Source organism: Aeromonas allosaccharophila, from assembly GCF_016026615.1.
GTDB classification, from domain to species: domain Bacteria; phylum Pseudomonadota; class Gammaproteobacteria; order Enterobacterales; family Aeromonadaceae; genus Aeromonas; species Aeromonas allosaccharophila.
On record NZ_CP065745.1, the window covers coordinates 3,642,501 to 3,700,171 of the forward strand.

At 61.0% G+C, this 57,671-nt stretch carries 46 protein-coding genes, 1 tRNA gene and 3 rRNA genes (2 of these 50 cut by a window edge); 34 read left to right on the forward strand and 16 right to left on the reverse strand.

Features of this window, described 5'->3' with window-relative positions:
* The 11 genes from I6G90_RS16655 to I6G90_RS16705 all read left to right on the forward strand — a co-directional run.
* Positions 1-2,565 (forward strand): 23S ribosomal RNA (locus tag I6G90_RS16655) (it extends 324 nt beyond the left edge of the window).
* Between the two features lie 121 nt (positions 2,566-2,686).
* Positions 2,687-2,801: ribosomal RNA gene (gene rrf / locus I6G90_RS16660) — 5S ribosomal RNA — on the forward strand.
* A gap of 106 nt (positions 2,802-2,907) precedes the next feature.
* Positions 2,908-2,983 (forward strand) — tRNA-Thr (locus I6G90_RS16665).
* A 23-nt stretch (positions 2,984-3,006) separates the two neighbouring features.
* Positions 3,007-3,121, forward strand: a 5S ribosomal RNA gene (rrf, locus tag I6G90_RS16670).
* Positions 3,122-3,285: 164 nt separating this feature from the next.
* Positions 3,286-4,251 (forward strand): transcriptional regulator EbgR, encoded by a 966-nt coding sequence (ebgR, locus tag I6G90_RS16675; protein WP_058052078.1) that lies wholly within the window; start codon positions 3,286-3,288, stop codon positions 4,249-4,251.
* Positions 4,252-4,571: 320 nt separating this feature from the next.
* Positions 4,572-7,646 carry a beta-galactosidase subunit alpha gene (gene ebgA / locus I6G90_RS16680; protein ID WP_197928382.1) on the forward strand — a complete coding sequence of 1,025 codons (3,075 nt, stop codon included), beginning with the start codon at positions 4,572-4,574 and terminating at the stop codon, positions 7,644-7,646.
* Positions 7,643-8,098: a beta-galactosidase subunit beta gene (locus I6G90_RS16685; protein WP_042062503.1), complete on the forward strand. Its 456-nt coding sequence runs from the start codon at positions 7,643-7,645 to the stop codon at positions 8,096-8,098. Before ebgA ends, I6G90_RS16685 begins: the two co-directional genes overlap by 4 nt.
* Before the next feature lie 103 nt (positions 8,099-8,201).
* The gene (locus I6G90_RS16690; RefSeq protein ID WP_058052075.1) at positions 8,202-9,647 is read left to right on the forward strand and encodes an amino acid permease; all 1,446 of its coding nucleotides are present in this window, start codon (positions 8,202-8,204) and stop codon (positions 9,645-9,647) included.
* A 113-nt stretch (positions 9,648-9,760) separates the two neighbouring features.
* Entirely contained in the window at positions 9,761-10,099 is a 339-nt protein-coding gene (locus I6G90_RS16695) for a tRNA-binding protein (protein ID WP_197928384.1), read from the forward strand.
* Positions 10,100-10,273: 174 nt separating this feature from the next.
* A complete protein-coding gene (locus tag I6G90_RS16700; RefSeq protein ID WP_197928386.1) occupies positions 10,274-11,719 on the forward strand; it encodes an amino acid permease in 1,446 nt (481 codons plus the stop codon).
* A gap of 293 nt (positions 11,720-12,012) precedes the next feature.
* Positions 12,013-12,963: a bile acid:sodium symporter family protein gene (locus I6G90_RS16705; protein ID WP_197928388.1), complete on the forward strand. Its 951-nt coding sequence runs from the start codon at positions 12,013-12,015 to the stop codon at positions 12,961-12,963.
* A 79-nt stretch (positions 12,964-13,042) separates the two neighbouring features.
* Here the strand turns inward: I6G90_RS16705 and ovoA are convergent, their stop codons facing one another.
* Complete coding sequence (gene ovoA, locus I6G90_RS16710; protein ID WP_197928390.1) at positions 13,043-15,193, reverse strand: 5-histidylcysteine sulfoxide synthase; 2,151 nt, start codon at positions 15,191-15,193, stop codon at positions 13,043-13,045.
* A gap of 364 nt (positions 15,194-15,557) precedes the next feature.
* On the opposite strand from ovoA, the gene I6G90_RS16715 reads away from it, so the two are divergent.
* Positions 15,558-16,280, forward strand: a complete 723-nt coding sequence (locus I6G90_RS16715; protein WP_197928392.1) for a head GIN domain-containing protein — start codon at positions 15,558-15,560, stop codon at positions 16,278-16,280.
* Positions 16,281-16,330: 50 nt separating this feature from the next.
* Here I6G90_RS16715 and fghA read toward each other — a convergent pair whose 3' ends face one another.
* Positions 16,331-17,167, reverse strand: a complete 837-nt coding sequence (gene fghA, locus I6G90_RS16720) for an S-formylglutathione hydrolase (RefSeq protein ID WP_197928394.1) — start codon at positions 17,165-17,167, stop codon at positions 16,331-16,333.
* A 48-nt stretch (positions 17,168-17,215) separates the two neighbouring features.
* Positions 17,216-18,343 (reverse strand): S-(hydroxymethyl)glutathione dehydrogenase/class III alcohol dehydrogenase, encoded by a 1,128-nt coding sequence (locus I6G90_RS16725; protein ID WP_197928396.1) that lies wholly within the window; start codon positions 18,341-18,343, stop codon positions 17,216-17,218.
* 120 nt (positions 18,344-18,463) lie between these two features.
* Here I6G90_RS16725 and I6G90_RS16730 point away from each other — a divergent pair, with 120 nt between their 5' ends.
* The gene (locus I6G90_RS16730; RefSeq protein WP_197928398.1) at positions 18,464-19,369 is read left to right on the forward strand and encodes a LysR substrate-binding domain-containing protein; all 906 of its coding nucleotides are present in this window, start codon (positions 18,464-18,466) and stop codon (positions 19,367-19,369) included.
* Between the two features lie 119 nt (positions 19,370-19,488).
* Here the strand turns inward: I6G90_RS16730 and I6G90_RS16735 are convergent, their stop codons facing one another.
* Entirely contained in the window at positions 19,489-20,352 is an 864-nt protein-coding gene (locus I6G90_RS16735) for a YicC/YloC family endoribonuclease (RefSeq protein ID WP_042062476.1), read from the reverse strand.
* A gap of 147 nt (positions 20,353-20,499) precedes the next feature.
* Here I6G90_RS16735 and rph point away from each other — a divergent pair, with 147 nt between their 5' ends.
* The 9 genes from rph to I6G90_RS16780 all read left to right on the forward strand — a co-directional run bounded on the left by rph (position 20,500) and on the right by I6G90_RS16780 (position 29,960).
* Positions 20,500-21,216, forward strand: a complete 717-nt coding sequence (gene rph, locus I6G90_RS16740; RefSeq protein ID WP_021138508.1) for a ribonuclease PH — start codon at positions 20,500-20,502, stop codon at positions 21,214-21,216.
* Positions 21,217-21,292: 76 nt separating this feature from the next.
* Positions 21,293-21,946, forward strand: coding sequence for an orotate phosphoribosyltransferase (gene pyrE, locus I6G90_RS16745; protein WP_182970163.1), 654 nt, complete (start codon positions 21,293-21,295; stop codon positions 21,944-21,946).
* 172 nt (positions 21,947-22,118) lie between these two features.
* Entirely contained in the window at positions 22,119-24,548 is a 2,430-nt protein-coding gene (locus I6G90_RS16750) for a heavy metal translocating P-type ATPase (RefSeq protein ID WP_197928400.1), read from the forward strand.
* Positions 24,549-24,938, forward strand: coding sequence for a Cu(I)-responsive transcriptional regulator (cueR, locus tag I6G90_RS16755; protein WP_042062472.1), 390 nt, complete (start codon positions 24,549-24,551; stop codon positions 24,936-24,938).
* Positions 24,939-25,065: 127 nt separating this feature from the next.
* Complete coding sequence (locus tag I6G90_RS16760; protein ID WP_197928404.1) at positions 25,066-26,220, forward strand: GGDEF domain-containing protein; 1,155 nt, start codon at positions 25,066-25,068, stop codon at positions 26,218-26,220.
* 30 nt (positions 26,221-26,250) lie between these two features.
* A complete protein-coding gene (locus tag I6G90_RS16765) occupies positions 26,251-26,514 on the forward strand; it encodes a YihD family protein (protein WP_042062469.1) in 264 nt (87 codons plus the stop codon).
* Between the two features lie 155 nt (positions 26,515-26,669).
* The gene (gene ccoG, locus I6G90_RS16770) at positions 26,670-28,121 is read left to right on the forward strand and encodes a cytochrome c oxidase accessory protein CcoG (RefSeq protein WP_042655882.1); all 1,452 of its coding nucleotides are present in this window, start codon (positions 26,670-26,672) and stop codon (positions 28,119-28,121) included.
* Between the two features lie 103 nt (positions 28,122-28,224).
* Positions 28,225-29,214 carry a serine/threonine protein kinase gene (locus I6G90_RS16775; RefSeq protein ID WP_197928405.1) on the forward strand — a complete coding sequence of 330 codons (990 nt, stop codon included), beginning with the start codon at positions 28,225-28,227 and terminating at the stop codon, positions 29,212-29,214.
* A gap of 137 nt (positions 29,215-29,351) precedes the next feature.
* Positions 29,352-29,960 (forward strand): thiol:disulfide interchange protein DsbA/DsbL, encoded by a 609-nt coding sequence (locus tag I6G90_RS16780; protein ID WP_042655883.1) that lies wholly within the window; start codon positions 29,352-29,354, stop codon positions 29,958-29,960.
* A gap of 70 nt (positions 29,961-30,030) precedes the next feature.
* Here the strand turns inward: I6G90_RS16780 and pncB are convergent, their stop codons facing one another.
* Both pncB and I6G90_RS16790 read right to left on the reverse strand, forming a co-directional pair.
* Positions 30,031-31,209 (reverse strand): nicotinate phosphoribosyltransferase, encoded by a 1,179-nt coding sequence (gene pncB / locus I6G90_RS16785; protein WP_197928406.1) that lies wholly within the window; start codon positions 31,207-31,209, stop codon positions 30,031-30,033.
* A gap of 189 nt (positions 31,210-31,398) precedes the next feature.
* On the reverse strand, positions 31,399-32,034 hold the full coding sequence (locus I6G90_RS16790; protein WP_197928408.1) for a nicotinamidase: 636 nt from the start codon (positions 32,032-32,034) through the stop codon (positions 31,399-31,401).
* Positions 32,035-32,108: 74 nt separating this feature from the next.
* Between I6G90_RS16790 and I6G90_RS16795 the strand changes: the two genes are divergently transcribed.
* Positions 32,109-32,759 carry an NUDIX hydrolase gene (locus tag I6G90_RS16795; RefSeq protein WP_075111949.1) on the forward strand — a complete coding sequence of 217 codons (651 nt, stop codon included), beginning with the start codon at positions 32,109-32,111 and terminating at the stop codon, positions 32,757-32,759.
* Positions 32,756-33,259 carry a DUF523 domain-containing protein gene (locus tag I6G90_RS16800; protein ID WP_197928410.1) on the forward strand — a complete coding sequence of 168 codons (504 nt, stop codon included), beginning with the start codon at positions 32,756-32,758 and terminating at the stop codon, positions 33,257-33,259. The genes I6G90_RS16795 and I6G90_RS16800 overlap by 4 nt, the downstream gene beginning before the upstream one ends.
* On the opposite strand, the gene I6G90_RS16805 is transcribed toward I6G90_RS16800, so the two are convergent.
* From I6G90_RS16805 to I6G90_RS16815, 3 genes are all read right to left on the reverse strand, one after another.
* A complete protein-coding gene (locus I6G90_RS16805) occupies positions 33,184-34,149 on the reverse strand; it encodes an acyltransferase (protein WP_058052057.1) in 966 nt (321 codons plus the stop codon). The genes I6G90_RS16800 and I6G90_RS16805 overlap by 76 nt on opposite strands.
* Before the next feature lie 6 nt (positions 34,150-34,155).
* On the reverse strand, positions 34,156-35,055 hold the full coding sequence (locus tag I6G90_RS16810; RefSeq protein ID WP_139409837.1) for an acyltransferase: 900 nt from the start codon (positions 35,053-35,055) through the stop codon (positions 34,156-34,158).
* A 127-nt stretch (positions 35,056-35,182) separates the two neighbouring features.
* The gene (locus I6G90_RS16815; RefSeq protein ID WP_197928412.1) at positions 35,183-36,697 is read right to left on the reverse strand and encodes a YifB family Mg chelatase-like AAA ATPase; all 1,515 of its coding nucleotides are present in this window, start codon (positions 36,695-36,697) and stop codon (positions 35,183-35,185) included.
* Positions 36,698-37,081: 384 nt separating this feature from the next.
* Here I6G90_RS16815 and ilvG point away from each other — a divergent pair, with 384 nt between their 5' ends.
* The 6 genes from ilvG to ompA all read left to right on the forward strand — a co-directional run bounded on the left by ilvG (position 37,082) and on the right by ompA (position 44,799).
* On the forward strand, positions 37,082-38,728 hold the full coding sequence (gene ilvG / locus I6G90_RS16820) for an acetolactate synthase 2 catalytic subunit (RefSeq protein ID WP_197928414.1): 1,647 nt from the start codon (positions 37,082-37,084) through the stop codon (positions 38,726-38,728).
* Positions 38,725-39,003, forward strand: coding sequence for an acetolactate synthase 2 small subunit (gene ilvM, locus I6G90_RS16825; RefSeq protein ID WP_075111943.1), 279 nt, complete (start codon positions 38,725-38,727; stop codon positions 39,001-39,003). The genes ilvG and ilvM overlap by 4 nt, the downstream gene beginning before the upstream one ends.
* Before the next feature lie 12 nt (positions 39,004-39,015).
* Complete coding sequence (locus tag I6G90_RS16830) at positions 39,016-39,960, forward strand: branched-chain amino acid transaminase (protein ID WP_075111942.1); 945 nt, start codon at positions 39,016-39,018, stop codon at positions 39,958-39,960.
* A gap of 143 nt (positions 39,961-40,103) precedes the next feature.
* A complete protein-coding gene (gene ilvD / locus I6G90_RS16835; protein ID WP_197928416.1) occupies positions 40,104-41,945 on the forward strand; it encodes a dihydroxy-acid dehydratase in 1,842 nt (613 codons plus the stop codon).
* 3 nt (positions 41,946-41,948) lie between these two features.
* The gene (gene ilvA / locus I6G90_RS16840) at positions 41,949-43,469 is read left to right on the forward strand and encodes a threonine ammonia-lyase, biosynthetic (RefSeq protein ID WP_058052051.1); all 1,521 of its coding nucleotides are present in this window, start codon (positions 41,949-41,951) and stop codon (positions 43,467-43,469) included.
* A 235-nt stretch (positions 43,470-43,704) separates the two neighbouring features.
* Complete coding sequence (ompA, locus tag I6G90_RS16845; protein ID WP_197928418.1) at positions 43,705-44,799, forward strand: porin OmpA; 1,095 nt, start codon at positions 43,705-43,707, stop codon at positions 44,797-44,799.
* Positions 44,800-44,857: 58 nt separating this feature from the next.
* On the opposite strand, the gene I6G90_RS16850 is transcribed toward ompA, so the two are convergent.
* From I6G90_RS16850 to I6G90_RS16880, 7 genes are all read right to left on the reverse strand, one after another.
* Complete coding sequence (locus I6G90_RS16850; RefSeq protein ID WP_197928420.1) at positions 44,858-46,186, reverse strand: IS4 family transposase; 1,329 nt, start codon at positions 46,184-46,186, stop codon at positions 44,858-44,860.
* Between the two features lie 129 nt (positions 46,187-46,315).
* Complete coding sequence (locus I6G90_RS16855; protein ID WP_232254368.1) at positions 46,316-47,425, reverse strand: YeeE/YedE thiosulfate transporter family protein; 1,110 nt, start codon at positions 47,423-47,425, stop codon at positions 46,316-46,318.
* A 110-nt stretch (positions 47,426-47,535) separates the two neighbouring features.
* Complete coding sequence (locus I6G90_RS16860; RefSeq protein WP_232254369.1) at positions 47,536-49,041, reverse strand: methyl-accepting chemotaxis protein; 1,506 nt, start codon at positions 49,039-49,041, stop codon at positions 47,536-47,538.
* A 303-nt stretch (positions 49,042-49,344) separates the two neighbouring features.
* Complete coding sequence (rarD, locus tag I6G90_RS16865; RefSeq protein WP_042657341.1) at positions 49,345-50,241, reverse strand: EamA family transporter RarD; 897 nt, start codon at positions 50,239-50,241, stop codon at positions 49,345-49,347.
* 125 nt (positions 50,242-50,366) lie between these two features.
* Positions 50,367-50,537, reverse strand: a complete 171-nt coding sequence (locus I6G90_RS16870) for a hypothetical protein (protein ID WP_005341999.1) — start codon at positions 50,535-50,537, stop codon at positions 50,367-50,369.
* 126 nt (positions 50,538-50,663) lie between these two features.
* Positions 50,664-52,160, reverse strand: coding sequence for an aldehyde dehydrogenase (locus I6G90_RS16875; protein ID WP_197928424.1), 1,497 nt, complete (start codon positions 52,158-52,160; stop codon positions 50,664-50,666).
* 124 nt (positions 52,161-52,284) lie between these two features.
* Positions 52,285-52,827, reverse strand: a complete 543-nt coding sequence (locus tag I6G90_RS16880) for a cupin domain-containing protein (protein WP_111807261.1) — start codon at positions 52,825-52,827, stop codon at positions 52,285-52,287.
* Between the two features lie 186 nt (positions 52,828-53,013).
* Between I6G90_RS16880 and I6G90_RS16885 the strand changes: the two genes are divergently transcribed.
* From I6G90_RS16885 to I6G90_RS16900, 4 genes are all read left to right on the forward strand, one after another.
* Entirely contained in the window at positions 53,014-54,345 is a 1,332-nt protein-coding gene (locus tag I6G90_RS16885; RefSeq protein WP_042062437.1) for an aspartate aminotransferase family protein, read from the forward strand.
* Positions 54,346-54,435: 90 nt separating this feature from the next.
* Positions 54,436-55,932, forward strand: a complete 1,497-nt coding sequence (locus I6G90_RS16890) for a CoA-acylating methylmalonate-semialdehyde dehydrogenase (RefSeq protein ID WP_197928426.1) — start codon at positions 54,436-54,438, stop codon at positions 55,930-55,932.
* Positions 55,933-56,015: 83 nt separating this feature from the next.
* On the forward strand, positions 56,016-56,744 hold the full coding sequence (locus I6G90_RS16895; RefSeq protein WP_197928428.1) for a glutamine amidotransferase-related protein: 729 nt from the start codon (positions 56,016-56,018) through the stop codon (positions 56,742-56,744).
* Positions 56,745-56,912: 168 nt separating this feature from the next.
* Positions 56,913-57,671, forward strand: partial view of a LysR substrate-binding domain-containing protein gene (locus I6G90_RS16900; RefSeq protein ID WP_182970176.1) — the 5' portion only. It continues 213 nt past the right edge of the window; 759 of the gene's 972 nt are visible here — the first part of the coding sequence; the start codon lies at positions 56,913-56,915; the stop codon falls past the right edge of the window.

The window sequence follows — 57,671 nt, forward strand, 5'->3', positions numbered from 1 at the left end:
GATAGCCCCGTACATGAAAACGACCTTGAAGTGAAATCGAGTAGGGCGGGACACGTGACATCCTGTCTGAATATGGGGGGACCATCCTCCAAGGCTAAATACTCCTGACTGACCGATAGTGAACCAGTACCGTGAGGGAAAGGCGAAAAGAACCCTGTGAGGGGAGTGAAATAGAACCTGAAACCGTGTACGTACAAGCAGTGGGAGCCCTTCGGGGTGACTGCGTACCTTTTGTATAATGGGTCAGCGACTTACATTTTGTAGCGAGGTTAACCGTATAGGGGAGCCGTAGGGAAACCGAGTCTTAACTGGGCGTCTAGTTGCAAGGTGTAGACCCGAAACCGGGTGATCTAGCCATGGGCAGGTTGAAGGTTGAGTAACATCAACTGGAGGACCGAACCCACTAACGTTGCAAAGTTAGGGGATGACCTGTGGCTGGGGGTGAAAGGCCAATCAAACTCGGAGATAGCTGGTTCTCCCCGAAAGCTATTTAGGTAGCGCCTCGGACGAATACTACTGGGGGTAGAGCACTGTTTGGACTAGGGGGTCATCCCGACTTACCAACTCCATGCAAACTCCGAATACCAGTAAGTAATATCCGGGAGACACACGGCGGGTGCTAACGTCCGTCGTGAAGAGGGAAACAACCCAGACCGCCGGCTAAGGTCCCAAAGTTCTGGTTAAGTGGGAAACGATGTGGGAAGGCTCAGACAGCTAGGATGTTGGCTTAGAAGCAGCCATCATTTAAAGAAAGCGTAATAGCTCACTAGTCGAGTCGGCCTGCGCGGAAGATGTAACGGGGCTCAAACCAGGCACCGAAGCCGCGGATTCATACTTATGTATGAGTGGTAGGGGAGCGTTCTGTAAGTCTGCGAAGGTGTATCGAGAGGTATGCTGGAGATATCAGAAGTGCGAATGCTGACGTAAGTAACGATAAAGGGGGTGAAAAGCCTCCTCGCCGGAAGACCAAGGGTTCCTGTCCAACGTTAATCGGGGCAGGGTGAGTCGACCCCTAAGGTGAGGCCGAAAGGCGTAATCGATGGGAAGCAGGTTAATATTCCTGCACGACTTGTAATTGCGATGGGGGGACGGAGAAGGCTAGGTGGGCCAGGCGACGGTTGTCCTGGTGAAAGTGCGTAGGTGGTGTTTCTAGGCAAATCCGGAGACACAACACTGAGACACGAGACGAACGCACTACGGTGCGGAAGCCATTGATGCCCTGCTTCCAGGAAAAGCCTCTAAGCTTCAGATTACAAGTCATCGTACCCCAAACCGACACAGGTGGTCGGGTAGAGAATACCAAGGCGCTTGAGAGAACTCGGGTGAAGGAACTAGGCAAAATAGAACCGTAACTTCGGGAGAAGGTTCGCTCTTGACAGTGAAGTCCCTTGCGGATGGAGCAGTCGGGAGTCGCAGTGACCAGATGGCTGGGACTGTTTATCAAAAACACAGCACTCTGCAAACACGAAAGTGGACGTATAGGGTGTGACACCTGCCCGGTGCCGGAAGGTTAATTGATGGGGTTAGCGCAAGCGAAGCTCTTGATCGAAGCCCCGGTAAACGGCGGCCGTAACTATAACGGTCCTAAGGTAGCGAAATTCCTTGTCGGGTAAGTTCCGACCTGCACGAATGGTGTAACCATGGCCATGCTGTCTCCACCCGAGACTCAGTGAAATCGAATTCGCCGTGAAGATGCGGTGTACCCGCGGCTAGACGGAAAGACCCCGTGAACCTTTACTACAGCTTGGCACTGAACATTGAACCTACATGTGTAGGATAGGTGGGAGGCTTTGAAGGCGTGACGCCAGTTGCGCTGGAGCCGTCCTTGAAATACCACCCTTGTATGTTTGATGTTCTAACGCAGGGCCCTGAATCGGGCTCGCGGACAGTGCCTGGTGGGTAGTTTGACTGGGGCGGTCTCCTCCCAAAGAGTAACGGAGGAGCACGAAGGTTGGCTAATCCTGGTCGGACATCAGGAGGTTAGTGCAATGGCATAAGCCAGCTTAACTGCGAGACGGACAGGTCGAGCAGGTACGAAAGTAGGTCATAGTGATCCGGTGGTTCTGAATGGAAGGGCCATCGCTCAACGGATAAAAGGTACTCCGGGGATAACAGGCTGATACCGCCCAAGAGTTCATATCGACGGCGGTGTTTGGCACCTCGATGTCGGCTCATCACATCCTGGGGCTGAAGTCGGTCCCAAGGGTATGGCTGTTCGCCATTTAAAGTGGTACGCGAGCTGGGTTCAGAACGTCGTGAGACAGTTCGGTCCCTATCTGCCGTGGGCGTTGGATGATTGAAGGGAGTTGCTCCTAGTACGAGAGGACCGGAGTGAACGAACCTCTGGTGTTCGGGTTGTCACGCCAGTGGCACTGCCCGGTAGCTAAGTTCGGAATCGATAACCGCTGAAAGCATCTAAGCGGGAAGCGAGCCCTGAGATGAGTCATCCCTGACCCCTTGAGGGTCCTAAAGGGCCGTTGGAGACCACAACGTTGATAGGTGGGGTGTGTAAGCGCGGCGACGTGTTGAGCTAACCCATACTAATTACCCGTGAGGCTTAACCATACAACACCCAAGAAGTGTTCTGGGCCTTGTAGCGAATGAACGAACTACTAACTAATTCAGTGATAGCGAAGCCAACAGGCAAATCGTTATTCACGTCAGCTTTCTCAGATTGAAGAATTTGCCTGGCGGCCATAGCGCCGTGGAACCACCTGATCCCATGCCGAACTCAGAAGTGAAACGCGGTAGCGCCGATGGTAGTGTGGCATTCGCCATGCGAGAGTAGGACACTGCCAGGCATCAATTAAGCAATCACAGCGATGTGGTTGGTCGCGATACAACGTCAGGTTGTGTTGGACAAAAGATTTAGATAGCGCACACAGTGCGGTCTTTACCGGTTAGTGTGCTGATATGGCTCAGTTGGTAGAGCGCATCCTTGGTAAGGATGAGGTCCCCAGTTCGACTCTGGGTATCAGCACCATTATTGAAGTAGTAAAGCTTTTGCCTGACGGCAATAGCGCCGTGGAACCACCTGATCCCATGCCGAACTCAGAAGTGAAACGCGGTAGCGCCGATGGTAGTGTGGCATTCGCCATGCGAGAGTAGGACACTGTCAGGCACCTATTTAGAAGAGGCCTCCCATTCGGGAGGCCTTTTTGCATTTCTGCGTTTCAAAATCTGCTTTCCTGCCGCCATTTTAGTAAAAATGCTGGGCTATCAAGACATTGCCCGTTACTCTTTAGCCGTTGCCGATTAACACGTGATGCTGCCAGAGAGGTATTGATGGCTACGTTGAAGGAAATTGCACAGGAGGCGGGGGTGTCGCTCGCGACGGTATCCCGGGTGCTGAACGAGGATCCCAGCCTGAGCGTCAAGGAAGAGACCAAGCAGCGGATCTTCGAGATTGCCGAACGGCTGGAGTACAAGACCAGCAGCGCCCGCAAGGGGGTTCACAAGAGCAAGCTGCACTTTCTGGTGGTCTATTCCTACCCGCAGAGTACCGAGGTCAACGACCCTTACTATCTCGCCATCCGTTATGGCATCGAGACCCAGAGTGCCCGTCTCAACATCGAACTGACCCACCTCTACAACTGTGGTGAAGGGCGCGAGCTGACCGCCGTGGATGGCATCCTGGTGGTGGGGAGTCTCTCTGCCGAGCGTCTGGCGCAGCTGCGAACCTGCTCCAGCATGCTGGTCTTTGTCGATTCCCGGGCCATGGAGGAGTTTGACTCGGTCGACGTGGATCTCGCCCTGATCAGCCAGCAAGTGGTGGATTACTTTATCGCTCAGGGGCACCAGCGCATCGGCTATATCGGTGGGCAGGATGAAAATCCGGATCTGCGTGAGCTGGCCTTCAAAGATTATGGCCAGCGACTGGGGGTGGTGCAGGAGAGCGATCTCTATCGCGGGGACTTCTCCAGTGCCTCCGGCTACCGGCTGGCAAAAGAGATGCTGGCAGGGGATTGGCCCAAGGCGCTGTTCGTTGCCTCCGACTCTATCGCCATTGGGGTGCTGCGGGCCATCCACGAGAGGGGATTGTCGATTCCCCAGCAGATTGAGCTGATCAGCGTCAACGATATTCCGACCGCCAAGTTTACCTTTCCGCCGCTCTCCACGGTGCGGATCCACTCCGAGTTGATGGGCTCCCAGGGGGTTAATCTGCTGGTCGAACGGCTGCGTGACGAGCGTGATATTCCCCTTCGGGTACTGGTGCCGAGTCGCCTGACCCTGCGTGGCACCACTCGTTGATTTTAGTAAAATAAATTCTGTTTTAGTCGCGTCATCTTGCGGTGGCGCGGCCTCATCCCTTTATCATCCTCTCCCTTATTTCTCCTGATAAATTCATAATGCATTGTTTTACGGTGGTTTTAGCCATTTTTTGCCTGCATTTATCAACATCCATGCCATCACTGCCTGCTTTATCCCCTTTTATCCTCCGATTCTGATCTCGCTCACAAAACCATCCAGCCATTGTGATCAGGTTAAAACTTTACCGATCCAAAGCTGATATTTAGTAAATGTTTATCTAAAGTTTACCAAGTCAAAGTTGCCTTGTTCCGGGAGGACATGTGAATAACTGGGAAAACGTCCAATTCGTTGGTGAAAACAGGCTGGCTCCGCGTGCCTACTTCTTCTCTTATGCCGACCACGCGCTGGCGGCCACCATGCAGCGCGAGCTGAGCCGCCGTTTTCTGGGCCTTAGCGGTCAGTGGCAGTTCCACTACTTCGACCACCCTCTGCAGGTGCCGGAGGCCTTCTATCACAGCCCTATGAGCGAGTGGGGCCAGATCACTGTGCCCAACATGTGGCAGATGGAAGGGCATGGCAATCTGCAGTACACCGACGAAGGTTTTCCCTTCCCCATCGACGTACCCTTCGTGCCGACCAACAACCCCACCGGCGCTTATCAGCGCAGCTTCACGCTGAGCCCGGCCTGGGATGGCGAGCAGGTGATCATCAAGTTTGACGGGGTCGAGACCTACTTCGAGGTCTATGTGAACGGCCACTACGTCGGCTTCAGCAAGGGCAGTCGCCTCACTGCCGAGTTCGATATCAGCGCTTACGCCAAGATTGGTGAGAACCTGCTGTCGGTGCGGGTGATGCAGTGGGCCGACTCCACCTATATCGAAGATCAGGACATGTGGTGGATGGCGGGGATCTTCCGCGATGTCTATCTGGTGGGCAAACCGGCCGCCCATGTGCAGGACTTCTTCATCCGCACCGCGCTGGCCGATGATAATCAAAGCGCTACCCTGAGCTGCGATATCCAGCTGGAAAATCTGGGTGCGGCTGCCCGTGATCACCGTCTGGTCTGGTCGCTGCTGGATCAGGGCAGCGAGATCGCCAGCGGCTCGCTCGACAGTCTCGCCATCGACGGCAAGTGTGATTGCCGCTTCACGCTGGACCTGGCCAATCCCCATCTGTGGAGTGCCGAAGACCCTTACCTCTATCAGCTGCAACTCTCCCTCTACAACGGTCAGGGCGAGCTGCTGGAAGTGATCCCGCAGCGGGTCGGGGTACGTGAAATCAAGGTCAAGGATGGCCTCTTCTACGTCAACGGCCACTACCTCAAGCTGCACGGGGTGAACCGTCACGACAACGACCACCTCAAGAGCCGTGCGGTCGGTATGGACCGTGTTGAACGGGACATCGCGCTGATGAAGCAGCACAACCTCAACTCGGTGCGCACCGCCCACTACCCGAATGACCCGCGCTTCTACGAGCTGTGCGACCAGTACGGTCTGTTCGTGATGGCGGAGACCGACGTGGAGACCCACGGTTTTGCCAACGTCGGCGATCTCAGCCGCATCACCGATGACCCTTTCTGGGAGCCGGTGTTCGTGGATCGCATCGAGCGCCACGTGCACGCCCAGAAGAACCACCCCTCCATCATCATCTGGTCGCTCGGCAACGAGTCCGGTTACGGCTGCAACATCAGAGCCATGTACCAGCGCTGCAAGGCGATCGACCCGACCCGGCTGGTGCACTACGAAGAGGATCGCGATGCCGAGGTGGTGGATGTGGTGAGCACCATGTATTCGCGCGTCTCCCAGATGAACTGCTTCGGCGAGTTCCCGATGGAGAAGCCGCGCATTATCTGCGAATACGCCCACGCCATGGGCAACGGCCCGGGTGGCCTCAGTGAGTACCAGCAGGTGTTCGACCGCCATCCCCACATTCAGGGCCACTACATCTGGGAGTGGTGCGATCACGGCATTCTGGATCAGGACGAGCAGGGGCGCGCCGTTTACAAGTACGGCGGCGACTACGGCGACTATCCCAACAACTACAACTTCTGCATGGATGGCCTCATCTATCCGGATCAGACCCCGGGGCCGGGTCTGCGCGAATACAAGCAGGTGATCTGCCCGGTCAAGGTGCGGGCGCTGGATTTGGTCAGCGGCAAGCTGGCGGTGGAAAACCGCTACTGGTTCTCCACTCTCGACGACATCCGCCTGCTGGTCGAAGTGAAGGGCGAGGGCGAGCTGCTGGCCAGCCAACAAATCCGGCTGGAAGGGGTTGCCCCCGGTGCCATCACCGAGTTGCAACTCGAACTGCCCACGCTCGATGGGCGGGAAACCTTCGTCCAGCTGCGGGTCATCAAGGCCACCGCCACCCGCTACAGCGCGGCGGAGCACGAGCTGGGCCAGTACCAGTTCCAGCTGAAAGAGTCGACTCGCCAGCTGCAGCCTTTTGCCAATCCCAACGCCACGGCGCTGCAGATTGCCGACGAGCGCCTCGCGCTGACCCTTAGCGGCAGCGGTTTCGCCCTGCGATTCTCGCGCCTCGACGGCAAGCTGGTGAGCTGGCAGCAGGATGGTATCGAGCTGATTGAGCGCTCGCCGCGCCTCACCTTCTTCAAGCCGATGATCGACAACCACAAGCAGGAGTACGAGAGCCTGTGGCACCCGAACCACCTGCAGATCATGCAGGAGCACTTCCGCACTCTGAGCTGGCGTCAGCTGGGTGAGGCGGTCGAGGTGACGGTGGAGAGCCTGATCGCGCCGCCGGTGTTCGACTTCGGCATGCGTTGCCGCTACGTCTACACCCTGAGCCCGAACGGCCAGCTGCATGTGGCACTGTCCGGTCAGCCCTACGGTGGCTATGACGACATCATTCCCAAGATCGGCTTCGAGCTGGGCATTCGTCAGGATCTCGACCGGGTGCACTACTACGGCATGGGTCCGGGTGAAAATTATCAGGACAGCCGCCAGAGCAACTGGATCGACAGCTTCCAGAGCACAGTCGGCGAGATGTGGGAGCACTACCCCTTCCCGCAGGACAACGGCAACCGCCAGCAGGTGCGCTGGGCGACATTGACCAACCGCCACGGCGCCGGTCTCTACGTGCGGCCCGATGCCCCCATCAACCTGAGCGTCTGGCCCTACAGCTGGGAGCATATCCACGCGGCGCAGCACATCAACGAGCTGGAGCCGAGTGGTTATCTCACCCTCAATCTGGATCACAAGGTGCTGGGGCTGGGTTCCAACTCCTGGGGCTCCGAGGTGCTGGACTCCTGGCGGGTGCGCTTCGAGCCGTTCAGCTTCGGCCTGACCCTGCTGCCCATCGCTCGCGGCAACCTCAATCCGGCTGCGCTGGCCGGGCTCGATCTCACCATCAACGGCGGGAGGAACCTCGCATGATCACCCTGGACAACCTGACCCTGTTCAAAAACATCTACCGGGAGGGCAAGAAGTGGGGCCGCTGCGTGGAGGCCATCAACAACCTGGCCAACCTCAAGCCCGGCATCTGCCACTCCATCGGTGACTCCCTCACCTACCGTTTGCAGGAGGGGGCCAGCCCGGCCACCTCCCTGTTTGAGGGGCAGCGCCGCTACTTCGACGTCCACTACTACCTGGAAGGGGAAGAGACGGTGGAGTGGGCTGCCAAGCGCGAGCTGGGCGTCGAGCAGGGCTATGACGACACCACGGATCGCGAGTGGCTGGCCGGTGAGGTGCGTGAGCGCCAGAAAGTCGGCAACGGTCAGGTGGTGATCTTCGAGAACGACGAGGCATACCGCTTCGTCGGCGACGGGCCGGTGCGCAAGCTGATCATCAAGGTCACCGTCGAAGGCGGCTACTTCAAAAACAAATAACAAGCCGCTGTTTTTGCACTGATAAAAGCCGGAAGGGCGGGGCTCACCCTACAACTCATGCCCCGCCCTTTCGCGGAAATAACTACAGGTCTGGAGATGCACCATGTCTGATTCCAAACGGAATACGATAGGCAAGTTTGGTCTGCTGTCGCTCACCTTCGCGGCGGTATTCAGCTTCAACAACGTCATCAACAACAACATCGAGATCGGTCTGGCCTCGGCCCCGATGTTCTTTCTGGCCACCATTTTTTACTTCATTCCGTTCTGTCTGATCATTGCGGAATTTGTGTCACTGAACAAAAACTCCGAAGCGGGGGTGTATGCCTGGGTGAAGAGCTCCCTCGGCGGTCGCTGGGCCTTTATCTCCGCCTACACCTACTGGTTCGTGAACCTGTTCTTCTTCACCTCCTTGCTGCCGCGGGTCATCGCCTACGCCTCCTATGCCTTCCTCGGCTACGAATACATTTTCACCCCGCTGGCGACCACTTTCTTAAGCATGGTGCTGTTTGCCTTTGCCACCTATGTCTCCACCAATGGCGCCAAGCTGCTCGGTCCCATCACCTCGGTGACTTCGTCTCTGATGCTGCTGCTGACCCTCTCCTACATTCTGCTGGCAGGTGTGGCGTTAGTCGGTGGTGTACAACCGGCCGACCCCATCACGGTAGAGGCCATGGTTCCCGATTTCAGCTGGGCCTTCCTCGGTATCACCACCTGGATCTTCATGGCGGCCGGTGGTGCCGAGTCGGTCGCGGTCTACGTCAATGACGTGAAAGGGGGCTCCAAATCCTTCGTGAAGGTGATCATCGTCGCCGGGCTCTTCATTGGTGTGCTCTACTCCATCGCCTCCCTGCTGATCAACGTGTTTGTCCATAGCGACACCCTGAAATTTACCGGTGGCTCGGTGCAGGTGTTCGAGGGACTGGCGGCCCATTTCGGTCTGCCCACCGTACTGATGAACCGCTTCGTGGGTCTGGTCTCCTTCACCGCCATGTTCGGCTCCCTGCTGATGTGGACGGCGACTCCGGTGAAGATCTTCTTCTCCGAAATTCCGGCCGGCATCTTCGGCAAGAAGACGGTCGAGCTGAACGAGAATGGCGTGCCCGCCCGTGCAGCCTGGATCCAGTACCTCATCGTGCTGCCGCTGATGGTGATCCCGACCCTGGGCTCCAACACCGCGCAGGATCTGATGAACACCGTCATCAACATGACCGCTGCCGCCTCCATGCTACCGCCGCTGTTCATCATGCTGGCCTACCTCAATCTGCGCCTGAAGCTCGATCACCTGCCGCGGGATTTCAAGATGGGTTCGCGCACCACCGGCATCGCCGTGGTCTCGGTGCTGATTGCCATCTTCTCGGTGGGCTTCCTCGCCTCCACCTTCCCGACCGGTGCCGACATCATGACCATCATCTTCTACAACGTTGGCGGGATCGTGATCTTCCTCGGCTTCGCCTGGTGGAAGTACAACCGCTACGAAGCCTCCCTGAGTGCTGACGCGCGGGTGAAAGAGGCCCAGCCGACCAGCCAGATTTCCGTCCGGGCATCCTGACGATAACCCTGACCAAACCGGCCCCCGTGGCCAGGAGCGATCAACCGGGTGGCTGCGGCCACCCGTTACCCGTTGCACCATTGAGCACAAGAACCGAACACAAGGAGAAAGGAATGAGCGAGACGATCGAGTTTGCCGAATTCAAACGGGTCGAGATGAAGGTGGGCAAGGTGCTGGAGGTGGTGCGCCACCCCGGGGCCGACAAACTCTACATCGTCCAGATCGACGTGGGCGGTGAGCGGCCACTGCAGACCGTCACCAGTCTGGTGCCTTACTACAGCGAAGAGGAGCTGATGGGCAGCGAGGTGGTGGTGCTGACCAACCTCAAGCCGACCAAAATGCGCGGCGAGCGATCCGAGTGCATGTTGCTGTGCGCCGAGACCCCGGACGAGAGCCAGAGCGTGCTGCTGCAACCGCGGGTGTCGATGGCGCCGGGCACCCCGATCGTCTGAATCACGGATTGAACGCCGGGGCAGCAGAACTGCGCCGGTGTGTGAAGGGGCGCCATGAGCTTGCCCCTCTGACCATAACAAGAGAGTAAACGGCGCGGCCAACTGGCGGGCGCCGAACACATTCAGAGTCATAGCGCCCCCGTGCGAAGGGGCGTGAATCTACCGGAGGACACCATGTCTGAATCAGTACGCGGCACCATCGGCAAATTTGCCCTGTTGTCGATGACCTTTGCCGCCGTGTTCAACGTGCGCAACATCGTCAACAACAACATCGAGCTGGGGCTCAGCTCCGCCCCCATTTTTCTGCTGGCCACGCTCGTCTACTTCGTGCCATTCGTCTTCATCATTGCCGAGTTCGTCTCGGCCAACAAAGATTCCGAGTCGGGGATGTACGACTGGCTGAAAAAGCCGCTCGGCACCCGGATGGCCTATCTGGGCTCCTTCCTCTACTGGTTTGTGAACCTGTTCTGGTTCGTCTCCCTGCTGCCCAACGTCATTGCCTACGCCTCCTACGCCATGCTGGGCTATGAGTACAGCTTCTCGCCGACCGTCACCTCGATCATCTCCATCGTGCTGTTCGCGGCGGCGACCCATATCTCCACCAAGGGGGCGACCTGGCTTGGCAAGATTGCCGAGCTGGTGGCCTACGGCGTCTTTGCCCTGTTCGCCATCTATGTGCTGGGTGCCCTGATGGCCCTCGGCGGTGACCATGTAGCGGCCCAGCCGATCACGCTGGAGGCGATGACCCCCACCGTCAACTGGGCGACCCTCGGCATCATGTGCTGGATCTTCCAGGCGGCGGGCGGTGCCGAAACCGCTGCGGCTTATCTCAATGACGTGAAGGGCGGTCAGAAGTCCTTTATCAAGGTGATCATCACCGCCGGTATCGTCATCGGAGCCATGTATGCGCTGGGTTCCCTGCTGGTGAACGTGTTTGTGCCGCGCGAGAGCCTCACCTATGCCGGTGGCATGGTGGAGATCTTCACCGGCATGGCCCAGTACTTCGGGCTTTCCGAGACGCTGGTGGGCCGCGCGGTCGGTATCGTGCTGTTCATCGCCATGTTCGGCTCCATGATGATGTGGACCTCGGCGCCGGTGAAGATCCACTTCTCCGAGATCCCGCAGGGTGTCTACGGCGAGAAAACCACCCGCCTCAACAAGCACGGGGTGCCGGTACGCGCCGCCTGGTGGCAGTTTGTCTTCGTGTTCGTGATGCTGGTGGTCAACGGCTTCGGCTCCGAGTCGGTGCAGCAGATGATGAACACCGCTATCAACCTCACCGCCGGTACCGCCATGCTGCCGCCGATCTTCATCATGGTGGCCTACTTCGTGTTCCGCTGGAAACATGACGACACCCCCCGCGACTTCCGCATGGGATCGCGCAAGTTCGGCATGGCAGTGGTATCGGTGCTGATCACAATCTTCGTGGTGAGCATGAGCGCCTCCGCCTTCCCGAGCGGGGTGGATCTGGTGCGCGCCTTCTTCATCAACGTCTTTATGACCGCGGTCTTCTCGGCGCTGGCCTACTGGTGGATCTCCCGCTTCGAGAAGCGTCAGGCCCGCAAGCAGGGTGGCAATGAGAAGAAAAGCGGCAACGGCACGCTGGCCAGCCAGCGCTGATCGGCTGAGCGAAAAAAACGAGACGGGCGGCCCAGGTCGCCCGTTTTTTATTCATTTATCGCCGGTTTGGCGCTATCTGGCCGCGGGTCGTCAACTTCCGCTATTCGACAAAGCAAAGGCGTTAAGCATTGATGAACAATTAACCGCCACTCAACGTTGCGCAGCTTCGATATCGGGGTAAGCTGGGGGTTCGTTTCAACGGGAGGTGCCAGACACCCCCTGTTGTGTTTCTTGTCCTCCCCGCTCCTGACCTTCCGCCACGAAGGCAGGATGCTCTCTGATGGAGACCCCCTGTGCGTCTGGATCCCTTTACTGTTGTGCTGATTGCGGTGGTCACCCTGGCCTCCCTCTTCCCTTGCGAGGGGCAGGTGGCCGTCTGGTTTGGTCTGCTGACCAAGCTGGCGGTGGCGCTGCTCTTTTTCATGCATGGCGCCAAATTGTCGCGCCAGAACCTGCTGGCGGGCCTCGGCCACTGGCGGCTTCATCTGGTGGTGATGCTCAGCACCTTCGTGCTGTTTCCGCTGCTCGGGCTGCTGCTCACCCCGCTGGTACCGAGCTGGCTGAGCCCGGCTATCTACCTCGGCTTCCTCTATCTCTGCGCTTTGCCTGCCACCGTGCAGTCGGCCATCGCCTTCACCTCGATGGCCGGTGGCAATGTATCGGCGGCGGTGTGCAGCGCCTCGGCCTCCAGTATCCTCGGCATCTTTCTCTCGCCGGTGCTGGTGGGATTGATGATCCATGTGCAGGGAGAGGGGATCGACACCTGGCACTCCATTCAGGCGATCATGGTGCAGCTGATGCTGCCGTTTGTGGTGGGTCATCTGTCGCGGCCACTGATCGGCCGCTGGGTCGACAGCCACCGGCCGATGATCGGCAAGCTGGATCAGAGCTCCATCCTGCTGGTGGTCTACGTCGCCTTCAGCGAGGCAGTGGTGCAGGGGATCTGGCATCAAGTAGGCTGGTACGATCTGGCCAGTATCGTGCTGCTGAGCTGCGTCGTGCTGGCGCTGGTGCTCTGCTGGAACGTCTGGATCAGCCGTCGCCTCGGCTTCAACAAGGCGGACGAGATCACCATCGTCTTCTGCGGCTCGAAGAAGAGCCTCGCCAACGGGGTGCCGATGGCCAACGTCATGTTCCCGGCCGCCAGCGTCGGGGTCATGGTCTTGCCGCTGATGATCTTCCACCAGATCCAGCTGATGGTCTGCGCCGTGCTGGCTCGCCGCTACCACGAGCAGGAGCATTGATACTCGCGCCGTTTTTGCTGCCATAACAAGAGGGAGGCCCGTTGGCCTCCCTCTTCTCATCTGCATGCTGACCGGCGTGCTAGCGTTTGCGCCAGACGGTCAGCTGCGCCACCGTGTGCTGGTATTTGCGGGCGGTCTCGCGGATGACGAAAGGCACATCCCGCGGCGGGCAGTGCTCCTCGAACTCCGCAGCCAGCAGCCGTTGCAGCGCCTGATAGGTGGTGAGCGCCTCGCCATTTTCGCGAATGCCGCCGAGCCAGTTGGCTGGCGGGGTATATTCCGCCAGCCAGGTGTAGGGGCTGGTGAGCACCAGCAGGCCACCGCTGCGCAGCCGGGGAGCGATGTCCCGCAGGAAGCGGGCGGGCTCTCGCAACCGGTCGATGAGGTTGGAGGCGAGCACCAGATCGTAGTGGTCATATTTGGGCTTGAGGTTGCAGGCATCCCCCTGACTGAAGTGGATGCGCTCAGCCTGACTCGCCCCCAGCTCATGGCTCGACAGGCGTGCCTCGCAATACTCCACCAGTTCCCCCTCCAGTGGAATGGCGTAGCGGAAGCTGTCCTGGCTGGCGAGGGCCAGCGCCACATCGATGAAGCGGGCCGAGTAGTCCACCCCGTCCACATGCTGGAAGTGGCGAGCCAGTTCGAAGCTGGCGCGGCCGGTGGCGCAGCCGATATCCAGCGCCCGCTGGTGGTTGATGCACAGCTCGCCTGCAAGATCAGCAAGCGTCTTGGCGTAGTTGGCTACCCCGAAGTGGCTCGGGCCGTACTGGAAGTCGAGGTACTGAGCGACCAGCGTGTCGGTTTCATAGGGATTCACGATAACGGGTTCCTGATAACGGGAGACCAGATAGCGGAAACCCGCATGCTGGAAGAAGTGACGCCGGAAGGCGTAACGGGATGATTTGAGCGCTTCGTTGCCTGTGCTGATCCAGCTGCCGCCCTTGATCAGGGTGTGCTTGCCATCAAAGGTGGGGGTGGAGAAGTCGTCGTAGAGCGGGTGGATTTTAAAGCCGTCGAAGCCATCGATGGCGGTGCTGGTCCACTGCCAGACATTGCCCACCAGATCGAAGAACGCCCCTTGCGGGCAGGCATCCACCGGGCAGGACGACGCGAAGCGGGCCAGATTGATATTGCCGGGGGCCTCCGTCCAGTCCGGCTGATCGCCGGGTACCTGTTCGCGCAGCAGCATCCATTCCGCCTCGCTCGGCAGCTGGATGGGGAGTCCGGTTTGGGCCGCCTTCCAGCGGCAAAAGGCGGCCGCCTCCAGCTGGTTGACCTCGACTGGCCAGTCCCAGGGCATGGCGACCTGCCCGGTCATCAGCCGCAGCTGCAATTGCCCGGGCTTGGTGGGATCTCCCACCCAGAAGGTGGGCATCTGCGCCTTGGCATACTGACACCAACCCCACCCCTCCTCATCCCACCACTGTTGCTGGCCGTAGCCGCCCGCCTGAACGAAGGCGAGGTACTCGGCATTGCTCACCAGCATGCGGCTGGCCTGAAACGGGGCCAGCTCGATATGGCGCTCGCCATATTCGTTGTCCCAGCCGTAGGTGGCGTCCTGCTTGCCAAGGCGCACCTTGCCGCCAGCCACCGGTAGCAGGCTGTTGGCGGGCACCAGCTCAATGCGGTGGCGCGCTTCGGCGCAGGCGGGCCAATAAGGCTGCGGCCGCACCCAGGCGAGTGGCAACTGGCGGATCAGCACGCTGGAGGTCTCGAGGTGAATGCGCTCGTGCTCTATCCCCATCAGGATCACCCAGGCCGGGCTCTGCCAGTCGATGGGCAGGGTGAGCGGCATCTGGCGGATGAAGTCGCACACCAGCGCGCGGACTTTGGCCCGATAGCTGCGCAGCTCGGTGACCTTGGGCCAGTCGTAGTGGGTCTCGTCCAGATCGTCCCAGCTCATCTCGTCCACCCCGATGGCGACCATGGCCTCGATGCGGGCATCCAGCCGCTGATCGATCAGGCGTGCCGCCAGCAGCTTGTTGATAAAGAAGGCTGCGGTGTGGCCGTAGTAGAAGATGAGCGGGTGGCGTAGCGGGATCGCCTTGTTGAACCAGGCCCGCTCATCGGCCAGACAGTCGAACAGCGAGTCGTAGAGATCGAAGGTCTGGCAGAAGTAGCCAAGCAGCTCGCGCCGTTTCTGCTCGGGATCGCTGCCGGTCAGCAACGGGGTGCGAGTCGGTTCCGGCAGACCGACGGCAGTGGCATAGAGAGGGCTTGCTTGGGTCACGCTCTGACTCCTTGTTGGCAGTGAAGACTGACAAGACAGTGGTAATGACATTACCGCAATAGAGAGCTTGGTACGCACGAAGTACCACTATTGGCTCAACAGATCGGCACGGCAATCAAAAATTGCCACGGGCTGTCAGCATAGTGACCGGCAGGACGGCCCGCCAATCAGCCATAAACATACCCGTTCGAGGATGGTTATTTTCACCAACATATGGTCTAAATGACTCTCTAAATACTGCGGTTGGTGCAGGGAAAAATAGTTATTTCCTTTTGAATCATGCAGTTGATTTTTTGGCGCACGCATTGCAAAGCATGAAAACCAATTGGCCCCGGATGGCCAATAGATAACGAGGAGAGTGGTGATGAAGTGGATGATGGTTGTCATGCTGGTGGCAGGGCTCAGTGGTTGCAACTGGCTGGACGAAACCCGGATCAGCGGTGCTGGCGCCGTGATCGAGCGCCAGCAACCGTTGGGCGAGAGGGTGACCCGGGTGTTGGCAGGCGTGCCTGCCACCCTCTATCTGGTGGCGGGCGAGCCGCGCGGCATCCTGATCAAGGGGCAGGAGAACCTGCTGCCCTATCTGGAGCTGACCGAGAGCGGCAACAAGCTGGAGATCGAGGTGAAGGAGGGTTACCGGCTCGATCCCACCGAACCGCTGGAGCTCACCATTACCCTGCCCGAGCTCCATGAATTGGCGCTGGCGGGCATTGCCAGCGGCGAGTTGAGCGGCTTCAAGGGGGATTCGCTGGTGCTGTCGGTGGCCGGGGTCGGTGACCTGACAGCCAGCGGGCTGGAGATGAACCGGTTGGAAGGCAATATTGCCGGGGCGGGCAGTCTGGATCTGGGGGAGGGATCTGCCAAAGCGCTCACGTTGAACATCGCCGGGTCGGGTGATATTCAGGGGGGCAATCTCAAGGGTGAGGAGGTCGAGGTCAATATCGCCGGCAGCGGAGATGTGGAGGTGCGGGCGCAGGATCTGCTCAAGGTCGGCATCGCGGGCTCGGGGTCGGTCAGCTATTGGGGCGCTCCCCGGCTGCGTAGCGAGATCGCCGGTTCCGGCGATGTGAGTCGTGTCGGCAGCTGAGGCCAACCGATCACCACAACTGAAACAGGCCCGTTACGGGCCTGTGTTGATCAGAGGTGGCGGGCGTGAAAGCGCAGGTGCGCCTCGATAAAGCTCGCCACGAAGTAGTAGCTGTGGTCATAGCCCTCGTGGCGGTTGAGCTCTAGCGGCCACCCCTTGCTGGCGGCTACCTCTGCCAGCGCATCGATATGCAGCTGCTCGGCGAGGAAGGGATCATCCAGCCCCACATCCACTAACGTTGGCAGCGGCGTGACCGGTTGGTGGCGCAGCAGCTGGCAGGCATCCCACTCCTGCCACAACAAGGGATTGCTGCCGAGGTAGGCACCAAGCGCCTTCTGGCCCCAGGGGCAGCGGCTCGGGTGACAGATCGGGCTGAATGCCGACACGGAGCGGTAGCGACCGGGCTCCCGCAACGCGGCGATCAGCGCCCCGTGACCGCCCATGGAGTGGCCGCTGATGGCGCGTCGGGTCGAGACCGGGAAGTGGGTCTCGATGAGTTCGGGCAACTCGCGGGTGACGTAGTCATACATCTGGTAGTGAGCCTGCCAGGGGGTCTGGCTGGCATTGACGTAAAAGCCTGCGCCCATGCCGAGGTCATAACCGGGATCGTCCGCTACGCCGTCGCCGCGGGGGCTGGTATCCGGCGCCACCAATGCAATGCCGAGCTCGGCGGCGATGCGCTGGGCGCCCGCCTTCTGCATGAAGTTTTCATCGGTGCAGGTGAGGCCGCTGAGCCAGTAGAGTACCGGCACCTTCTGGCCGGTGAGGGCCTGGGGCGGCAGATAGATGGCAAAATTCATCTCGCAGCCGAGCACGCTGGCGTGGTGGCGATAGCGCTTGTGCCAGCCGCCGAAGCTCTTGTTGCTGCTGATAATCTCCAGATTCATCGAAGGACTCCTGCACCCCGCCCACGAAGGCGGGCGGGGCGATCATGCTCAGTAGTGGATGACGGTGCGGATGCTCTTGCCTTGGTGCATCAGTTCGAACGCCTCGTTGATCTGCTCCAGCGGCATGGTGTGGGTGATGAAGTCATCGAGGCGGAATTCACCCTGCATGTAGCGCTGCACATAGCTCGGCAGTTCGCTGCGACCGCGAACCCCGCCGAAGGCGCTACCGCGCCAGACCCTGCCGGTCACCAGCTGGAACGGACGGGTGCTGATCTCCTGACCCGCTCCGGCGACGCCGATGATGACCGACTCGCCCCAACCCTTGTGGCAGCACTCCAGCGCTGCACGCATCACCTTGACGTTGCCGATGCACTCGAAGGAGAAGTCGACGCCGCCGTCGGTCAGCTCGACGATCACCTCCTGAATCGGTTTGTCGTAATCGTTCGGGTTGATGCAGTCGGTGGCACCCAGCTTGCGGGCCAGTTCGAACTTGCTCTCGTTGATGTCGATGGCGATGATGCGACCGGCCTTGGCCAGACGGGCGCCGATCACTGCGGAGAGGCCGATGCCACCCAGCCCGAAGATGGCGACGCTCTCACCCTCTTTCACCTTGGCGGTGTTCATCACGGCGCCGATGCCGGTGGTGACGCCGCAGCCGAGCAGGCAGACCTCTTCCAGCGGGGCGGTCGGGTCCACCTTGGCGATGGAGATCTCCGGCAGTACCGTGTATTCGCTGAAGGTGGAGGTGCCCATGTAGTGATAGATGGGCTGGCCATCTTTCGAGAAGCGGGTGGTGCCGTCCGGCATCAACCCCTTGCCCTGGGTGGCGCGGATCTTCTGGCAGAGGTTGGTCTTGCCGGATTTGCAGAACTTGCACTCGCCGCACTCGGGGGTGTAGAGCGGGATCACGTGATCCCCCACCTTGACGCTGGTGACCCCTTCGCCGACCGATTCGACGATGCCGCCCCCCTCGTGACCGAGAATGCAGGGGAAGACCCCTTCCGGGTCCTCACCAGACAGTGTGAAGGCATCGGTGTGGCAGACGCCGGTGGCAACGATGCGCACCCGCACCTCGCCCGCTTGTGGCGGCATGACCTCGACCTCTTCGATGGAGAGGGGCTGACCCGGGCCCCAGGCGACGGCGGCTTTACACTTGATGCTTTGAACCTGTGCCATGAATGACATCCTTCTTGTTGAACAGGGTGAACAGAGATGAGTTCGGACATTCAGTGTAGTTTCCCGCCGATTTGGTGATAATGAGGGCAAATCTCAAATCACTTTTACACACAGGTAATAATGTTCGGCTGGGAAGGAATCTGTGAATTTGTCAGCGTGGCGGAGCAGGGGGGCTTTACCCCGGCGGCGCGCAAGCTGGGAGTATCGGTGGCGCAAGTGAGCCGTCAGGTGGCGCAGCTGGAAGATCGGCTGCAGGCCAAGCTGCTGCTGCGTACCACCCGCCAGGTGCGGCTCACCGAGCTTGGCGAGATCTACTATCGCCACTGCCGTCAGCTGCTCGATAACCTCTATGAAGCGGAGCTGGCGGTGGGGCGCCATCAGGCGGTGCCGCAAGGCACCCTGCGCATCACGGCGCCCGTCTCCTACGGCGAGAGCCGCATAGCCCCGCTGGTGAACGACTTCATGGTGCGCTTCCCCCAGCTGGAGGTCACCCTCAACCTCACCAACCAGCTGCTGGATCTGGTACACGAAGGCTACGATCTGGCGCTGCGGCTCGGCCATCTCAAGGATTCGACGCTGGTGGCGCGCAAGCTGGCGCAGCGGGTGCCCTATGTCTGCGCCTCACCGGCTTACACCGCTCGCCACGGCATGCCCAACAGCCTCTCCGAGCTCACCCGTCACACCTGTCTGGTGGGCAACAGCGACGAGTGGCATTTCACTCTGGATGGCCGTCCTCACAGCGTGCGGGTGCGCGGCCTGTTGCAGTGCAACAGCGGCCACGCCCTGCTGGACGCGGCGCTCAAGGGGATCGGCATCATCCAGCTACCGGACTACTACGTGAGCGACCATCTGGCCCGTGGCGAACTGATCGAGCTGCTGCCGGAATTGCGTGCCCCGGCGGAGGGGATCTGGGCCCTCTATCCCCACAATCGCCACCTCTCTCCCAAGGTGCGATTGCTGGTGGACTATCTGGCCGAGCGGCTGAGCGTTCCTCATCAACCGGCTCTGGTGATGCCGATAGGCTAGGGCGCTTCCTACCCGTTGACTCCCAGGCGGCTGGCGGCAAACGCGATGACCTGAAAATAAAAGAGCCCTTGATGAACAAGGGCTCTTTTGCAGGTAACAACCGGATAGTCAGCGACTCATCACTCGATGTTCTGGATCTGCTCGCGCATCTGCTCGATGAGGACCTTCAGCTCGACGGCGGACTGGGTCACTTCGGCGTTGATGGACTTGGAGCCGAGGGTGTTCGACTCGCGGTTGAACTCCTGCATCATAAAGTCGAGGCGACGGCCACAGGCGCCACCTTTCTTCATGATCTTGTTGGTTTCGCTGATGTGCATCTCCAGACGATCCAGCTCTTCGGCCACGTCGATCTTCTGGGCCAGCATGACGATCTCCTGCTCGATGCGGGCCGGATCCAGCTCGACTTTGGCTTCGGCCAGGCGGTCGGTGAGCTTCTGGCGCTGCCATTCGATGATCTGCGGCAGATGGACGCGCACCTTCTTCACTTCCACCTGAATACCGGCCAGACGCTGTTCGATCAGCGCCTTGAGGTTGGCCCCTTCGCTGGCGCGGGAAGCGAGGAAGTCTTCCATGGTCTGGTCAAAACCGCCGAGCAGCTCGGTGGCGACAGCGTCCATGTCCTGCTCGGCGGCAGCCATGACACCCGGCCAGCGCAGCACGTCGACCGGATTGAGCTGGCCCTGGCCTGCTTCTTTCATTACCCAGTTGGCACTGTCGATGATCAGCTTGGCCAGCTCTTCATTGATATGCAGCTGTTTTGCATCGGCTTGAGCGGCTTCAAAACGCAGGTTGCACTCCACCTTGCCGCGCTGCAGCTTGGCGCGGAAACGCTCACGCAGTACCGGCTCCAGGCTGCGCAGTTGCTCCGGCAGGCGAATGTAGGTTTCCAGATAGCGCTGGTTTACCGAACGAATTTCCCAAACGGCTGTGCCCCAGTCGCCCTTGAATTCCTTGCGGGCGTAGGCGGTCATGCTGTGAATCATTGATTGTTCCGGGCTTGATGAAGTGTGCGGCCAGTATACTCAGCCCGGCCCTGCTCGTCAGCCGATGCCGTGGTTTTAGCGGCTGATATTTGGGGCGGGATCACTTATAATCCCCCGCCAATTTGAGCCAGCCCAGAGGTCCGTTCCATGTCACGTCCCAGCGATCGCAGTGCCGCGCAACTTCGCCCGGTTACCATTACCCGCAATTTCACCAAACATGCAGAAGGCTCAGTGCTGGTGGAGTTCGGTAACACTCGCGTGCTCTGCACCGCCAGCGTCGACACCAGCGTTCCGCGCTTCCTGAAAGGGAAGGGCCAGGGTTGGGTCACTGCCGAATACGGCATGCTGCCGCGTTCCACCCACTCCCGCATGAACCGCGAAGCGGCCTCCGGCAAGCAGAGTGGCCGTACTCTGGAGATCTCCCGTCTGATCGCCCGCTCCCTGCGCGCTGCGGTAGACCTGACCGCGCTGGGCGAGCACTCCATCACCGTTGACTGTGACGTGCTGCAAGCCGATGGCGGCACCCGCACCGCCTCCATCACCGGTGCCTGTGTGGCGCTGGTGGATGCGCTGAACTGGATGGTCGAGAAGGGCATGCTCAAGCAGAGCCCGCTCAAGCAGATGATCGCCGCCGTCTCCGTCGGCATGTATCAGGGCGAAGCCATCTGCGATCTGGAGTACATCGAAGACTCCGCCGCCGAGACCGACATGAACGTGGTGATGACCGAAGATGGCCGCATCATCGAGGTGCAGGGCACAGCGGAGGCCGAACCCTTCACTCATGAGGAGCTGCTGGCGATGCTGGGGCTCGCCAAGGGCGGCATTGAAGAGATCATTGCGCTGCAGAAGCAGTCGCTCTCATAATTTTTAAAAACGCGGCCTAGGCCGCGTTTTTTTATACCCCCACACAAGACAACGACAAGCCAAGCAAGGAGCCAGAATGAAAGCCTACCAGCGTCAATTTATCGAGTTCGCCCTGGAGAAACAGGTCCTCAAATTCGGTGAATTTACCCTGAAATCCGGTCGTAAAAGCCCCTACTTCTTCAACGCCGGTCTGTTCAACAGCGGCCGCGATCTGGCCCGCCTCGGCCGCTTCTATGCCGCCGCTCTGATGGATGCCGGCATCGAGTTCGATGTGCTGTTTGGCCCGGCCTACAAGGGGATCCCCATCGCCTCCGCCACCGCAGTGCAGCTGGTGGAGCAGCACGACGTGGATGTGCCCTGGTGCTTCAACCGCAAGGAGGCCAAGGATCACGGCGAGGGCGGCAATCTGGTGGGCAGCCCGCTCAAGGGGCGCATCATGCTGGTGGACGACGTCATCACCGCCGGCACCGCCATCCGCGAATCCATGGATCTGATCCAGGCTAACGGTGCCTCGCTGGCGGGCGTGCTGATCGCGCTGGACCGTCAGGAGAAGGGCAAGGGCGAACTCTCTGCCATTCAGGAAGTGGAGCGTGACTACGGCGCCCACATCATCGCCATCATCCAGATGAGCGACCTGATCCAGTATCTGGAAGAGAAACAGGTCGAACAGCCGGAGCTGGCGGCGCAGCTTGTTGCGATGAAGGCTTATCGCGCCCAGTACGGCATCTGAATGAGATGAATCATGGCGCTACTCTCGTCGAGGGTGGCGCCATTTTTTTATCCGCGTTTTCCAACACTGTTTTAAAAAGCGGGTGTGAACTGCTTGAGCTTGCCCTTACAGTAAAGGTTAGGGTTTGCCAGTCGGCGTTTCGTGGTGCCGACGGGTTCCCGGGAGGAGCAGCATGACGACTCAACAGCAACACCTCATTCATCTGCAATTGCCGCTCAGTGGCATGAGCTGCGCCAACTGCGCCAGCCGCATTGCGGCCAGCCTCAACAAACTCGACGGGGTATCGGCCACCGTCAATTTCGCGCTGGAGCAGGCGGCCATCGAGCTGACCAGCCCCGATCGCCTGCCTGTGGTGCTCGACAGCATCAAGAGTCAGGGTTACGACTACGGCAGCGAGACCTTTTTGTTTCAAATTACCGGCATGAGTTGCGCAGGTTGTTCGGCTCGGCTGAACAAGATGCTGGCGGCGCTGCCCGGCGTCATCTCCGCCGAGGTCAACTTCTCCATCGAACAGGCCCGCATTGTACTGGTGCCCGGTATGCAGACCCCGGCCGCATTACGTGAGCAGATAGAGGCGCTCGGCTTTGGCGCCAAACTGGCGCAGGGCTCGGCCAGCGGCCGTCGCCAGCAGTTGCTGGAGCGGGAAGCGCAGGAGGCCGCCAGTGCCCGTCAGGCGCAGACCCGGGTCATCGTCTCCGCCCTGCTGACTCTGCCGCTGCTGGTGGGGATGCTGGCTATGGCCGGACTGTTCCCCTGGCATCTGCCCGCCTGGCTGGAGCTGCTGCTCGCCACCCCGGTGCAGTTCTGGATCGGTGCCCGCTTCTATCGCGGCGCCTGGCTCGCCCTCAAGAACCGCGCGGCCAATATGGATGTGCTGGTGGCCACCGGCACCAGCGCTGCTTACTTCTACAGCCTCTATCTGCTGCTTAACCTGGGGATGGCCGCCAGCGGCAAGCTCTATTTCGAGGCGAGCGCCATCATCATTACCCTGATTTCGTTGGGAAAACTGCTGGAGGCTCGGGCCAGGCGCAGCACCCAGTCCGCCATTCGCGAACTGATGGCGCTGCGGCCGGAAACCGCCACCGTCTGGCGTGGCGAAGCGTGGCAGAGCGTCGCCATCGACGAGGTGCTGCGTGGCGATCGGCTGCGGGTGCTGGTGGGCGAGCGGGTGCCGGTGGATGGCAGAATCGTGAGCGGCGCCAGCGAGCTGGACGAGTCGATCCTCACCGGCGAGAGCCTGCCGGTGCCGCGCAGCGAGGGCGACAAGGTGTTGGGCGGTGCCATCAACCGCTCTGGCGTGCTGGAGATCGAAGCCACTACCGTGGGGGAGGACTCCAGCCTCAGCAAGATCATCGCACTGGTGGAGAGCGCCCAGATGGGCAAGGCCCCGCTGCAGCAACTGGTGGACAAGGTCTCCGCCGTGTTTGTGCCGGTGGTGATGGCCATCGCCCTGTTTACTCTGCTGGTGTGGTACGCCATCAGCAATGACTTCGCGCAGGCGCTGCTGGCGGCGGTGGCGGTGCTGGTGATCGCTTGTCCCTGCGCGCTGGGGCTGGCGACACCTGCCGCCATCGTCACCGGCACCGGGGTGGCGGCGCGTCACGGCATCCTGATCAAGGATGTCGATACCCTGCAAAAGGCCCACGCCATCAAGGCGCTGATCTTCGACAAGACCGGCACCCTCACTCAGGGCAAGCCGGTGCTGGCGAGCTGGAGCGGTACAGCCGAGCAGCTGCGCCTCGCCGCCGCCCTGCAACAGGCGAGCGAACACCCGCTGGCGCTGGCGATGCGCGAGGCGGTCGGCAACGGTGCGACATTGCCTCAGCCGGAGGCGGTCGAGGTGCGGGTCGGTGCCGGCATAGTCGGTCAGGTGGCGGGTCACTCGGTCGCCATCGGCAATTCATCTCTGCTGGCTCAGCTCGGCATTGATCAGCCGCAACAGAATGAACAAGCTGCCGATGGGGCGACCCGGGTTTGGGTGGCCATCGATGGCACGGTCGCCGGCATCGCGGCGTTGGCCGATACCCTGCGCCCCGAGAGTGCGGCAGCCATCGCCACCCTGCGCCAGCGCGGCATCGCCAGCTGGCTGGTGAGCGGCGATGCGCCAGCGCCGGTGGCCCATATCGCCGCCAAGCTGGGGCTGGACGGAGCATTCGACACCGTGCTGCCAGCTGGCAAGGTGGAAAAAGTGGAGGCGCTGCGGGCGCAAACCCGCGGGCTGGTGGCCATGGTGGGGGACGGGGTGAACGACGCCCCGGCACTGGCGGCGGCGGATGTCGGCATCGCCATGGGCTCCGGCTCCGACGTGGCGATGGAGACCGCCGCCATTACTCTGATGCGATCTGATCCGCGGTTGGTGGCCGATGCCATCGACATTTCGGCGGCCACCTGGCGCACCATTCAGCAAAATCTGTTCTGGGCCTTTGTATTCAATATCATCGGCATTCCGCTGGCGGCGCTGGGCTACCTCAGCCCCGAGCTGGCGGGGGCGGCCATGGCCCTGAGCAGCATCACCGTCTTGAGCAATTCCCTGTTATTGAAACGCTGGCAGCCCAGAGCGGCGCACGGGCCAGCATCCAACCCGATCAGTAAGGAGGCATAAATGAACATCAGCAAGGTTGCCAAGGCCACGGGGCTGACCGCCAAGACCATCCGTTACTACGAGAGCATCGGCCTCATCACCGCCCCGGTACGCAGTGACAACGGCTACCGCAGCTACACCGAAGGCGCGCTGCGCGAGCTGCGTTTCGTCAAACGGGCGCGGGAGACCGGCTTCAATCTGGAGGAGTGTCAGGAGCTGCTGGCGCTCTATCGCAACGAGCACAGAACCAGCGCCCAGGTGAAGAAGCTGGCGCAGGAGAAGATCGTCGATCTGCGCACGCGCATCGCCGGGCTGCAGGCCATGCTCAGCTCGCTGGAAGGGCTGGTCTGCTGCTGCCACGGGGATGAGAATCCCGAGTGCCCGATCCTCGACGAGCTGGAGAAGGGGTGAGCAAGAGCTCACCGTCCAGCGCAGGGTAAACCCCAGATGATTGACTAACTTCTTAATAAACGGTGCTTTATTGTTGCTGGTCAGGGGGTAGTGGTAGACTGCTCGGCTCTTGTACAGGAGTACTCAGTTGACCCAGAGTGTGACACGCCAGGTTAAGCAGGCCATCATGGCCCAGCTCTATACCCACGCATCGTTCAGTCTCCCCTGTTTGGGCGTGTTGGCATTTGGCTGGAGTCTGCTGTTTCACGACTATCTGCCCGCCACCGAAGCGCTTGGCTGGCTGGCAGGGACTTTCCTGTGGCTGCTTGGCCGGGGCTGGCACCTGCGCTGGCGCCGATCCCGCCTGCACCAGACACCGCTGCCGGTGCTGGAGCGCGAACTTTTCATCGGCGTGACTATTACCTCCATCATCTGGGCGCTGGGGGTGCTTCTCTACATGGACAAGCTGCCCGATACCTATCGGGCCGCCATGATGATGCTGGCCAGCCTCATTCTCACCGGCAGCGCCATCATGCTGTTTGGCAGCCGTCGTACCCTCTATGGTTCTGCCCTGCCGCTGGGTATGGCGATGCTGTTCGAGCTGGGCAATGGCAACGAGCAGGAGCGGATCGTCTCCTGCATGCTGGCGGGCTATCTGTTTGTCTTTCTGCCGACCCTGCTGCGGCGGATGCGGCGGGATCAGATCGCCTCGCTCCACCACCGTTTCTCCAACGCCGAACTGGTGGCCGAGCTGAAGGTGGTCTCCGAGCATCTGCGCCTCACCTCCCGCCTCGACGGCCTGACCGGCATCGCCAACCGCGCCCATCTCGACGACTCGCTGGAGCGTGCCTGGCGTCGCTGTCATCGCGCCCGTGCACCGTTGTCGCTGGTGCTGGTGGACGTGGATTACTTCAAGCAGTTCAACGATCTCTACGGCCATCAGCTGGGGGATGACTGTTTGCAACAGGTGGCGGGCTTGCTGGCCGAGGTGGAGCGGCGCGAGGACGATCTGGCGGCCCGTTACGGCGGCGAGGAGTTCGCCCTGCTGTTGCCCTGCACCGGCATGCAGGGAGCGTTGCAGGTGGCGGACAATGTGCGGCAGGCGCTCAAGGAGCTGGCCATCCCGCACCAGAAGTCACTGGTCTCCGGTCGGGTCACATGTAGTTTTGGTGTTGCGACACTGATACCGGATAACAGCATGAAAATCGCCGATTTGATCCAGAAAGCGGATGCGGCACTCTATCAGGCCAAGCATAATGGGCGGGATCGAATCGAAGTAGCCTTGATGGGTAAGGTTGCCTGAGTTTAACGTGACAGATTAAAGAGGTTGTCTATGCAATGTCATCGTATCGAAGAGCTGCTGGAGTTGTTGCAGCCTGCCTGGATCAAGGAACAGGATCTCAGCCTGGTGCAGTTTGTTGCCAAACTGGCCAACGAAGCGGGATTTGAAGGTTCTCTGTCCGAGTTGACCGACGACATGCTGATCTATCACCTCAAAATGCGGGAATCCGACAAGCAGGCGATGATCCCCGGTCTGGCCAAGGATCATGTGCCCGATTTCAAAGAGGCACTGCTCAAGGCTCGCGGAATCAAGTGAATCTTTAGCGGAAGCGCATCACCCTGGGGTGATGCGCTTTTTTGTTGCCGAAAATTGCGATCAAACGCCAATATTAGATACATCTAATCCACACAATTAGCATGCTGTTTAAGATATAATCCGCTCCATAACAAATAAGGGAGCGATGTCTTGCAATGGCCGACCACGATAAAATCGATATCAAGGACGTCACCGACAAGGACGTAACCGGGACCTTCAACCCCCATACGTTCAAAGCCAGCGACGACAGATTCAACCCGGGCAACCGCATCTATGTGCGGGCCCAGAAAGGGTATTGGCAGCGGGTGCGCAAGGGGATGGGCTGGTTCTTCGTCGCCCTCTTCGTGTTGCTGCCCTGGCTGCGTTACGAGGGGCGACAGGCGGTGCTGTTCGACCTCGGTCATCAGCAATTCCATATCTTTGGCGCCACCATCTGGCCGCAGGATCTGACCCTGCTCGCCTGGCTCTTCATGATTGCCGCCTTCGCCCTCTTCTTCGTGACCACCTTCCTCGGCCGGGTCTGGTGCGGCTATCTCTGCCCGCAGACGGTCTGGACCTTCATGTTCATCTGGTTTGAAGAGAAGCTGGAAGGGCCCGCCAACAAGCGGCGCAAGCTGGACGAGGCACCCTGGAGCGGCGAGAAGCTGGCCCGCAAGGGGGCCAAGCATCTGGCCTGGCTGGCGATCTCGCTGGTGACCGGCCTGACCTTCGTCGCCTACTTCCAGGATGTGACTGAGCTGGTGCCGGACTTCTTCACCCTGCAGGCGGGGGGCTGGGTGCTGTTCTGGGTGAGCTTCTTTACCATCATCACCTACGGCAACGCAGGCTGGATGCGTGCCATCATGTGTATCCACATGTGCCCCTACGCCCGCTTCCAGTCCGCCATGTTCGACAAGGACACCTTCATCGTCGGTTATGACACCAAGCGCGGCGAAACCCGTGGTGCCCGTTCCCGCAAGGCGGACCCCAAGGCGCTGGGGTTGGGTGACTGTATCGACTGCGATCTCTGCGTGCAGGTCTGCCCGACCGGCATCGATATTCGCGACGGCCTGCAGTACGAGTGCATTAACTGCGGCGCCTGCGTCGATGCCTGCGACCAGACCATGGAGCGGATGGGGTATCCGAAAGGGCTCATCAGCTACACCACAGAGCACAAGCTGGCCAACGACTCCACCCATGTGGCGCGGCCCAAGCTGATTGGCTACGGACTGGTGATGGCGGTGATGCTGGGGGTATTTGTCTACAACGCCATGTCCATCATGCCGATGGGGCTCGATATCCTGCGGGATCGCAACCAGCTGTTCCGTGAAAACAGCGAGGGGCTTATCGAGAACACCTACACCCTCAAGATCCTCAACAAGACCCTGCAGCCCCAGACCTACCAGCTGGATGTGGAGGGCTTGCCCGAGTATCAGTGGTTCGGTCCCCGTGAAGTGACCCTGAAAGCGGGCGAGATCTATACCTTGCCGGTCAGTCTGGCGGTCGACCCCTACAACCTGAAACGGCCGACGCTGGATATCCAGTTCGTGCTGAAGCGGGAGGGGGCGGCGCCCGATGACAGCAAGGGCAACCTGCGTCAGGGCAGCAAGTTTATCAGCCGGTTGTAACCGCTTGCGGCGGCGGGGCGGGCGTTATGCCAGTCCGGTCACCAGCGAGCACGGCAATGCCGGGCAGTAGTGATAGAATGGGGCGCAACGGCGCCCCTTTCTTATGGTGGATGACATGCGTTTCAACTATTCCGACCTCAATCCCGACCTCATCATGGATGCGCTCGATCTCAGCGGCCTGCGGCTCGACTCCGGCCTGATCGAGCTCAACAGCTACGAAAACCGGGTCTACCAGTTTCAGGATGAGGATCGTCGCCGCTATGTGGTGAAGTTCTATCGTCCCGGCCGCTGGAGCCGGGCCCAGCTCCTCGAGGAGCACGAGTTTGCCACCCGTCTCGCCGAGGCGGAGATCCCGGTCGCTGCACCGCTCGCCTTCGCGGGCGAGACCCTGCTGGAGCACGAGGGTTACCCCTTTGCCATCTGGCAGAGCGTCGGTGGCCGCCAGTTCGAGGTGGATAATCTCGATCAGCTGGAGTGGGTGGGGCGTTTCCTCGGTCGCATTCATCAGATCGGCGCCAGCAAGCCGTTCCATCATCGGGTACGACTCGATGTGGAGAGCATGTTGCACGAACCGCGTCAGCTGCTGGCGTCCGGCGAATGGCTGCCGAGCGGGCTGGCGAAACAATTTTTCGGGGTGCTCGACGAGCTGATCAAACATGTCAGCGACGCCATGACCCTCGATGTGGCGCAGATCTCGCTGCATGGCGACTGCCACCCGGGCAACATCCTGTGGCGTGACGGTCCCATGTTTGTCGACCTCGATGATTGCCGCACCGGCCCCGCGATTCAGGATCTCTGGATGATGCTGAGTGGCGAGCGCCACGAGCAGCAGATCCAGCTCGACACCCTGCTGGCGGGCTACGAGGAGTTTATGGAATTCGACTCGCGGGAGCTGGCGCTGATCGAGCCGCTGCGGGCGATGCGCATCGTCCACTACATGGCCTGGCTGGCGCGGCGCTGGGAAGATCCCGCCTTCCCCCGTCACTTCCCCTGGTTCAATACCGATCACTACTGGCGTCAGCAGATAGCGACCCTGCACGATCAGCTGGAAGCACTGAAGGCGCCGCCGCTGAGCCTGATGCCAAACTGGTGAAATGAAAGGGATCTTGTGCGGTAAGCGGGACTCGATCTCCGGCCCTGACCATTGACGTCAGCATAGCGAAACAATAGGCTTGGCACTGCTTCGGTTCGCCGGGCGTGCCTCACAGTGATCCCTTAACAGGAAACATCATGAAAAAAGTTCTATTTTTCCTTGCTGCCATGCTGATGATCCCCATGGTTCACGCCGCCCCCGAGTTCAAGGAAGGCGTCAACTACGATGTGGTCAAACAGACTGGCAGTGCCCAGCCGGAAGTGATGGAGTTCTTCTCCTACTACTGCCCGCACTGCGCCACCTTCGAACCGATCGTTGAGCAACTGCAAGCCGGTCTGCCGAAAGGCGTCACCCTGAAGAAGAACCCGGTTGCCTTCCTCGGCCGCGAAATGGGCCCCGAGATGCAGCGTGCCTATGCCGTTGCCAGCCTGCTCAACGCCGAAGCCAAGCTGACCCCGGCCATCTTCACCAAGATCCACACCCAGCGTCAGCCGCCGATGAGCCGTGACGAGGTGAAGCAGATCTTCGTGGACAACGGCGTACCGGCTGAAGAGTTCGACGGTGCCGTCGACAGCTTCGCCGTCTCCGGCATGGTCTCCCAGTTCGATCGCAACACCGAGAGCTACAATATTCGCGGTGTGCCGGCCTTCCTGGTGAACGGCAAGTACATGGTGAAGATTGAATCCATCACCTCTCAAGAGCAGTTCAACCAGCTGGTGCAGTTCCTGCTGGCCAAGAAAGACTGATACCCCTTGAGTCGATAAAAGCCCGCCGGTGTGAACCGGCGGGCTTTTTGTTTTCTGGCGCTCGGGAAGATCAGACCCCGACGTGGAACGCCTGCTTGAGGTTGCGGATGAACTCCGCATCCCGGCACAGGGTCTTGCCCGGGCTGTCGGAGATCTTGGCGACCGGGCCGCCGTTGCACTCCATCAGTTTAAAGACGATGTTCATCGGGCTGACACCGGGCAGATCGCAGGTGAGTTTGGTGCCGATGCCGAAGCTGGTGTTGATGCGGCCACGGAAGTGACGGAATAGCTGCACCGCCTTGTCGAGGTTGAGCCCATCGGAGAAGACTAGGGTCTTGTCGGTAGGATCGATGCCGAGGCGCTGATAGTGGCTGATCGCCTTCTCGCCCCACACCACCGGATCGCCAGAGTCGTGGCGCAAGCCCTGATAGCTGCTGGCCAGCTCGAAGTCGAAGTCCCGCAGGAAGGCATCCATGGTGATGCAGTCGGTCAGGGCGATGCCGAGATGGTCGGTGAACTCGTCCAGCCAGCTGGTGAGGGCGGCGCGCTGGCTGTGCTCCAGCGGGAAGCCGAGCTGCTGGTGCGCCTGGAACCACTCGTGGGCCTGGGTGCCCACCGCGGGCAGCTTGTACTTCTGGGCCAGCATATAGTTGCTGGTGCCGCGAAACGCCGGCAGCCGCTCCTTGAGGCGACCCACCACCGCATCCTGCACCGCGTGGGAGAAGCGACGGCGGGTGCCGAAGTCGATGAGGTTGAACTCGTTCATCTCCTCCGGGCTCAGCTCCCGCTCCAGCTTGTCGATCTTCTGATCGAGCCGCTCCAGCGCATGGCTGACGCCGAACTGGGGGTAGCGGAAGCGGTTGCGCATCTCGCTGATGATGGCGAGCACCGGGATCTCCCACAGGATCACATCCTGCCAGGGGCCCTCGACCCGCACATTGATGCGGCCATCCTGCTCGAACACCTTGAGCAGAGAGGCATCGAGCGGCTTGCGGCGCAGGTGGTCGAGGTAGTCAGGGGTGAAGAAGGGGCGCTCGGCCAGAAAATCGAGCTCGGGCTTGGTCAGTCGCAGGGATCCGGCGAGGCGCAGCTGCTCCTCGATCTGCCCCATCATGGGCAGCAGATCCTCTTCATTGCGGCTGTGAAACTCGGCCACCACCTCGGCATCCGGATAGCGATGGAACACCGCCTGCTGCATATGCAGCTTGTAGGCATCGGTGTCGAGCAGGCTGGTGAGGATTGGGGGCATATCAGGTTCCTCGCAGACTGGTGAGCACGACGGTACTCCCCTGCCGCATATGTAACGTGCAGGCATCGGTGTCGAGCAGGCTGGTAAGAATCGGCGGCATATCAGGCTCCCCGCAGGCGGGCGAACGCCAGTTGCATAGGTAAATTGCAGGCGCCGCTATCGGACAGGCTGGTGAGGATTGGGGGCATATCAGGCGTCCAGCAGGCGTTGTACATCGATCAGGGTCTGGGCCAGTTCGGCGCCAGCCTCGATCATCTGGGTGTGGGCGCTGGCAACCGTCTCGGGCGCGATGCCACGGCAGGCATCGAGATGGACGATTACCCGGAAACCGGCGCGGCGCAGTTGCAGCACGCTGGTTTTGACACAGTAGTCGGTGGCGAGGCCGCCGACCAGTACGGTGTCGACCTGGCGTGCTTGCAGGAATTCGATGAGTCCGGTGCTGCGCCGTTCGGCCAGATCGTGATAACAGGCGCCGTAAGGGTGCAGATCCGGCTCGACCCCCTTCCAGACGAAGAAGTCATAGTCGATGGGGGCGGGCAGGCCGTCGAGCAGCTCGAAGCCCTTGCTGCCCGGCACGCAGTGCACCGGCCAGGTGAGGTCGGCGTTCGGCAGATCCAGCGGCAGCAGCATGCCGGCGGGGTCAGAGACGGCCCAGTCGGCATTGGCGGGGTGAGCGTCCTTGCTGCCGATCCGCAGCGTGGCGAGGGTGGCCTGAGCGTTGAGCGCAGCCACAATATCATCACCGCCCGCGACGGGCAGTTCGTTCGGGCAGAGGGGGGTAAAGCCCTTCTGCGCATCAATATCCAGGCTGGCGACGGTTCCCATGATTGGCTCCTGCACATACTATTCGTGTGATATTATCTACCAAACATTAATGGAAGGCGAGCAGGGCGATCGGCATGCTGAGAATGAGTCTGGATATGGTGGTGCTGCGGTTGCATGACGAGCGGCTCGAGTTGCTGCTCGAGACCCGCGATCGCCCCCCCTTTGCCCACAGTTGGCAGCTACCCGGTTTGCGTATCGACGAGGCACTGGATCGGGATCTGGACGCCGCCCAGCGCCGCCTGCTGGCGGAGTGGGGGCTCGGCCACTGCTACAGCGAGCAGGTCTGCACCCTCGGCAATCTGGAGCGGGATCCCCGCGGCTGGTCCACCACTCTGGTCTATCTCTGCCTGGTCGATCCGGAAGTGGAAGTGACCCACGGCTGCTGGCATCCGCTCTCCAATCTGCCGGGGCTGAGCCTCGCCTTCGACCACGTGCAGCTTATCGCCAAGGGGTTGGAGCGGCTGCGCATCAAGAGTCGCTACAGCACCCTGCCGTTGCATCTGCTGGGGCCCGAGTTCACCCTCTCCGAGGTGCAGCGTGCCTTCGAAATCATCCTGCAAACCCCCATGAATACGGCGGCGTTTCGCAAGCGGATCCATCGCGCCGACATTCTGGTGGATACCGGCCGCAAGCGTACCGGTAAACAGCGCCCCGCCATCCTCTACCGGCTGGAGAGCCCCTGCTGTGTGATGTTCGATCAGGTGATGCACGGAGCGGAAGCGTGAGTACCAATCCCGTTCGTGTGCTGGTGAGTGCCTGCCTGCTGGGTCAGCCAGTGCGTTACGACGGCCAGAGCAAGGGGATTGTCAGCGACTGGCTGAGCGAGTTGGGTGCCGAAGGGCGGGCGCTGGCCTTCTGCCCCGAAGTGGCGGGCGGCTTGCCGACCCCGCGTCCCCCTGCAGAACGACGGGGCGAGCGCGTAGTGACGGCGAGCGGGCTGGATGTGACTGAAGAGTTTGATCGCGGCGCCGAGCTGGCCCTCGCGCTCTGTCAGGCGGAGGGCATTCGCTTCGCGCTGCTGAAAGAGGGCAGCCCCTCATGTGGCAGCGGCCGTATCTATAACGGCCGCTTTGAAGGGGTCTCTGTGGCGGGCGAGGGCAAGACCACCGCCCTGCTGCGCCGCCACGGTATTGCTGTGTTCTCCGAGGATCAGCTGGCCGAGTTGGCTTCTGCGCTCTCTTTGGATTCCTCCCCGGATTTGGCGGCAACCGGCAGCGGTGACTGACCGCTCTGCCACCCCTCCAGCACCTCGTCCTTCTCCTGCCAGCGCTGGTTTAGCCACTCCTGAAAACCGCGCTTGAACTGCTTGTCATTGAAGTAGTCACCGACCAGCGGCTCATCCACCGGCAGCTCCTCGATCCGCACCTGAATGCGCTTCACCCGCCCCATCAGGAAGTCCTTGAACGGGGTCTCGGCGTTGTCCGGATAGCGGATGGTGACGTTGATCAGGCTGTCAAACTGCTCCCCCATGGCGGCCAGCGTGAAGGCCAGCCCCGCCGCCTTGGGCGGCATCAGATGGCGGTAGCGGGAACGGGCCGCATCCCGTTTCTGCTCGGTGAAGCGGGTCCCTTCCACGAAGTTGATGACGGTGGTAGGGATGTGGCGAAACTTCTCGCAGGCATTGCGGGTGGTTTCGATATCCTTGCCGCGCAGGTGCGGATTTCTTAACAGAAACTCTCTCGAATAGCGGCGCATAAAGGGCATATCGAGCCCCCAGCAGGCCAGCCCCAGCAGCGGGATGTAGATGAGCTCGTGCTTCATGAAGAACTTGGGCACCGGCAGTCGGTCTCGAAACAGGTGACCCAGCACCACGATATCGGTCCAGCTCATGTGGTTGCTGATGATGAGATACCAGCCATCCTTGCGCAGTCGGGTCTTATCTTCGATCTGCCAGTCGATGCGCATCGTGAGACGGATCACCAGTGCATTGCATGCCAGCCACAGACGCATGAAGCGGTTGTTGAGGCGGCTGCAGGCGCGGCCAAAAGCCGGAACAGGCAGCAGCAGTTTGGCCAGCGACACCAGCAGGATCAGGCTGGCGCACAAGGCGGTGAACAGGATGGTCAGGCCCGCGCTGATGATCAGCACCAGCGGGCCGGGAAGCAGGGATAGCATGGGTGTTTACTGCGCCTTGGTTGCCAGCAGTTGGCTCAGGGTCTGGTCCTTCTCGTGCCAGATCCCGTTCAACCACTGTTGAAACTCTTGTTGGAAGTCGGGGTCATTGAAGTAATCCCCCACCAGCTTGCGGTCGATCGGCAAATAGCGGACCTGAACCTTGATTTGCCCGACCCGGCCGCACATGAAATCCCAGTAACTGGGAATGCCGTCCGGATAGGCGATGGTGACATCCACCAGTTGATGTAACTGATCACCCATGGCGGCCAGAGTAAAGGCGATGCCCCCCGCTTTCGGGAGCAGCAGATGACGATAGGGCGAGCCCTGCTTCTGATGCTTGCTGCCGGTGAAGCGGGTGCCTTCGACGAAGTTCATCACACTCACCGGAATGTGGCGGAACCTTGCGCAGGCCTTACGGGTCGTTTCAATGTCTTTTCCCTTCAGATGGGGATGTTTTTCCAGAAATTTTCTGGAATATCGCCGCATGAAGGGGAAATCGAGCGCCCACCAGGCCAGACCGAGAAAAGGCACCCAAATCAGCTCTTTCTTGAGAAAAAACTTCAGGAAGGGGATTTTTTGGTTAAAAACCCGCTGCAATACCAGTATGTCGACCCAGGATTGATGGTTGGCAATCACCATATACCACTCATTCCGGCGCCCTTTGTCCACTCCGACCACCTCGAAAGGGGTTTTGATGATGGTTTTCTGGATCAGATTGTTGAAACCGATCCAGCAGCTGGCACAGCCATCCAGCAGGGCATTGCAGAGGGTTCGCCACCCTTTGAGCGGTAACGGCAGTTTGAGCAGACCCAGCAAGAAGATGGGGATAAACCAGAAGAGGGTGTTGAAAAAATAGAGCAGGGTAGAGAGGCTGCCGCGCAGTCGCTCTGTCAGCTTGTTGGGCATGAGTTCGGGTCCGTCTTGCTGTCGATAAAGGGCCATCAAGTGGTCAGATCTGTGGCCATAATATCAGCCGATGGCCCGTGAGACCATTAAGAGCCGTCATAGTACCGGACTCACCCTTTCCCCTCTATCAGCTGCTGCGCAGCCGTGACAGCAGCCGATCCATGGCGCGATAACCGAGCGCCTCGATCATATGCTCCTTGCCGATGGCCGGTTGCCCCGCCAGATCGGCGATGGTGCGCGACACCCGCAAAATGCGGTGCCAGGCCCGGATACTGAGTCCCAGCTTCTGGATGGCGTTCTCCAAAAACTCGGCATCTTGTGGCGATAATCGGCAAATATCTTCAATTTCACGACTATCCAGCAGATTGTTGAGCTTGCCGTTGCGGCTGAGCATGCGCTCCCGCGCCGCCAGCACCCGATCGCGGATCTGCTGGCTCGACTCCCCCCGCTCCGCCTTGCCGGTCAGGCTCCCCTTGGGCAGCAGCGGCACCTCCACCGTCAGGTCGAATCGGTCGAGAAAGGGGCCGGAGAGTTTGCCGAGGTAGCGCAGGATCTGATCCGGGCTGGAGCGGGTCTGGCCGTCGCCATAGTGGCCGCAGGGGCTGGGGTTCATGGCGCCCACCAGCTGGAAGCGGGCGGGAAAATCCACCTGACGGGCGGCCCTGCTGATGGTGATGTGGCCGGTCTCCAGCGGTTCGCGCAGGGAGTCGAGTACCTTGCGCTCGAACTCCGGCAATTCATCCAGAAACAGCACCCCGTTGTGGGCTAGCGAAATTTCGCCGGGCCGCGGATGGCTGCCACCTCCCACCAGCGCCACCGCAGAGGCACTGTGGTGCGGCGTGCGATAGGGCCTGTGGTGCCAGTGACCGGCCCGCGGGGTGAGGCCACCGATGGAGTGGATGGCGGCGGTCTGCTGCGCCTCCTGCTCGCTGAGCGGCGGCAGAATGCCGGGCAGGCGGCTGGCCAGCATGCTCTTGCCGGTGCCGGGCGGGCCGATGAACAACAGGTTGTGGCTGCCAGCGGCGGCGATCTCCAGCGCCCGCTTGGCCTGGGACTGGCCGATCACATCCTGCAGATCCGGTACATCGGGCAGGGAGTCCGTGGTTTGGGGCTCCGGCAGTGGCAGCTCGTACTGGCCTGCCAGCCAGGCGGTGACGGCCAACAGCTGGTGGGCGGTGCGCACCTCGGCATCCTGAATGAGGGAGGCCTCAGGGCCGTTCTCTCGCGGCACCAGCAGAGTGCGTCCTGCATCGCGGCAGGCCAGTACGGCAGGCAGCACTCCGAGCACGGGACGGATCTCGCCAGTCAGAGCCAACTCCCCTAAAAATTCGTGATTGAGCAGGTATTTTGCCGGTATTTGCTTGGAAGCGGCGAGAATGCCGATGGCGATGGCCAGATCGAAACGACCGCCCTCCTTGGGAAGATCGGCGGGGGCCAGATTGACTGTGATGTGTTTGCTCGGGAACTCGAAGTTGCCGTTGAGCAGGGCGCTGCGCACCCGATCCCGTGACTCCTTCACCGAGGTTTCCGGCAGGCCGACCATGTTGAAGGCGGGCAGGCCGTTGGAGAGATGAACTTCCACTGTAACTTGCGGAGCCGCGATCCCGAGGCTGGCACGGCTATAAACCACAGCTAATGACATAAATCCCGTCCTTGAGTTGATATATGTTCTGACTAACTGCTTGTTGTTGGTTTTTTATTCCAGAGTTCCGGCTGGGGAATAGCCAAAATCAGTGGGTTGTCACATAAAAAAGGCTTGCCCAATAAAAATCACCGTGCTAGTTCTAATAGCCATTCGCGGTTGAAACCGCCCCAATTTCACAGGATTTCCGGTTGTAACTATGAACATGGCCTCCCGTTTCGTCAGCATTATTGTGGTCCTAGTGGTGATTATTATCTCACCGCTCGGGGCTCGTTTAGCTGCACGGAACAAGGGATAGACCCACCACCGGACAGAACGAAACAAGCGACCCCCGAGCCTCACAGCTCGGGGGTTTTTTTTCGACCAAAGGACAGGATTTTCCACATGAACGGCGCGCAGTTTTTGGTACAGGCTCTCAAGAAACAGGGTGTGACCCAAGTGTTTGGTTACCCGGGCGGGGCCATCATGCCGGTCTACGATGCCCTGTATGACGGTGGCCTGGCCCATCAGCTCTGCCGCCACGAGCAGGGCGCTGCCATGGCGGCGGTCGGTTATGCCCGCGCCTCCGGTCAGGTGGGCGTCTGCATCGCCACCTCTGGCCCCGGCGCCACCAATCTGGTGACCGGTCTGGCGGAGGCGCTGCTCGATTCCGTGCCGCTGGTGGCCATCAGTGGACAGGTGCCCTGTTCCGCCATCGGCACCGATGCGTTTCAGGAGGTCGACGTGCTCGGCATGTCCCTCTCCTGCACCAAGCACTCTTTCATGGTGACCGATGCCGCTGATCTGGGACGCGTGCTGGCAGAGGCCTTCGCCATCGCCACCGAAGGGCGTCCGGGCCCTGTGCTGATCGATTTTCCCAAGGATGTGCAGCTGGCCGCCGTGCCTACCCAGAGCCCGCTGTTTGCGGTGGAAGAGCCGGAGGCGCTCAACCCCTCGGAGCTGGCCACAGCCCGTACCCTGTTGGCTGCCGCCGAGCGTCCGGTGCTCTACGTCGGTGGCGGGGTGGGCATGGCCAACGCCGAGCAGCAGCTGCGTGACTTTGCCGCCGTCACCGGCATGCCTGCGGTCACCACCCTCAAGGGGATTGGTGCGCTCGACCCCGACAGCCCCGTTTATCTGGGCATGCTCGGCATGCACGGCACCAAGGCTGCCAACTACGCGGTACAGCAGTGCGATCTGCTGCTGGTGGTGGGCGCCCGTTTCGATGATCGGGTGACCGGCAAGCTGGAGGAGTTTGCCCCCGAGGCCAAGGTCATCCATCTCGATGTGGACGCCGCCGAGTTCGGCAAGCGCCGCGCTGCCGAGGTAGGGATCACCACGGATCTCAAGCGGGTGTTGCCCGCCCTCGCCATGACTCTCGCCATCGATCCCTGGCGTGAACACTGCGCCGCCATGGCCCGCGAATATGCGTTTCGCTACGACCACCCGGGTCAGGCCATCTACGCCCCGGCCCTGCTCAAGCAGCTCTCCGCCCAGCTGCCAGAGACCAGCGTGGTGGCCTGCGACGTCGGTCAGCACCAGATGTGGGTGGCCCAGCACATGCGCTTCACCAGCCCGCGCAACCACCTCTCCAGCGCCGGTCTTGGCACCATGGGGTTCGGTCTGCCTGCCGCCATCGGCGCCAAGATGTCGCGCCCGCAGGATGAAGTGGTGCTGGTGAGCGGTGACGGCTCCTTCATGATGAACGTGCAGGAGCTCGGTACCATCCGCCGTGCCCAGCTCAAGGTGAAGATGGTGCTGCTGGATAACCAGCGCCTCGGCATGGTGCGCCAGTGGCAGGAGCTGTTCTTCGACGGCCGCTACAGCGAGACCATCCTCTCCGACAACCCCGATTTCGTCGCGCTGGCCGCCGCTTTCGGCATTCCGGGCGAAACCATCACATGCAAGGAGCAGATAGCCGGTGCCCTCGATCGCCTGCTGGCAAGCGAGAGTGCCTATCTGCTGCATGTGGCTATTTCAGAGGAAGAAAACGTCTGGCCCCTGGTTCCGCCGGGAGTCGCCAACCACAAGATGATGGAGCAACGCCCATGAACCCGCACACCCTTGCCCAGCCAGCATTTACACAACACACCCTGCATATCCACGCCCAGCCCAGACCCGAAGTGATGGAGCGGGTGCTGCGGGTGGTGCGTCACCGCGGCTTCGCTCTCTGCGCATTGAATATGGAGCAGGATTGCCAACAGCTGCGGATCACGGTTACTGTCGAGTCGGTACGTCCCATCCAGCAGTTGTGGAGCCAGCTGGTGAAGCTGGTGGACGTCTCCCGGGTCGATGCACTGGAACAGCAACCCCGGATCAGAGCTTAAGGAGCCAAGCCAATGTCACAGCCTTCCCAATCAGCCTCTCAACCCAAGTACATCTGGTTCAACGGCACACTGGTGCCCTGGCAAGATGCTCAGGTGCACGTCATGAGTCACGCCTTGCACTACGGCTCCTCAGTGTTCGAGGGGGTACGCGCCTACGATACCCCCAAGGGCACCTGCATCTTCCGCCTGCAGGAGCACACCCGCCGACTGTTCGATTCCGCCAAGATCTACTGGATGGACGTCCCCTACAGCGAGTCCGACGTAAATGAAGCCTGCCGCACCGTGGTGCGCGAGAACGGCCTGAAGAGTGGCTACCTGCGCCCGCTGGCCTTTGTCGGCAACGTGGGGCTGGGGCTGCATCCGCCGCTGGATGCCAAGGCAGATCTGATGGTGGCCGCCCTGCCGTGGGGCGCCTATCTGGGGGAAGAGGGGCTGAAAAACGGGGTGGATGTGTGCGTCACTTCATGGAACCGGCTCGCCCCCAACACCATTCCCACCGGCGCCAAGGCAGGCGGCAACTACCTCTCCTCCCAGCTGATCAGCCGCGAGGCCAAACGCAACGGCTTCGCCGAGGGGCTGGCGCTGGATGTTAACGGCTATCTGAGCGAAGGGGCGGGGGAGAACCTGTTCCTGGTGAAGAACGGCGTGCTGTTCACCCCGCCCGCTACCGCTGCCATCCTGCCCGGCATCACCCGTGACACCATCATGACGCTGGCCCGCGATCTCGGTTACGAGGTGCGCGAGCAGGCGCTGCCCCGTGAGGCGCTCTATGTGGCGGACGAAATCTTCATGACCGGCACGGCCGCCGAAGTGACCCCGGTGCGTTCCGTCGATCGAATGAAGGTGGGCGCTGGCAGCCGTGGCCCGGTGACCGAGCAGTTGCAGAACGCCTTCTTCGGCCTGTTCAACGGTCAGACCGAAGACAAGTGGGGCTGGCTGACGCCAGTCAACGACTGATGAGAGAGGGGAGGCGTCACGCCTCCCCGAGTCGCTTCCGGTGAAGGCTCCCCGAGGTGCCTTCACCAGGATCGATTCCGATCCACTCGTATCATCACCGCATAACGCATCGAGCCCATATGGGCATTCAGGGAGTAGAGACAATGCCGAAGTTGAGATCCGCCACCACCACCCACGGACGTAACATGGCCGGGGCCCGCGCCCTGTGGCGTGCCACCGGAATGACCGATCAGGATTTCGGCAAACCCATCATCGCCGTGGTCAACTCCTTCACCCAGTTTGTGCCGGGCCACGTCCACCTCAAGGATCTGGGTCAGCTGGTGGCGCGCGAGATTGAAGCCGCTGGCGGCGTTGCCAAGGAGTTCAACACCATCGCCGTGGATGACGGCATCGCCATGGGCCACGGTGGCATGCTCTACTCCCTGCCATCGCGCGAACTGATTGCCGACTCGGTGGAGTACATGGTCAACGCCCACTGCGCCGACGCCATGGTCTGCATCTCCAACTGCGACAAGATCACCCCGGGGATGCTGATGGCCGCCCTGCGCATCAACATCCCGGTGATCTTCGTCTCCGGCGGCCCGATGGAAGCGGGCAAGACCAAGCTCTCCGACCAGATCATCAAGCTGGATCTGGTGGACGCCATGATCCAGGGCGCCGACCCCAAGGTCTCCGACGCCCAGAGCGAACAGGTGGAGCGCAGTGCCTGCCCCACCTGCGGCTCCTGTTCCGGCATGTTCACCGCCAACTCCATGAACTGTCTGACCGAGGCGCTCGGCCTCTCCCAACCGGGTAACGGCTCCATGCTGGCGACCCACTGCGACCGCGAGCAGCTGTTCAAGCTGGCGGGTCAGCGCATCGTCACCCTGGCCAAGCGTTGGTATGAGCAGGATGACGAGAGCGCCCTGCCGCGCAATATCGCCACCAAGGCGGCGTTCGAGAATGCCGTGGCGCTCGACATCGCCATGGGTGGCTCCACCAATACCGTGCTGCACCTGCTGGCAGCGGCGCAGGAGGCAGGCGTCGACTTCACCATGGCCGACATCGACCGCATGTCGCGCAAGGTGCCGCAGCTGTGCAAGGTGGCACCCTCTACCCAGAAGTACCATATGGAAGATGTGCACCGCGCCGGTGGCGTGGTCGCCATTCTGGGCCAGCTGGAAAAAGCGGGTCTGGTACACGGCGATACCCGTACCGTGCTGGGTTGCTCCCTCGTCGAACAGCTCAATGAATATGATGTCAGCCGCCAGCCGAGTCAGGAGGTGGTGGACTTCTACCGCGCCGGCCCTGCCGGGATCCGCACCACCAAGGCCTTCAGTCAGGATTGCCGCTGGCCGGAGCTGGATCTGGACCGTGCCGAAGGCTGCATTCGTTCGCTGGAAAATGCCTACAGCCAGGAGGGCGGCCTCGCCGTGCTCTCCGGCAACCTCGCGCTCAACGGCGCCATCGTCAAGACTGCTGGGGTAGATGAGGAGAACCTCACCTTCCGTGGCCCGGCCCGGGTATTCGAGAGCCAGGAGAGCGCTGTGAGCGGCATTCTGGACGGTACCGTGAAAGCGGGCGAGGTGGTGGTGATCCGCTACGAAGGGCCGAAAGGGGGCCCCGGCATGCAGGAGATGCTCTATCCCACCACCTATCTCAAGTCCATGGGGCTCGGCAAGGCGTGCGCTCTCATCACCGACGGTCGCTTCTCCGGCGGTACCTCGGGCCTCTCCATCGGCCACGTCTCGCCGGAGGCTGCTTCCGGCGGCACCATAGGTCTGGTGGAGGATGGCGACATCATCAGCATCAACATCCCGGCTCGCAGCATGGTGCTGGAGGTGGCCGACAGCGTGCTGGCTGCCCGCCGCGTCGCCGTGGAAGCTCGTGGCTGGAAGCCGCTCGATCGTCAGCGTCAGGTCTCCTTTGCCCTGCGCGCTTATGCCATGTTCGCCACCAGCGCCGACAAGGGTGCGGTGCGTGATCGTTCGATGCTGGGGGAGTAAGTCATGGTCTCTGCGGCTGATTATCTACGCAAGGTGCTGCTCTCTCCCGTCTATGAGGCGGCGCGAGTGACCCCGTTGCAAACGTTGAAAAAACTCTCCGAGCGGCTCGGCAACCACGTCAGCCTGAAGCGGGAGGATCTGCAACCGGTCCACTCCTTCAAGCTGCGCGGTGCTTATCACAAAATTGCCACCCTGACTCAGGAGCAGAAGGATCACGGTGTCATCGCTGCCTCTGCTGGCAACCATGCGCAGGGGGTCGCCCTGTCGGCCGCCAAGCTCGGCATCAAGGCGATCATAGTGATGCCCAAGACCACGCCGGATATCAAGATCGATGCGGTACGCCGTCAGGGCGGCAACGTCATGCTGTTTGGCAACAGCTTCGACGAGGCCTATGCCGAAAGCCGCCGTCTCGCCGAGCTGGAGGGCTACACCCTGATCCCGCCGTTCGACGATGTCGAGGTGATCGCCGGGCAGGGCACCATCGGCAAGGAGCTGCTGGATCAGGACATTCACCTCACCCACGTCTTCGTGCCGGTGGGCGGCGGTGGTCTGGCCGCCGGGGTGGCGGTCTATATCAAGCAGCTGCTGCCGGATGTGAAGGTGATCGGGGTGGAAGCTGAAGGGTCTGCCTGCCTCAAGGCGGCCATGGCGGCGGGCGAGCCGGTCAATCTGGAACGAGTCTCGCTGTTTGCCGACGGGGTGGCGGTCAGGCGCATCGGTGAGGAGACCTTCCGCCTCTGCAACCAGTATCTGGACGAGGTGGTAACCGTCTCCAACGATCAGATCTGCGCCGCACTGAAAGACATCTTCGACGACTGCCGCGCCATCGCCGAGCCGTCGGGCGCCCTGTCGCTGGCGGGCCTCAAGGCCTACAGCGAGCGGGAGCAGGTCAAGGGGGCGCGGATGGCGGCCATTCTGTCCGGCGCCAACGTCAACTTCCACAGCCTGCGCTACGTGTCGGAGCGCTGCGAGATCGGCGAGAAGCGCGAGGGCATGCTGGCGGTGACCATCCCCGAGCGTAAGGGCGCTTTCCTCGACTTCTGCCGTCAGCTTGGCCCCCGCATGGTGACCGAGTTCAACTACCGCTACGCCGATGCCGAGCAGGCCTCGCTGTTTGTCTCGGTGCGCCTCACCGGCGGTGATGAGGAGCTCGGCCAGATCATCGATCAGCTCGGTGGCAACGGCTATCCGGTGGTCAACATGACCGAGAGCGAGCTGGCCAAGAACCACGTGCGCTACATGATTGGCGGCCGCCCGGCCCGGCCCCTCGGTGAACGCCTCTACAGCTTCAAATTTCCGGAGCAGCCTGGCGCTTTGATGCGTTTTCTCGAGACCCTGGGCTGTCGCTGGAACATCAGCCTGTTCCACTACCGCAACCACGGTGCCGACTACGGCCGGGTGCTCTGCGCCTTCGAGCTGCCGGACGAGGACGTGGCCGCCTTCCACGACTACCTGCACGAGATTGGCTACGGCTGGAAAGAGGTGAGCGACGACCCCGCCTACCGGCTTTTTCTGGCCAGTTGACGGGTCAATGACGGAGGAGGGGGGCCAAGGCCTCCCTCCTCGTTTCAAGATGGCTGCCCCATGACAGATGGTTTTTGCAGCGGAGAATGTAGCCAAGCTCACACTCCTGGTGGCTTGGTCATTTGAGGCTGCGTTCGGATGGGATACCCTGATTGACGGAGAGGCCGCCTGACGGCTTCACACAGGGATAGTGCGCACTCAGGCGCCCATAACGACTTATTGCAGAGGCGAACATATGAATAAATCCATGCTTGCGGTATTGGTCAGTGGTTTGCTGGCGGCCGGGGCCGTGCAGGCCGCCGCTCAGGACAATACCTGGTATGTCGGTGGCAAGGCCGGTTGGTCGAACTATTACGGTGTTGATAAAAACCAGGATATCGCCGACGCCTTCAGCTTGGTCGGTAACAATAGCGAGAACACCGACGATCTCGGGTTGGGGGTATTTGCTGGCTATCAACTCAACCCGAATCTTGGTTTTGAGCTGGGCTATGACTGGTTGGGCAAATATGAGCTGAAAGGGGGCAGCGGTGCAACGGCGCTCACTGGTGAGGCGAAGAGTCAGCTTGTGCAGGCCACCATGAAGATCAGCTTCCCTGCCACCAACGTGATCGATCTTTATGGCCGACTCGGTGGCGCCTATGCCTGGACCGATAGCAAGATCAGCGGTGGTGGTGTGAGCGATACCGGCAAGAAGCATGGTGCCGCCTTCGTCGGGGCGCTGGGTGCCGAATACACCATCGATCGTGACTGGGCTGCCCGTCTGGAGTACCAGTACACCACGCCGCTGGGCGATACCTCGCTCGATCGTTCCGGCATCGAGCTGGATAACGGTCTGATCTCGTTCGGCATGCTCTATCGCTTCGGCCAGCAAGGGGGCGAGGTTGCCGCACCGGCGCCTGCTCCGGCTGCCGAACCGGCCCCTGCGGTCGTGGTGGCGCCCAAGACCTTCAGTCTGAGTTCCGATGTGCTGTTCGAGTTCAACAAGGCGACCCTGAAACCGGCGGCCAATCAGGCGCTCGATGCCCTGTTCAGCCAGATTGTGGCGGCCAATCCGAAGGATGGCGTCGCGACCGTGGTGGGTTATACCGACCGCATTGGCTCCGACAACTACAACCTGGCCCTCTCCGAGCAGCGCGCCCAGAGCGTGGCCAGCTATCTGGTTTCCAAAGGCTTGTATGCCGACAAGGTGCGGGTCGAGGGTCGTGGCAAAGCCAATCCGGTCACTGGCAACAGCTGTGCCAGCCGTTCCAAACAGGAACTGATCGCCTGTCTGGCACCGGATCGCCGGGTGGAGATCAATCTGGAAGGGGTGTCCCAGCCCGCTCAATAAGCCGAGCAACGGGATCGATAAACGAAAAACGGGAGGCCAGGCCTCTAATGCCAGTCAGTTAAGCCTGACTGGTATTGTTTTTATTGGCTTTTTTCACACTATACCTCTGGGGCCTTGGCTTCACGCAGCGGGGGTAACTTCGCTCCCTTCGTTCCGGCAATACAAACTGCCCCGCCTGTTTCTCCAGCTCAGCCACCCGCTTCGGGATAGTACCCGGTGACAGGTACGGCATGCAGCTCAGTTCATGGATGAGATACACCGACGCCATGTGAAAACTCAGCTGACTCGCCGTGTACCCCTTCAGGCTCGCCGCCATCTTCACCATCTGGCTGCGCAGCAGGTTGTACGCCAGCAACACGCCCCACAGCTCTTGCCGTATCCCCGTCGCCTTCTTGCTACGCAGGGTCAGTCGATGTTGTTGCAGGCTGTACTTCATCTCCCGATAGCCCAACTCGATTTCCCAGCGATGGCTGTAGAGTTCAGCGATGTCAGTCCCCGGGAAGCGCATCGGGTCGACCATCGAGGTTAACACTTGGCGCTCCTTGCCGTTGATGTTGCGAGTCAGCAAGCGGGCTTCCACCGTATCCGGCAGTTGTGGCCACTTCTTGCGTGCCTGTGGACTGGTCGTCAGGCGCACCAGCACATCCTGGCGCCCCAGCTTGCGTACCACCTCGTATTGCGTGCCCTTTTTGAGCGGCAGCAGCCAGTGCCGCTCGCTACCCGCAGTTTGCCAGGCATGTAGCAGACCGAGGGAGTAAAACCCCTTGTCGAACAGGGTCAGCGAGTGGTCCGGCGTGCGCGCGACAAGCTGTTCGGCCAGCACCATCTCGTTGACGGCGCAGCTCTCCATGACAGCCTGAACAAGCAGGTGACTGGTCAGCTCCATCTGGCAGAGCATGCGTACCTGCGGATAGGCTGTCTCGCCATGCTGGGTGCCGGGCTTGGCAAACGCGGCGGTATTGTCCAGGGTATCGGGCGTGCGCCACATCACGCCATCGACGGCGAGCAGTTGCAGCCCGGCCCAGCCGGGGTGATTGGCCTGCTGGTGCCAGAGCGAGGCTGTCTCGTGAAACAACCGCTCGATGCTCTTGTCCCCGAGCTTTTGGCGGGCTTGCAGGAAGGCGCTGGGGGCAACAAAGGGACGGTCACCGGGCAACAGGATATCGAGCTGATTGACCAGCTGGGTCATGGGGACATGGCGGAACATGGCCATGCCGATGATGGCCCAGACCAGGCGCTCCATGGGCATGCGGCGACGGCGCAGGGTCACGACATCCTCTTCGGCGAGCAGAGTTGTGATGAGCTCGGGGGAAATGAGGTCGGAGAGTGACTCAAACTGAGCGGGATTGCTGGCGTGGAGGAAGTCGAGAGCCTGTACGATACGCATAAAAAATCCGAAACCAATCAACAGGTTTCGGATTTTTACACATCAGCAGGATCGGTCAATGGATCCTTAACTGATCGGCATTAAGGCCAGGCCTCCCGTTTTCTATGGCGTGCATTGCGATGCCGGGCGTCAGAGCCCGAACAGCGGGCGCAGGCGAATGCCAATCAGGCTGCCAGCCAGGGCCATCAGCATCCAGACCCAGCCGTGCAGGCTGCCGGACGCCGTGCCATCGAAGAAGCCGCCGAGGTTGCAGGCGGCGTACATGGCCCCCATCCCCATCAGCAGGCCGCCAATGATGGATGCCAGACTGTTGCCGAGCCGCATCGGGGCGAAGTTGCCGCCACCGCTCAGGCAGCGCGCCAGCATGGCCCCCAGAATGCCGAGCCAGAACATGCCGACCATGGGGTTGATAAAGAGCGGCTGGGCCAGTTTCGGGTTCCCCTCGAACAGGCCGAACAGGGAGGCACCGCGCAGCGCCATGTCATAGACGGCGCCGGTGATGGTCCAGGCCGAGCCGTGCAGGGCGACCACGGCAGAGTTGAGCAGGGCGATGATGATGCCGCCGGTCAGCACGGTGAAGCGGCCATCGCGCCAGAACAGGTTGCCACCGCTGAAGAGGGGCTTGAGCTCGCCGGTGCGCTTGAGCTCGCTATTGCGAAACAGCATGAACAGCACGGCAACCAGCGCCAGGTTGAGCAGCATGCCGCTCCAGATGTTGCCGGTCAGATCCTTGGCCAGCACCACCTGGCTGGAGAAGGTGGCGGTCAGCTCGGGGCGGAACTGGTTGCTGATGAGGGTGCCGATGCCGTAGCAGATCAGCACCAGCCAGAAGCGGGGTTGCCCCTCGCCACAGCAGTAGAGTGTGCCGGTGGCGCAAACGCCTGCCAGCTGCATGCCGATGCCGAACAGAAAGGCGCCGACAATAAAGGGAATGCCGATAGCCATCACGTTGCCCACCATGGCATCGCCAAACAGGGCGTGGCTAAAGGAGAGGAAGCAGGTGAACAGCAGAATTTCGATGGCGATGGTGAGCAGGTGAACCCGCACATAGTAGCTGTTGCGCTTGGTCAGCATTTCGCGCCAACCGAACACGATGCCGAAGCGGCTGAAGGAGAGGGTGAAGCCGAAGCCGAATCCGATCAGGGCCATCAGAGCCCATTTCATACCAAAGGTGTTGCCAAGCCAGAGTAACGCTCCCCCCGCGAGTGCCACGATGGGGAGCGACCATTTTCGAGTCATGTCAGTTGATCCTTGCAGTTGGTTTTTTAGAGGGGCGGATCCTATTCCCTCATGGAGTCCAATGCTACCCATTTTGCCAACGCAGAGGAAAATGGCGGCGCTGACGCCTGTCAGCGCCCCAGATCAGTGGCGGGGGCGAGATGGAAGTGGCGAGTCTGCCTGGTCAGGATGCGGGCGTGCTGGGCGACCATGGTCGCCTCTTCGGCGGCGTGACTGGCGCTCTGGTTGACCTCGGCCGCCAGCCGCGACATCTCGCCAACCTGATGGTGGATCCCCTGCACCAGCCGGGTTTCATCGCTCATCAGCTGATCGACCTGAGCGATGCGCTGGTTGATCTCCTCGCAGCTCTGCGCGATCCGGGCGACGCTCTGGCGTGCTGTCATCGCGTGGGCGACCGCCTGTTCGACCCGGGTCAGCTCGGTATCCATCTCGCTGGTGGCGCGCAGGCTGACATCCTGGATCTTGCCAATGATGGTGTTGATCTCGGTGGTGGCACTGCCGGTGCGGGTCGCCAGCAAGCGCACTTCATCGGCTACCACGGCAAAACCGCGCCCCTGTTCGCCCGCTCGGGCGGCTTCGATGGCGGCATTGAGCGCCAGTAGATTGGTCTGTTCCGCAATGCCATGGATAGCGCCCGCCAGCCCGGCAATCTGCTGCGAGAGGCCAGCCAGATCCGAAATGGTATGGGAGACCTGCTTCACGCCCGTGACTTGCTCCCCGATCACCTGTTCCACGGTGTGGATGGCGAGTGTCGCCTCTTGTGCCCGCTCTGCTGACTGCAGGGTTTGCTCCCCCACCTGATGCAGCTGGCTACCCGCCTGCTCGATGGAGTGGGTGAGCTGTTCGATGGCCTGTTCGATATGGTGGGCCGCCCCGACCTGTGCCTGACTGTCATCGGTGTGCCGTTGAGCCATGGCGGTCAGGCTGGTGGCGCGATCATCCAGCGTACTGGCGCTGCGCTGCAGGGACTCCACCAGGGTAGCCAGCTGGTCACGCATAGCCCCGATCTGACGGATCAGCTCGCCGATGGCGTCTAGGCCCGGCTCCGGCATGGGGCGATTCAACTCTCCTTGGGCGATGGCTGCGGTGGCCTTACCGGCGGCCAGCAGTCGTTGTTGGGTGGGGCGTCCCAGCCAGAAGATGAGCCCGGCCCCTAGCAGTGCGGCGCACAACAACAGGCCGTAACAGAGTCGAGTGGTGTTGGCGAGATGGGCCATCTGTTCGGCGGCATATTGGTTGCCGCTGATGACGGTGGCGTCCACCCCGAGCCGGTGGGCGTTATAGAGGGTGTGCAGACGCGCGGCAATCGCTCCCGCCTGTGTCAAATCGCCCGCCTTGATCGCGGGGACAAACTTGGCGTTGAGCAGTTGCCAGAACAGCGCTCCCTGTACTTTTTGCTCCCCCAGTAGCCGCTCCCTGAGGGGCTCGTTCAGATTGCTCTCTTGCCAGAAGCGGTTGCGGCTCTCGAACTCTTGCTGCAGCCGAGCGAGGGTTTGCATCAGGGCCTCCCGCTCCTCCGGTTTGGCATGGAGCAGGGTGTAGACCTGCAACTGGGATTCGATGAGGTAGAGGGGCGGCGGCAGAATATCGGCCACCACGTCCTTCCCCTGTCCCATCTGGTCGGCTGCGCTCCGGACCGAGTAAAGTCCGAAAAAGCTGATGGAGATCAGTGTGATAATAACTATGACCCCCAGAATTTGGCTAAAAAGCAGGGATCTGTCGTGAATGTGCTTGAGCATGCTGCCTCCATTCGGCTCCGTTCATGGATAGCATAGCTCTCTGGCGGGATGATGCGACTCGGTTGTGACCAGTTGATGGTGAGTCGGCTCTGGGGCATGGGTGGTCGCTGTCAGGAAGGGGCGGGTGGCGCAAAAAAGAACCCCGGCTGATGAGCCGGGGTCGAGGGGGGCGGGGAGGTGTCAGGTCCGGCTTGGCGCGGCTCTGCCGCTGCGCAACCCATCCAGACTGAACAGCACCAGTGCGCTCCAGATGCAGGCGAAGGTGAGCAGCTTGTCCATCGCCAGCTCTTCCCCATAGAGGGTGACGGCGAGGATGAACATCATGCTGGGGCCAATGTACTGGAAGAAGCCCAGGGTGGAGAGCTTGAGCCGGGTCGCGGCGGCGGTGAAGCAGAGCAGGGGGGCCGTGGTGACGGCGCCAGCGGCGATCAGCAGCAGGTTGAGGTGCCAGTCGTTCTGGGTGAGATGGCTGGTCGGACTGTCGGCAAAGCCCCACAGATAGATGGCCGCTGGCGGCAGCATGATCATGGTTTCGATCAGCAGACCGGTGAGGGCATCGAGGGCCAGTTTTTTGCGCACCAGACCATAGATGGCGAAACTCGACGCCAGCACCAGCGCAATCCAGGGCAAGGAGCCAAAGGCGATGAGCTGGATCGCCACCCCGGCAAAGGCCAGCGCCACTGCCCACCACTGCAGGCGGCGCAGCTTCTCGCTCAGAAACACCATCCCCAGCAGCACGTTGAACAGCGGGTTGATGTAGTAGCCGAGGCTGGCATCCAGCATGTGGCCGTTGTTGATGGCCCAGATGAACAGCAGCCAGTTGCCGCCGACGGTGACCGAGGTAAACGCCAGGGTGAGCAGCACTTTTGGCTGGCGCAGCACGGCCTGTACCTTGTGCCACTGACGGCCTGCCAGCGTCAGCACCATCAGCAGCACGCAGGACCAGATCATCCGGTGGGTCAGGATCTCGGCGGCCGGGACGGCAGAGATGGTCTTGAAATAGATGGGGGCTATGCCCCAAAGGGTGTAGGCGCACAGGGCGTAGATGACGCCCTGACGCTGGATCTGTTGCGGCATGCGGATGACCTTTACTGAAGCGTTGGATGCGGGAAAACATCGCAAAAAATCAGTGTAGCGATCCTTTTACGGGGAAAGAAGCGAATAAACGAAGTTTGAGGGGAAGGAAGCGAGTGGCTGGCCGGTCAGCCTTTACCGCGGCGGATCTTGTCGACATCCATCAACAGCCACAACATCAGGGCGATGGCGGAGATCCAGGGGCCCCAGGTCACGTAGGCCTCGCCGTGCCCCAGCACGAAGAACAGCAGGGGCAAACCGATCACCAGAAAAAGTACGCTTCCCAGAAAAAATAGCATTTTTGTCTTTATATTTAACATGTTGGCTTTTTTGTCATTATAAGGATTGGGGCCGGTGATGGAAGGCCAAAAATGCAAAAGGGGGATTTCTCCCCCTTTTTGATCCGGTAGTGCTGCTTTATGGCGTTACGCCAGCTGGATCCAAGTGCTTTTCAGCTCGGTGTACTTCTCCAGCGCGTGCAGTGACTTGTCGCGGCCATTGCCGGACTGCTTGAATCCGCCAAACGGCATGGTCATGTCGCCACCATCCCAGTTGTTGACGAACACGGTACCGGCGCACAGGGCGCGGGAACCCTTCACCGCCTTGTTGAGATCCGCCGTCCAGATTGCCGCCGCCAGCCCGTAGTCGCTGTCGTTGCCAAGGGCAATGGCCTCTTCCAGGGTATCGAAACCGGTCACCGCCAGCACAGGGCCGAAGATCTCTTCGCGGAAGATGCGCATCTCGGGGGTCACGTCGTCGAAGATGGTGGGCTCGATATAGAAGCCGCCACTCTCCATATTGGTGCGGTTGCCCCCTAGCAGCAGCTTGGCTCCCTCCTGCTTGCCAATCTCGATATAGCGCAGCACCTGCTCCATCTGGATGTGATCCACCATGGCGCCGATGCGGGTGGCTGGGTCGAGCGGGTTGGCCGAGATCCACTCGCGGGCGTGGGCCAGCAGCCGCTCCATAAACTGCGGTTTGATGCTGTTTTGCACCAGCAGGCGAGAGGCGGCGGTGCACACCTCGCCCTGGTTGTAGAAGATGGCGCCAGCGGCGCTCTTGGCGGCGGCGTCCAGATCCGGCGCATCCGCCAGTATGATGTTGGGGCTCTTGCCACCGCACTCCATAAAGGCGCGCTTGAGGTTGGACTTGCCGGAGCATTGCACCAGATGCTTGCCGATCTTGGTTGAGCCGGTGAAGGTGATGCAGTCCACATCCATGTGCATGGCCAGCGCCTCGCCCACGGTATGGCCAAAGCCCGGTAGCACGTTAAAGACGCCGTCCGGAACGCCCGCCTCTTTGGCCAGACCCGCGATGCGCAGAGCGGTCAGGGGGGATTTTTCGGAAGGCTTGAGAATGACCGAATTGCCGGTAGCGAGTGCCGGGCCCAGCTTCCAACAGGCCATCACCAGCGGGAAGTTCCACGGTACGATGGCAGCAACCACCCCGAGCGCTTCGCGGGTCACCAGCGCCAGTGCTGAATCCTCCACCGGGGCGACCTGATCGTAAATCTTGTCGATTGCTTCGGCGTTCCAGGCGATGCAGTTGGCGGCGGCGGGGGCGTCATAGCCCATGGCATCGCCGATGGGTTTGCCCATATCCAGCGACTCCAGCAGCGCCAGCTCCAACTTGTTGAGGCGCATCAGCTCGGCGAAACGCTGCATGATCTGCTTGCGCTGTTTCGGGGCCAGCCCGCACCAGCGTTTGTCCTCGAAAGCGGCACGGGCGGCCTGCACCGCCAGTTCAGCATCGGCGGCATCGCAGGCCGCCACCTTGGTCAGCAGCTTGCCGTTGGCCGGGTTGATGCAGTCGAAGGTGGCGCCGTTGACGGCGTCGCGGTAGCTGCCGTTGATAAAGGCTTGCGAGGGCAGGGTCAGATGGGCGGCCTTGTGTTGCCACTGGGCCAGGGTCAGGTCACTCATGTTCACTCCTTGAACCGGCAAAAGTCAGTTTCCGCGTATCAATATGCTAAACATCCTGCCGCTTGTAAATCCATCTTGTAACAATTCATTAAACATTGGCCCCCTGCCGACGCGCGTCTGAATGTCAGAAACTGGCGGGGGTGTTGGCCGAAATCAGCACGCACTCCTGCTCGCCGCTATTGCGAAAACGGTGGGGGGTGCGGCTGTCGAAGTAGTAACCATCCCCTTCGCCCAGCAGGTAGATCTGCTCGCCCACGGTCACTTCAACTTCGCCCTTGATGACGATGCCGCACTCTTCACCCTCGTGGCTCAGCATGTCGTCGCCGGTGTCGGCGCCCGGTGGCAGCACCTCCTGCAACATGCCGATGGCGCGGTTGGCACGGCTGTGCCCGACCAGCCGATAGCTGATGGGGTGAGTGCCGAGATCCGGCATATCGGCGGCACGGAAGATCACTTCGGTGCCCATTTCGGTCTCTTCGGTGAAGAAGCTGGCCAGCGACATGGGGATGCCTTCCAGCACCTTGCGCAGGGAGGCGACAGAGGGGCTCACCTGATTTTTCTCGATCTGGGAGATAAATCCGTTGGTCACACCGGAGCGCTTGGCCAGCTCGCGCTGGGAGAGGGCTGCCTTGGTGCGAACCGCCTTGAGGCGGTGACCGATATCCATCTATAGACACTCCTTGACTGTTTACTATTATTAAAATTGTGTTAAATATCTTATACCACCCTGTTGATGCATCTAGCTAGGGGTGGCACCAGACAGGGCAATATCGAGCCCTTTTTTATGGATTCAGGTGTTTAATTTAATAGGCATCAGCCGACAGTTGCTAAACACCTTAAGGATGAGGTGACCATGAAACCGATCAGCGACATCAATACGCCCTCCGACATGTCCGCCTTCTGGATGCCGTTCACCGCCAACCAGCAGTTCAAGGCGGCGCCGCGCATCCTGAAGTCGGCAGAGGGGATGTATTATCACTCAGAGGATGGCCGCAAGATACTGGATGGCACAGCCGGACTCTGGTGTTGCAACGCGGGCCATGGTCGGCGCGAGATTGCCGAGGCGGTCTCCCAGCAGATTTCCCACCTCGATTTTGCCCCCACTTTCCAGATGGGCCACCCCCTGCCGTTCGAGCTGGCCAACCGGCTGGTGGAGATCGCTCCCAAGGGGTTTGGCCACGTCTTCTATACCAACTCCGGTTCCGAGTCGGTCGATACCGCGCTGAAAATCGCGCTGGCCTGGCAGCGGGCTCGCGGTCAGGGCACCCGCACCCGGCTGATTGGTCGCGAGCGTGGCTATCACGGGGTCGGCTTTGGCGGTATCTCGGTGGGGGGGATTCCCGGCAACCGCAAGTGGTTCGGCTCCCTGCTGACCGGGGTGGATCATCTGCCCCATACCCTCAACATCGCCAAGAACGCCTTCACCAAAGGGCTGCCCGAGGAGGATGTGGCGCTGGCCGACGAGCTGGAGAAGATCGTCTTCCTGCACGATGCCAGCAATATCGCGGCGGTGATCGTCGAGCCCATCGCTGGCAGTACCGGCGTGCTGATGCCCCCCAAAGGCTACCTCAAGCGGCTGCGGGAGATTTGCACCAAGCACGGCATCCTGCTGATTTTTGACGAGGTGATCACCGGTTTCGGTCGCCTCGGCTCCCCCTTCGCCGCACAGGAGTTCGATGTCATCCCCGACATGATCACTTGCGCCAAGGGGCTGACCAACGGCGCCATCCCCATGGGGGCGGTGCTGGTGCAGAAGCACATTTATGACGACATGATGGCGGCAGGCAAGGGGGCTATCGAGCTGTTCCACGGCTACACCTATTCCGGTCATCCGGTGGCTGCGGCTGCAGGGCTCGCAACCCTCGAGATCTATCGCAACGAGAACCTGCTCAGCCGCGCCGCAGATCTGGCTGGCTACTGGGAGGAGGCGGCCCATTCGCTGAAGGGCTGCAAGCATGTGAAGGATGTACGCAACTACGGGCTGGTGGCGGGTATCGAGCTGGAATCGATGCCGGATGCACCGGGCAAGCGCGCCTACGAGGTGTTTGTTCGCTGCTTCGAGAAGGGGGCGCTGATCCGGGTGACCGGCGACATCATCGCCCTGTCTCCACCGCTCATCATCGAGCGCAGCCAGATCGACGATCTCTTCACCCTGCTGCAGGATGTATTGCAGGCACAACCCTAACCCATTTGATGGCCCCGCACTGGCGGGGCCTTGCGCTGCCTCGTTTTGACGAGCGCTGCGCCACCACGAATCAGTCATCACGGAGGATACATGACATACAGGGTCAGCAACTTCATCAATGGCCAGCTGCAGGAGAGTCGTAGCGAGCGCCAGGGGGCCATCTTCAATCCCGCCTGCGGCAAGCAGCAGGGGAGCGTCGGGCTTTCCAGCGCCGCCGAGTGTCAGGAGGCGATCGCCATCGCCGAGCGCGCCTTCGCCGAGTGGTCGCAAACCCCGCCGCTGGTGCGGGCCAGGGTCTTTTTCCGCTTCAAGGAGTTGATGGAGCAGCACAGGGACGAGCTGGCCCAGCTCATCAGCCGCGAGCATGGCAAGGTCTTCTCCGATGCGCAGGGTGAGTTGACCCGCGGGCTGGAGGTGGTGGAGTTTGCCTGCGGCATTCCCCATCTGCTCAAGGGGGAGCACTCCCTCAACGTCGGCCGCGGGGTGGACAGCTACTCCATGATGCAGCCGGTCGGGGTTTGCGCCGGTATCACGCCGTTCAACTTCCCGGCCATGGTGCCGCTCTGGATGTTCCCGGTCGCCATTGCCTGCGGCAACACCTTTATCCTCAAACCCTCCGAGAAGGATCCCTCCCTCTCGCTGCGGATGGCCGAGCTGCTCAAGGAGGCCGGTCTGCCGGATGGCGTGCTCAACGTGGTGAACGGTGACAAGGAGGTGGTGGATGTGCTGCTGACCGATCCGCGGGTCGGCGCTGTATCGTTTGTCGGTTCGACCCCCATCGCCCAGTACATCTATGCTACCGCTTCGGCCCACGGCAAGCGGGTGCAGGCGCTGGGCGGCGCCAAGAATCACATGGTGGTGATGCCGGATGCGGATCTCGATCAGGCGGTCTCCGCCCTGATGGGTGCCGCTTATGGTGCCGCTGGCGAGCGCTGTATGGCCATTTCGGTGGCGGTGGTGGTAGGTGACGAGACCGCCGATGCGCTGGTGGCCAGGCTGACGCCGCTGGTGGAAAAACTGCGAGTCGGCCCGGGGCTGGGCCAGAGCCCGGAGAACGAGATGGGGCCGCTGATCAGCCGGGAGCATCTGGCCAAGGTGCGCGGTTACGTGGATCAGGGGGTGGCCGAAGGGGCCGCGCTGCGGGTCGATGGCCGCACGCTGAACCACGAGGAGGGGTACTTTATCGGTGGCTGCCTGTTTGACGAGGTGACCGCCGAGATGCGCATCTACCGTGAGGAGATTTTCGGCCCTGTGCTCTCCATCGTGCGGGTGCCGGACTACGAGACGGCGCTGCGGCTCATCAACGAACACGAGTACGGCAACGGCACCGCCATCTTTACCTGTGACGGCGACACCGCACGGGACTTCACGGCGCGGGTGCAGGTCGGTATGGTAGGGGTGAACGTCCCCATTCCGGTGCCGATGGCGTTTCACAGCTTTGGCGGCTGGAAGCGCTCCATCTTCGGGCCACTCAATATGCACGGGCCGGACGGGGTTCGCTTCTATACCCGGATGAAGACGGTGACGGCGCGCTGGCCCCAGAGCCTGCGCAGTGGTGCCGAGTTCTCCATGCCGACCATGAAGTGACGCGCTGGCGCGTGTTCATGGCCTAACCTCTTGCCCCCGCCGGTCGTTGATTGGCGGGGGCGAACTCTGTAAAGGAACAACAGATGCGATTGGGAATTCTCGATTGTGACCGGCTCGATCCCGATCTGGCGGATCGTTTTGGCCCCGTTTACTCCGAGATGTTTATCAGGGGCTTTGCGGCCCTGGCCCCCGAACTGGAATTTCGGGTCTGGTCGGCTCTTGATGGGGAATTGCCGGATGATCTGCACGAGTGCGATGCCTGGCTTATCACCGGTTCGCGTCACGACGCTTACAGCGATATCCCCTGGATTCAGGCGTTGCGAGCCTGGATCCGCCAGGCGCACGATGCCGACGTCAAGCTGGCCGGCATCTGCTTCGGTCATCAGGTGATCGCCCAGGCGCTGGGCGGCGAGGTGGTGAAGTCCACCAAGGGGTGGGGGCTGGGGGTGGCGGTTCATCCCATGCTGGCGGATGCGCCCTGGATGGCGCCGGCGCGAGATCAGATCCGTATTCTGGCGAGCCATCAGGATCAGGTGGCCCTGCTGCCGCCGGGGGCGACCCGGCTGGCGGGCAATGATTTTTGTCCCAACTTCATGTTTTTGCAGGGGGATCACATTGTCGCCATTCAGGGGCATCCGGAGTTCTCGGTGGAGTACAACCGGGCGCTGATCGAGCGGCGCCGTGGCCTGTTGCCCGACGAGCGCTACCAGAGCAGCCTCTCCTCGCTGGAGGGGGAGGTGGATTCGGCGACCATGATGCAGTGGCTGCTGCAGTTTCTGGGGATCCTGCCGCTGCGGGCTGGCGCGGCCTGAGCCCGGTTTGTCAGCCACCCCTTCGGATGCTAGATTTTGTAGCAAAATGAAGGATCAAGCGCTGAGATGTCGGGATCGGATGGTACACTGGCCGCCCATGTGGCGGCCTGTTTGTCTGGCTTGATTGCCGTCCCGGCCTGAGCCAAACCAGTGTGAGAGTGTGACGCCTTGAAACTACAGCAATTGAAGTATTTGATCGCGATCCGGGACCACAACCTCAATGTGTCCGTTGCTTCCGATGCGCTTTTCACCAGTCAGCCGGGGGTCAGCAAACAGATCGGCCTGCTGGAGAGCGAGCTGGGGGTGCGGATCTTCGAGCGCCGTGGCAAGCACCTGCACCGCATCACGCCGGTGGGGGAAGAGATCATCAAGTGTGCCGAGGCGATGCTCAATATCGAGAGCAAGATCAAGGCGATCTCCCGCGAGTATCTGGATCCGACCGTGGGCACCCTCAATATTCACACCACCCACACCATCGCCCGCTATCTGCTGCCCAAGTCGGTCACCTACTTCACCAAGAAGTATCCCAAGATCTCGTTCCACCTCCATCCGGTGATGTCGGCGAGCAAGGAGCAGATCAGCAAGGGTTACTCCGATTTCTCCATCGTTGCCCACGAGATTGGCTTTGACAAGGAGCTGATCGCGCTGCCTGCCTACCTCTGGACCCTCTCGCTGGTGGTGCCGCAGGATCACCCGCTGGCCAAGGTGAAGAAGCCGACCCTGGAGCAGCTCTGCCACTACCCGATCCTCAGCTACGAGAGTGGTGCCACCGGTCGTCAGGTGCAGGACGAGGTGTTTCAAGCGGCTGGTCTCACTCCGAGCTACTACATGACGGTGATGGATGCCGGGGTGATCAAGCGCTACGTGGAGCTGGGCTTTGGCATCGGCATCATCTCCTCGCTGGTCGCCAACGATACCGATGCATCC

Bases quoted from the DNA above. Each gene is read 5' to 3' on its own strand.
- I6G90_RS16830 (WP_075111942.1), top strand. From the start codon at position 39,016: ATGTCACAGCCTTCCCAATCAGCCTCTCAACCCAAGTACATCTGGTTC.
- I6G90_RS16715 (WP_197928392.1), top strand. From the start codon at position 15,558: ATGAAGTGGATGATGGTTGTCATGCTGGTGGCAGGGCTCAGTGGTTGC.
- I6G90_RS16810 (WP_139409837.1), bottom strand. From the start codon at position 35,055: ATGCCCAACAAGCTGACAGAGCGACTGCGCGGCAGCCTCTCTACCCTG.
- I6G90_RS16850 (WP_197928420.1), bottom strand. From the start codon at position 46,186: ATGCGTATCGTACAGGCTCTCGACTTCCTCCACGCCAGCAATCCCGCT.
- I6G90_RS16695 (WP_197928384.1), top strand. From the start codon at position 9,761: ATGAGCGAGACGATCGAGTTTGCCGAATTCAAACGGGTCGAGATGAAG.
- I6G90_RS16690 (WP_058052075.1), top strand. From the start codon at position 8,202: ATGTCTGATTCCAAACGGAATACGATAGGCAAGTTTGGTCTGCTGTCG.
- I6G90_RS16765 (WP_042062469.1), top strand. From the start codon at position 26,251: ATGCAATGTCATCGTATCGAAGAGCTGCTGGAGTTGTTGCAGCCTGCC.
- I6G90_RS16885 (WP_042062437.1), top strand. From the start codon at position 53,014: ATGAAACCGATCAGCGACATCAATACGCCCTCCGACATGTCCGCCTTC.
- ilvD (WP_197928416.1), top strand. From the start codon at position 40,104: ATGCCGAAGTTGAGATCCGCCACCACCACCCACGGACGTAACATGGCC.
- ccoG (WP_042655882.1), top strand. From the start codon at position 26,670: ATGGCCGACCACGATAAAATCGATATCAAGGACGTCACCGACAAGGAC.
- ilvM (WP_075111943.1), top strand. From the start codon at position 38,725: ATGAACCCGCACACCCTTGCCCAGCCAGCATTTACACAACACACCCTG.
- I6G90_RS16795 (WP_075111949.1), top strand. From the start codon at position 32,109: ATGCTGAGAATGAGTCTGGATATGGTGGTGCTGCGGTTGCATGACGAG.
- I6G90_RS16815 (WP_197928412.1), bottom strand. From the start codon at position 36,697: ATGTCATTAGCTGTGGTTTATAGCCGTGCCAGCCTCGGGATCGCGGCT.
- ilvA (WP_058052051.1), top strand. From the start codon at position 41,949: ATGGTCTCTGCGGCTGATTATCTACGCAAGGTGCTGCTCTCTCCCGTC.
- I6G90_RS16895 (WP_197928428.1), top strand. From the start codon at position 56,016: ATGCGATTGGGAATTCTCGATTGTGACCGGCTCGATCCCGATCTGGCG.
- I6G90_RS16775 (WP_197928405.1), top strand. From the start codon at position 28,225: ATGGTGGATGACATGCGTTTCAACTATTCCGACCTCAATCCCGACCTC.
- I6G90_RS16685 (WP_042062503.1), top strand. From the start codon at position 7,643: ATGATCACCCTGGACAACCTGACCCTGTTCAAAAACATCTACCGGGAG.
- I6G90_RS16805 (WP_058052057.1), bottom strand. From the start codon at position 34,149: ATGCTATCCCTGCTTCCCGGCCCGCTGGTGCTGATCATCAGCGCGGGC.
- pyrE (WP_182970163.1), top strand. From the start codon at position 21,293: ATGAAAGCCTACCAGCGTCAATTTATCGAGTTCGCCCTGGAGAAACAG.
- I6G90_RS16725 (WP_197928396.1), bottom strand. From the start codon at position 18,343: ATGGCACAGGTTCAAAGCATCAAGTGTAAAGCCGCCGTCGCCTGGGGC.
- I6G90_RS16750 (WP_197928400.1), top strand. From the start codon at position 22,119: ATGACGACTCAACAGCAACACCTCATTCATCTGCAATTGCCGCTCAGT.
- I6G90_RS16880 (WP_111807261.1), bottom strand. From the start codon at position 52,827: ATGGATATCGGTCACCGCCTCAAGGCGGTTCGCACCAAGGCAGCCCTC.
- I6G90_RS16890 (WP_197928426.1), top strand. From the start codon at position 54,436: ATGACATACAGGGTCAGCAACTTCATCAATGGCCAGCTGCAGGAGAGT.
- ompA (WP_197928418.1), top strand. From the start codon at position 43,705: ATGAATAAATCCATGCTTGCGGTATTGGTCAGTGGTTTGCTGGCGGCC.
- I6G90_RS16730 (WP_197928398.1), top strand. From the start codon at position 18,464: ATGTTCGGCTGGGAAGGAATCTGTGAATTTGTCAGCGTGGCGGAGCAG.
- fghA (WP_197928394.1), bottom strand. From the start codon at position 17,167: ATGAATCTGGAGATTATCAGCAGCAACAAGAGCTTCGGCGGCTGGCAC.
- I6G90_RS16700 (WP_197928386.1), top strand. From the start codon at position 10,274: ATGTCTGAATCAGTACGCGGCACCATCGGCAAATTTGCCCTGTTGTCG.
- rarD (WP_042657341.1), bottom strand. From the start codon at position 50,241: ATGCCGCAACAGATCCAGCGTCAGGGCGTCATCTACGCCCTGTGCGCC.
- I6G90_RS16860 (WP_232254369.1), bottom strand. From the start codon at position 49,041: ATGGGACAGGGGAAGGACGTGGTGGCCGATATTCTGCCGCCGCCCCTC.
- I6G90_RS16735 (WP_042062476.1), bottom strand. From the start codon at position 20,352: ATGATTCACAGCATGACCGCCTACGCCCGCAAGGAATTCAAGGGCGAC.
- pncB (WP_197928406.1), bottom strand. From the start codon at position 31,209: ATGCCCCCAATCCTCACCAGCCTGCTCGACACCGATGCCTACAAGCTG.
- I6G90_RS16780 (WP_042655883.1), top strand. From the start codon at position 29,352: ATGAAAAAAGTTCTATTTTTCCTTGCTGCCATGCTGATGATCCCCATG.
- I6G90_RS16870 (WP_005341999.1), bottom strand. From the start codon at position 50,537: ATGCTATTTTTTCTGGGAAGCGTACTTTTTCTGGTGATCGGTTTGCCC.
- I6G90_RS16875 (WP_197928424.1), bottom strand. From the start codon at position 52,160: ATGAGTGACCTGACCCTGGCCCAGTGGCAACACAAGGCCGCCCATCTG.
- I6G90_RS16855 (WP_232254368.1), bottom strand. From the start codon at position 47,425: ATGACTCGAAAATGGTCGCTCCCCATCGTGGCACTCGCGGGGGGAGCG.
- I6G90_RS16790 (WP_197928408.1), bottom strand. From the start codon at position 32,034: ATGGGAACCGTCGCCAGCCTGGATATTGATGCGCAGAAGGGCTTTACC.
- cueR (WP_042062472.1), top strand. From the start codon at position 24,549: ATGAACATCAGCAAGGTTGCCAAGGCCACGGGGCTGACCGCCAAGACC.
- ebgR (WP_058052078.1), top strand. From the start codon at position 3,286: ATGGCTACGTTGAAGGAAATTGCACAGGAGGCGGGGGTGTCGCTCGCG.
- rph (WP_021138508.1), top strand. From the start codon at position 20,500: ATGTCACGTCCCAGCGATCGCAGTGCCGCGCAACTTCGCCCGGTTACC.
- ilvG (WP_197928414.1), top strand. From the start codon at position 37,082: ATGAACGGCGCGCAGTTTTTGGTACAGGCTCTCAAGAAACAGGGTGTG.